Here is a 46,511-nt window from a genome sequence, read left to right as displayed (position 1 = left end):
AAAAGGGACCTATCGTTCCCTTTTCGGGACTCTTTGGCTACTGCCATGCAAACCTTGCCGCTCAGCACTGCACTCTTCACCAACACCCAGCAAAAAGTGCTGGCCCTGCTTTTCGGCAAGCCCGATCAAAGTTTCTTTACCAACGAGATCGCGCGTTGGGCCCAGGTGGGCAAGGGCAGCCTTACCCGCGAGCTGGAGCGTTTGCAGCTGGCGGGCATCTTGAGCATGACGCGCCAAGGCAATCAGACCCACTACCAGGCCAACCCCCAATGCCCGATTTACTCGGAGTTGTTGGCCATCGTGCGCAAGACCCTGAGCCTGGACGCCCCCCTGCGCAATGCATTGGCACCGTTCGCCGAGCAGATAACCTGGGCCTTTATCTACGGCTCTATCGCCAAAGGTGAGGCGCACTCATTCAGTGACATAGATCTGATGCTGATCGGCCAAAGCCTCAACTACAGTGAAGTCATGGAGCAGCTCATACCGCTGGAAGAGCAACTGGGCCGCACCATCAACCCGACGCTTTACACCCCTGAAGACTGGATCGGCAAATGGAATGCCGGGAACAGTTTTGTGCAGCGGGTCGTGCAGCAAGCCAAGATCAATCTGATTGGGGGCAACCCCCTGGAATCCATGGATGGACAGCAAGGCAAATCTGGAGAACCTGCAACGTAGCGGTGGCTTGAAGGCTGAGCCGCCGGATCGCAAGGAGTGTGATGGGCTGATGCGCTCGGCGCGGGATCGGTTAAGGGATGCGGGTAACCCACAGCTATCGTTTGCCAGTCGTTTCGACTTGGCCTACAACGCCGCCCACGCTATCGCGCTCACAGCTTTACGCCTGCAAGGGTATCGTTCTGACAAACGCTATTTGGTGTTTCAATGTTTGATTCACACCGCCGACGTGAGCAAGGTGCAGGTGAGGTTACTGGCGCTTTGTCATGAGCGCCGAAACCTGGCGGAGTATGAAGGGTATATGGATGAGGATGAGGCGTTGCTTGGGCAGTTGATGGATGGCGCGGTGACTCTGCTCAACAACGTTGAAGAGTTGTTGGCTGTGCATCAGTGGCAATGAGGTAATTCTTCGCAACACCGCCAATCAAATGTGGGAGCTGGCTTGCCTGCGATAGCGGTAGATCAGCTGCAGATATGTCGACTGACAGTCCGCAATCGCAGGCAAGCCAACTCCCACATTTTTAATCTTTGTTCGGCTTGAGTCCCCTTTTGCTGATGCTCTGTTACTCCAACCGTAACGATCCGCCTTCGGGCTTGATTGATACCCCCCACTTTCACTCCTAAGGTAAGCCCACGACAGCAAACCCCGTGGAGCGACCATGACAACAACCATCACCCCCGACTCGCGCTGGACGCGGCGGCGCGACGAGAAGCAGCGGCGCCTTGGGCTGGTCAAGCAATACGCAGACGGGGCGGTGCTGCCCAGTGACAGAATCGTCGAGGCGCTGGAAGCGCTGATTCTTCCCGGCGACCGCGTGGTGCTGGAGGGCAACAACCAGAAGCAGGCCGACTTCCTCTCGCGCTCCCTGGCCAAGGCCGACCCGGCCAAGCTCCACGGTTTGCACATGATCATGCCCAGTGTCGGCCGTTCCGAGCACTTGGATCTGTTTGAAAAGGGCATCGCGCGCAAGCTGGATTTCTCCTTCGCCGGCACCCAATCCCTGCGCATCAGCCAGTTGCTCGAAGACGGCCTGCTGGAAATCGGCGCGATCCACACCTACATCGAACTCTACGCGCGGCTGGTGGTGGACCTGATCCCCAACGTCGTGCTCTCGGCCGGTTTCATGGCCGACCGCGCCGGCAATATCTACACCGGCGCCAGCACCGAAGACACCCCGGCGTTGATCGAGCCCGCCGCGTTCAGCGATGGCATCGTGATCGTGCAGGTCAACCAGTTGGTGGATGACGTCAACGACTTGCCCCGCGTCGACATCCCAGCGAGTTGGGTGGATTTTGTGGTGGTCGCCGACAAGCCGTTCTATATCGAGCCGCTGTTTACCCGCGACCCGCGCCATATCAAGCCAGTGCATGTGCTGATGGCGATGATGGCGATCCGTGGCATTTACGAAAAACACAATGTGCAGTCGCTCAACCACGGCATCGGCTTCAACACCGCTGCCATTGAGTTGATCCTGCCGACCTACGGCGAATCCCTCGGCCTCAAGGGCAAAATCTGCCGCAACTGGACCCTCAACCCGCACCCAACCCTGATCCCCGCCATCGAAAGCGGCTGGGTTGAAAGCGTGCATTGCTTCGGCACTGAACTGGGCATGGAAAACTACATCGCCGCCCGCCCGGATGTGTTCTTCACTGGCCGCGACGGCTCGATGCGTTCCAACCGGATGTTCTGCCAGCTCGCCGGCCAATACGCGGTGGACCTGTTTATCGGCGCCACGCTGCAGGTGGATGGCGACGGGCATTCCAGTACCGTCACCCGTGGGCGCCTCGCCGGTTTTGGCGGCGCGCCAAACATGGGCCACGACCCGCGCGGCCGTCGCCATGGCACCCCGGCCTGGCTGGATATGCGCCACGATGACGCGCCGGAAGCCCTGCTCGAACGCGGCAAAAAACTCGTGGTGCAGATGGTCGAAACCTTTCAGGAAGGCGGCAAACCGACCTTCGTCGAGACCCTCGACGCCGTGGAGGTGGCGCGCAAAAGCGGCATGCCGCTGGCGCCGATCATGATCTACGGCGACGACGTCACCCACTTGCTCACCGAAGAAGGCATCGCCTACCTGTACAAGGCGCGCTCGCTCGAAGAGCGCCAGGCGATGATCGCCGCCGTCGCTGGCGTCACCGCCATCGGCCTGCGCCACAACCCCAAGGACACCGCGCGCATGCGCCGCGAAGGTCTGATCGCCTTGCCCGAGGACCTCGGCATTCGTCGCACCGACGCCACCCGCGAGCTGTTGGCCGCCAAGAGCGTCGCCGACCTGGTGGAGTGGTCCGGTGGCTTGTACAACCCGCCCGCCAAGTTCAGGAGCTGGTAAATGCGCGCCCTTAAACTGCACGAACTGAGCCTGGCTGATCGCCTGGCGGACATGGCCGTCGATGCATTGATCGATGAGGCCGACTTGTCGCCCAAACCCGCCTTGGTGGACCGCCGCGGCAATGGCGCCCACAGCGATTTGCACCTGGGGTTGATGCACGCTTCGGCGTTGTCGCTGTGGCCGATGTTCAAGGAAATGGCTGAGGCCGCGCTTGAATTCGGCGAAGTGGGTTTGCCTTTGCGCGAAGCCCTCGGGCGTATCGGCCGTGAAGGCGAGCAGGCGATGCTCACCACCACCAAGGGTGTGAACACCCATCGCGGCGCAATCTGGGCCCTCGGTTTGCTCACCGCTGCGGCGGCGCTGGAGCCTCGGGCCGTCACGCTGACGGCGGCAAAATTAGCCCTGCTCAACGACCGCTACGCACCGCAGTCGATGAGCCACGGCGCCCAAGTCGCCCAACGCTACGGCGCACGCGGTGCCCGTGAAGAAGCACAATTGGGCTTCCCGTCCGTGACCCGACGCGGCCTGCCGCAACTGCACAAAAGCCGCCTGCAAAACGCCGGCGAACAGAACGCGCGCCTGGACGCCTTGCTCGCGATCATGACTGAGCTGGCCGACACCTGCGTGCTCTACCGCGCAGGCACCGAAGGCCTGCTCGCCATGCAACGCGGCGCCCAAGCCGTGCTGGACGCAGGCGGCAGCGCAAGCCTCGCCGGTCGCCGCCAACTGCACGAACTCGACGACCAATTGCTGGCCCTGAATGCCTCCCCCGGCGGCGCCGCCGACCTGTTGGCCGCCTGCCTGTTTATCGACCGCCTCGACGGAGCGTTTTGATGGAAACCTTATCCTTTGAATTCCCCGCCGGGCAGCCGCCAAAAGGCCGTGCGCTGGTGGGTTGCGTCGGCTCCGGCGACCTGGAAGTGCTGCTGGAACCGGGCACGCCCGGCACCCTGACCATTCAGGTGCAGACCTCGGTGAATGGCGCCGAACAACGCTGGCAGCATCTGTTTGAACGGATCTTCCAGGAGCACACACCACCGGCCTTGAAGATCGATATCCACGATTTCGGCGCCACGCCCGGCGTGGTGCGTTTGCGCCTGGAGCAAGGCTTCGAGGAGATCGGCCATGATTGACTTGCTCAGCAAACACAGCTTCGTGGAACTCGGTGCACGGCAGCGGGCCAAGGCCTTGCTGGACGCCGGCACGTATCGCGAACTGATCGACCCGTTCCAACGCGTGATGTCGCCCTGGCTCAGCCGCCAAGGTGTAGTGCCCCAGGCCGATGACGGCGTGGTGATCGCCAAAGGCAGCATCGCCGGAAAGCCGGTGGTGGTGGCCGCTATCGAAGGCAACTTTCAGGGCGGCAGTCTCGGTGAAGTCGGCGGCGCGAAAATCGCCGGTGCGCTGGAACTGGCGGCTGAAGACAATCGCAAGGGCGTCCCGACGCGCGCGGTGCTGCTGCTGGAAACCGGGGGCGTGCGCCTGCAGGAAGCCAACCTCGGCCTGGCGGCGATTGCCGACATCCATGCGGCGATTGTCGATCTGCGCCAGTACCAGCCGGTGGTGGGCGTGGTAGCGGGCAGTGTCGGTTGTTTTGGCGGTATGTCCATCGCCGCTGGGCTGTGCAGCTATCTGGTGGTGACCCGCGAAGCGCGCCTGGGCCTGAATGGTCCGCAAGTGATCGAGCAGGAAGCCGGGCTGGACGAATACGACTCCCGCGACCGCCCGTTTATCTGGAGCCTCACGGGCGGCGAGCAACGCTTCAACAGCGGCTTGGCCGACCGCTACGTGGCGGACGATGTGGCGCAGATTCAGCAGACCGTTACCGAGCTGCTGCAACAAGGCTTGCCCACACAACAACGCAGCCGTCAGGTCGAGTTCTACCTGGCGCGCCTGGCCGAGCTGGATGCCACGCCGCAGATCGACGCGGCGACGGTTCGCGACCTGTATCAAGGAGAGCGCTCATGAGAGGCTTGCAGTGGTTCAACGCTTTGAGCGCCGGCGCCACGCCGGTGGACGGTTTGCCGGCCTCGCTGAAAGTCGCCGACGGCGTCTTGGGTGAGCAGGCCGTGCGCTTCATCGCCGTGGTCACCGACGCACAAAACCGCTTCCCGCGTGCGCGCAATGGCGAAGTCGGCCTGCTGGAAGGTTGGGGCCTGGCCAAAGCCGTGGACGACGCCATCGCTCGCGGCGACAAGCGCCCGATCATCGCCATCGTCGACGTGCCCAGCCAAGCCTATGGCCGTCGCGAAGAAGCCCTGGGCATTCATCAGGCCCTGGCCGCCGCCGCCGACAGTTACGCTCGCGCGCGGTTGGCCGGGCACCCGGTGATCGCGCTGCTGGTGGGCAAGGCCATGTCCGGCGCGTTCCTCGCCCACGGCTACCAGGCCAACCGTTTGATCGCCCTGCGTGACCCCGGCGTGATGGTGCACGCCATGGGCAAGGCCTCGGCGGCGCGGGTGACTTTGCGCAGTGTTGAAGAGCTGGAAGCCCTGGCCGCCAGCGTGCCGCCGATGGCCTATGACATCGACAGTTATGCCAGCCTTGGTTTGCTCTGGGAAACCCTGTCGGTTCGCCAGATTGAACAGCCGGCGGCGGACGATGTGGTGCGGGTCAGCGATTGCCTGGTCAGTGCGATCAAGGATGTCAGCGGCCCGGATTTGAGCGGGCGGCTGGGCGCCACCAACCGCGCCGCCTCCAGCCACGTGCGCCAACTGCTGCGGGAACAATGGTGAACGCCCACGATTTGCTTTGGGGCATGACCCCGGCGCATTTGCCCGCCAATGCACCGGCCTGGGCGGTGGACGCGATCAGCGCCGGCCACCCGGTGGTGGTGCGCCGCGCCATCGCTGAGCCCGGCCAAGTGGCGGTCGGCGTGCGCGGGCGTTTGCGTGAGCAACGCCTGGCGGCAGTGATGCCCGTTGCGGCCGTGCAGCGGCGAGTGACGCCGGAAGCCTTGTGCAGCGTGATCTCGCCACGGGATTTACCGGCGTTGCGCGCACTCGATCTACTGCGGCCGGTGCTGGCGCAAGAGACGTGGGGTATCACCGGCAGCGCAGGTTTCGAGTTGGCCAGCGGCATTGAGGCGCTGCATGAGCAGAGCGATCTGGACTTGATCCTGCGCACGCCCCAGCCTCTTGAACGCGGCGATGCCGAGGACCTGCTGGCGATTCTGGACACCGCGCCCTGTACCGTAGACCTGCAACTGCAAACCCCGTTTGGCGCCGTGGCCTTGCGCGAATGGGCGAGTGGATCGCGCCGCGTGCTGCTCAAAACCAGCAGCGGCGCGCACCTTGTGCTCGACCCTTGGCAGGCGGTGGCATGAGCAGCCTGCTGGTATTTCCGGGGCAGGGCGCCCAGCGCACGGGCATGCTCCAGGCGCTGTCGGCGCAGGTGCTGGAAGAAGCCAGTGATGCCTTGGGGGAAGATGTTCGCCTGCTCGATTCGGCGCAGGCTTTAGCGAGCACACGCGCCGTTCAGCTGTGCCTGCTGATCGTCGGCGTGGCCCATGCCCGCCAGTTGCAACACACGCCTGATTACGTGGCCGGCTTGTCCATCGGCGCTTATCCGGCAGCCGTCATCGCCGGTGCGCTGGAATTTGCCGACGCGGTAAAACTGGTGAGCCTGCGCGGCGAATTGATGCAAAGCGCTTATCCACAAGGCTTTGGGATGACCGCGCTGATCGGCCCGGAGTTATCCACAGTGGAAAAATTATTGGCCGAAATCCACAGCCCGCAAACCCCGGTGTACTTGGCCAACATCAACGCCGATAACCAAACCGTTATCGCCGGCAGCGATGAGGCAATGAAGCGTGTCGCAGCCCGCATCAGGGGCAACGGCGTGGCCAAGCGCCTGGCCGTCAGCGTGCCGTCCCATTGCGCATTGCTGGAGGCGCCGGCACAGGCGCTGGCCGAAGCATTCGTCACGCTCAAGGCACCGCGCATTACCTACCTGAGCAGCACCCGGGCCCGGCCGATCCATAACCCCGAGCAATTGCGCGACGACCTGGCCTTCAACATGTGCCGCATCGTTGACTGGCGCGGCACCGTGCAAAGCGCCTACGAGCGTGGCGTGCGCCTGCAAATCGAACTGCCGCCGGGCGCGGTGCTCACCGGCCTGTCACGCCGTGTATTCGAACAAGGCACGGTGATCGCCTGCGAAGGCGCACGCCTGGACACCTTGCAAGCCCTGCTGCAAGAGGAGGAACGCCGCCACCGATAAAGCACCACCCAAGGCTTTCGAAGCACAAAAACAACAATTTCGATGAAGCACTTTGAGGACAACAACAATGATTATCTACGGTGTGGCGTTCTTGGCGCTTTGCACGTTGGCCGGCCTGTTTGTCGGTGAACTGCTGGGCAAGTTGTTGGGCATCCCGGCCAACGTCGGCGGGGTGGGTATCGCAATGTTGCTGTTGATCGGCCTGGGCAGTTACCTCAATAAGCGTGGCCTGTTTACCGGTAAGTCGGAGCAAGGCGTGAGCTTCTGGGCGGCGATCTACATCCCGATTGTGGTGGCCATGGCGGCTCAGCAAAACGTCTATGGCGCCATCAGTGGTGGGCCTATGGCAATCCTGGCGGGAACGCTGGCGGTGGTGTTGGGTTTCGCGTTGGTGCCGGTGCTGGTGCGCATCGGTAACCGTGAGCCGAGCGCAGTTGTTCCCACCAAAGAAGCGGGGTGATCGCCATGTATGAAGCCATGATGAAAGTGATCACCGGCTACGGCCTGATCAGTGGTTTTGCCGTCATCGGCCTGACCATGTGGGTCTCCTACTGGATCTCCGACACCTTTACCAAAGGCCGCTTGCACGGCTCTGCGATTGCCATTTTGCTGGGGCTGGTCCTGTCTTATGTCGGCGGCGCTTTTACCGGTGGTTCAAAAGGCGTGGTGGATATTCCGCTGTTGTCGGGCATCGGCCTGCTGGGCGGGGCGATGCTGCGAGATTTTGCCATCGTCGCCACGGCCTTTGGTGTGAGCGTTGATGAGCTCAAGCGAGCGGGGTACGTCGGTGTACTCGCGTTGTTTGTCGGTGTGGGCTCATCGTTTATTGCGGGTGTAGGCGTGGCGATGGCCTTCGGTTATACCGACGCAGTCAGCCTGACTACTATCGGTGCCGGCGCGGTCACCTACATCGTCGGGCCGGTCACCGGCGCGGCGATTGGCGCGAGTTCCGAGGTGATGGCGCTGTCCATTGCCGCCGGGTTGATCAAGGCGATTCTGGTGATGGTGATGACGCCGCTCGTGGCGCCGTTGATCGGTCTTAACAACCCTCGCAGCGCGGTGATTTTCGGCGGGTTGATGGGCACCTCCAGCGGTGTGGCGGGCGGGTTGGCGGCAACCGATCCGAAGCTGGTGCCGTACGGCTGCCTGACGGCTGCGTTTTACACCGCACTGGGCTGTTTGCTGGGGCCATCGCTGTTGTTTCTGATCATGCGCGGGATCGTTGGCTAACCCGATCGTTCCCACGCTCCGCGTGGGAATGCAGTCCTGGACGCTCCGCGTCCGCTCTAAAAAGCGTGACGCGGAGCGTCACAATAGGCATTCCCACGCGGAGCGTGGGAACGATCATTCGGTCAGATTTAGGCCTGGCGGTTGGCATACATTCGACACTCGGCCAACAACGCCAGCAAATTCGGATCACGCTCCTTGGCCTTCAGAAACACCACGCCAATCTGCTGCTGCAACCGATACCGGGCTTGCAGCGGTATCAGCTTGACGCGGTTCTCATACACCGCCGCAATCCGCCCCGGCAGCAGGGCATAACCCACGCCTGAGCTGACCATGCTCAACAGCGTGAAGATGTCATTCACCTGCATCGCCACCTTCGGCTCGAACCCTGCCTGCTTGAACACGCGGTTGCCATCCTGGTGCGTGGCGAAGCCTTGGGTGAGGGTAATGAACGTGGCGTCGCGCACATCCGCCAGGTCGATTTCCTGCTCGCGGTCGAAGGGTGAATCGGCGGGGGTGGCGAGGAAGATGTCGTCGGTGAACAGCGCGATCTGCTCGCAATCAGGGTCGTTGGCGCGTTCGTCGAGGGAGATCAGGATCGCGTCGACTTCCATGTTCTTGAGCTTGTAGAGCAGGTCGAAGTTGGAGCCCAGGATCAGGTCGATATTGAGTTCGCTGCGCCTGATTTTCAGGCCCATGATCAGCTGCGGCACAGTTTTCACTGTCAGCGAATACAGCGAGCCAAGTTTGAAGCGCTCGGCGGAGAACCCCGCGGCTTCGCGGGTCAGGCGCACGCTGTCGACCACATCGGCTACCAGCTTTTGCGCGCGCTCTTCCAGCACGTAGGCGCTTTCCAGCGGCGTGAGGTTGCGTCCTTCGTGTTTGAACAACGGGCAGCGCAGCGCGTTTTCCAGCGAGTGGATGGCGCGGTGCACACTGACGTTGCTGGTTTGCAGCTCGGCGGCGGCGCGGGCCAGGTTGCCGGTGCGCATAAACGCCAGGAAGATCTCGAGCTTCTTGAGGGTGAATTCTTCGTCGATCAGCATGGCCGTGGCTCTTGTTCGAATACTCCCGATTGTGCCCCTAAAACCAGTTCACTCCCAGCCATGCACTGCCCAGGCCCAGCAACACGCCGACGATGATCAGCCAGATCGCGTTGAGCCGCGTGTAATAGACCACGGCGGCGCTGGCCAGGGTCAGCACCAGGCTGGTCGCGTTGTTTTCCAGGCTGTTCATCAGGATGTAGGTCGAGGCCAGGATCAGGCCGATGGAGATCGGCAGCAGGCTGCGTTTGACCCGCTGCACCCACGGCGTGGTGGTGTGTTTTTCCAGCCAGCCGGCGCCCACGTAAGTGAGCACCGAGCACGGCACCAGCTTGGCCAGTAAGGCGACCACCGCACCCGGCAGCCCGGCGGCTTGCTGGCCGATGAACACCAGCAACATGCCGTTAGGGCCTGGCAACGCCTGGGACAGGGCGAAGAAGGCGACGAACTGGGCGTCCGTCAGCCAGTTCATGTCGTTGACGGAATAGCGGTGGATATCGCCGACGGCAACCATGTTGCCGCCAATCGACATCAGCGACCACAGCGCGCATTGGAGCATCAGGTGCAGGAGTGTGGCTTGCATCAGCGGGCCACCTTGCGCGTGTCGATAAAACCCAGGGCCAGTGAACTGGGGATACAGATCAGCAGCACCATCCACAACGGCAGCACCAGAATGGCCATCAGCACGAAGGTCATTAGAAAGGCGACGTAATTGGCGACGGTTCTGGGCATGGCCTTGAGCAGGCGCAGGGTAGTGCCGAGGATCAGCCCGGTGGCAATCGGCATCACGGCGCCGAAGACTTGCTGCACCACCTCGTGCGTCCACCATTTGGTGTAGGCGAAACCGGCGAGCACGGTGATCAATGAGGGGAACAGGTACAGCCCACAGACGGTCACAACCGCACCCGGCAAGCCATGCAGGCGCCGGCCGTAGATGATGCCGACGTTGGCGATATTGGGGCCGGGGAAGAACTGACCGGTGGTCAGCAGCTCATTGAAACTTTGCTCACTGACCCAGCTGCGGCGGTCGACCATCATCTGCCGCGCCCAGGGCATGACGCCGCCAAAGCCGAACAGGCCGACCATGGCAAAGTTGTAAAACAGCTGCCATAGGCTGGGATGAGGCGGGGCGGGTTCAAACTCGGGCACGGGGATTACCGATAGGCTGCTTTTATGTGGATTGGATGAATGATCCATCGGTACAGGGTTGTTGGGCAAATGAAGAAAAGGTTGTTACCTGCAGAGCCGCCCAGCGCGTCAGAATGCAAGTAGCACAACCAAGTGGTAACGGTTATTCGAGGTGAGTGACACATGTATCACGGGGAACGATTCAACGCCTGGAGCCATTTGGTCGGGGCGGTAGCCGCTTTTGTCGGTGCAGTGTGGATGCTGGTGGTGGCGAGCCTGGACGGCAGCCCCTGGAAGATCGTCAGTGTGGCAATTTACGGTTTTACGCTGCTGGTGCTGTACAGCGCGTCGACCGTGTACCACAGCGTACGCGGGCGGCGAAAAGCGATCATGCAGAAGGTTGATCACTTTTCGATCTACCTGCTGATCGCCGGCAGCTATACACCGTTTTGCCTGGTGACACTGCGCGGCCCGTGGGGCTGGACGCTGTTCGGGATTGTGTGGGGGCTGGCGGTGATCGGCATCCTGCAAGAGATCAAGCCGCGTTCCGAGGCACGCATTTTGTCGATTGTGATCTACGCGGTGATGGGCTGGATCGTGCTGGTGGCGGTCAAGCCGCTGCTCGCTGCGCTGGGCACGGCCGGGTTTGTGTGGCTGGCCTCGGGCGGGGTGTTGTACACCGTCGGCATCATCTTTTTTGCCCTGGAAGATCGGCTGCGCCATTCCCATGGGATCTGGCACTTGTTTGTGATCGGCGGCAGCTTGCTGCACTTTGTGGCGATCATGCATTACGTGCTTTGAATGTGGGAGCTGGCTTGCCTGCGATAGCATCGCCCCGGTCAAACTGATAGACCGAGTCGCCTGCATCGCAGGCAAGCCAGCTCTCACATTACAAGCGATCGAGCAGATCGCGGGCGCGAGCGCCAAAGATCTCCACCAGGTTCGCCAACATATGGGGCGGCGGCTCGTCCGCGCGGGTCAGGGCATACAGGGTGATCGGCAGCGGCGGGCTGAGCGTACGGATGCACGTAGTGGCCGTTGAGGCGCCCAAGGCCGTAAACGGGTCGATCACGGTCAAGCCGGCGCCGGATTCCACCATCGCCCGGGCCAGGGAGTAAGTCTGTACGGAAATGCTCACCCGTGGCGGCGGGTCGACGTTTTCCAGGTAGCTGTCGAGCTTGGCCGCCAACGGGTCAGCGCTGGACAAGCCAATCAACGGCGCACCTGCCAAGTCATCCAACGGCAAGGGTTTGCCCATCTCGGACGCTGGCCAATAACCTGTTGACGCCAACGCCACCAACCCCCCATTGGCCAACACCTGCGTGGTCAAGCCGGGGTGGCCGGAGAAGTTGAGGGTCAGCGCCAGGTCAATCTCGCGCATCAACAGCTTTTGCACCAACTCGCGGCTATGGTCGCTGGATAGCTCGCAGGCGATGTCCGGGTAATCGCGCTTCCACTCCAGGACCGCTGGCGGCAGCAACGACAGGGCCAGCGCCGGAATAGCGCCTATGCGCACACTTTGCCCAGGCTCACGACGCAAGCTCTTGGCCAGGCGCCGCACGCCTTGCAGGCTCTGGGTGACTTTCTCGACTTCGCTTTCCAGCGCCAGGGCTTCCGGGGTGGGCTGCAACTTTCCGCGTACGCGCAGAAACAGCGGGAAACCCAGTTGCAGCTCGGCGTGCTGCAACACCTTGGTCACCGCCGGTTGCGAGACGTGCAGCAGCTGCGCGGCGGCGCTGATTGAGCCGGTTTGGCGGATGGCCTGGAAGATTTCGATATGACGTAAGCGCATGGCTTGCCCATAACCTTTGTTTATAGGTGACCAAGCTTTAGTCATTATTCAGCGTTTGTCACTTAACCCTACTCTTGAATTGGTATCAATAAATGTGAGGTTTTCTTGTGACAAAGCAGGTTTGTATCATCGGTGGCGGCGTCATCGGCTTGGCTAGCGCTTATGCGTTGGTGCGCGCAGGCATGGACGTGACTGTGATCGAAGCGCAAAACACTTTGGGCAGTGCGACCAGTTTCGCGAACGGTGGCCAACTGTCCTATCGCTATGTCGCGCCTTTGGCTGACGCCGGCGTTCCATTGAAAGCCCTCGGTTGGTTACTGCGTTCCGAGTCGCCGCTAAGGATCAAACCTCGCCTGGACCCGTTGCAATGGCGATGGATGGCATCCTTTGTGGGCGCTTGCCGCTCCTCGGTTAATCGCATAAACGGCGAACACTTGCTTCGCCTGGCGCTGATGAGCCAGGAGACCTTGAAGTGCTGGCGTCAGGAGGACAGCCTGGGCGGCTTTGACTGGAAACAAAACGGAAAACTGGTGACCTTTCGTTCCGCTGAGAGTTTTGACCATGCGCGGCGAAAAGTGATGGACCCCCTGTATAAACAGGTGTTATCGGCCGACGAATGTCGCCAGTTGGAGCCTTCCCTGACCGAGGGCGCCTTTGTCGGGGGCATTTACACCCCGACCGAAGAAGTTGCTGATTGCTACGCCTTCTGCCAACGGCTTGCGGCGCGTCTGGAGGCAACGGGGCGGTGTCGATTCCTGCTCGGGCGCAAGGTGCTGCGTATCCACGAGGCCTTTGGTCGTGCGGTGGCCGTGGAGTTGCAGGATGAAGTCTTACCGGTAGAGAACGTGGTTCTGGCGGCAGGCCACAGAAGCTTGCGCATGGGGCTGTCGGACTTGCGTCTGCCGCTTTATCCCCTCAAGGGCTACAGCCTGAGTGTGCCCATCGGCGAGCAGCACAACGCCCCGCAAATCAACGTCACCGACTATGACCGCAGAACCGTGTACGCCCGTATCGGCGAGCAGTTGCGCGTTGCTGCAATGGTCGACATCGTGGGTTTCAACAGCGCTGCGGATCCTGGTCGTCTGGCAGTGATAAAACGGATGGCGCGTCAGACTTTCCCGATGGCGGGTAATTACGACGCTGCGGTTGAATGGGCTGGTATGCGTCCGGCGACGCCCACTGGTGTACCCCTGATTGGCCCCAGTGCTTATCGCAATCTTTGGCTCAACCTTGGGCATGGTGCCCTTGGCTTCACGCTTGCCTGCGCCAGCGGGCAGTTATTGGCCGAAATGATTGGAGCGAAGCCGACGTCTATCGATACCCAGGCGTTTCTTCCCAAGGCTGCCTGACCTTAGATATCAGAGCGTAACATCGATGAGCATTGATCGAGTCCAAAGCAGTCAGCAACTTTGTCGGGCCACTACGTTGGCCTCGGCTGAGGTAAATGTGATCAGCGGCCCTCGCGAGCAACCGCTATGACACGGTTCGTATTTAGAACCTGCGCCTTCGTTTCCCTGGTGCTGGGCGGGCATTTGGCGATGGCGGATGAGTCCAGTGGAACACTCAGGAAGATCACGACCAATCAGCAGATTACCCTTGGCTACCGAGATGCTTCAGTACCGTTCTCCTATGTGGGGGACCACAGTGGCAAGCCGATGGGCTATTCAGTGGACCTGGCGAACAAAATCGTCGAGCGCATCCAGACAAAAACCGGCGTGGCAAACCTCAAGGTGAAGTACAACCTGGTGACGTCACAGACGCGTATCCCGCTGGTGCAAAACGGCACAGTGGACCTGGAGTGCGGTTCCACTGCCGTGACTGCCGAGCGGCAGAAACAGGTAGCGTTTTCCTACGGTTTTATCTTCGTGAAGGGGCAGTTGCTGACGGCTAAAGACAGTGGCATCCATGGCTTTGAAGACCTCAAGGGCAAGAAAGTGGTGACCACTGCAGGCACTACCAATGAGCGGTATATCAAGCGCTACAACGCAGAGCACAACAGCGATATATCGGTGATCGCCGCCAAAGACCACGGCGAAGCGTTCAAGATGCTGGAGACTGGCCGGGCGGCGGCGTTTTACATGGATGACGCGCTGCTCTACGGTGAGCGCGCCAAGGCCCGTGACCCGCAACGCTGGGTGGTGGTGGGCGAGCAGCAATCGCGGGAGATCTACAGTTGCATGGTGCGCAAGGACGACCCGCAGTTTCTTGCAGTGGTCAACGAGACACTTGGCGATCTGTACCGCTCAGGAGAAATCAACGGCATTTACCAGCGCTGGTTTGAACAGCCGATTCCGCCCAAAGGGTTGAACCTGGAATTCCCGATGACGGCTGAGTTGAAGGCGATTATTGCCAAGCCTGTCAGCGACCCCGTGGATTGATCGTTCCCACGCTCTGTGTGGGAATGCAGCCTTGGACGCTCTGCGTCCGTTTTGAGGTCGTGACGCAGAGCGTCACAGGAGGCATTCCCACGCAGAGCGTGGGAGCGATCGGGCGAGGGTTAGAAGTCGCCCCAGAGTTGCTGGGCCACGCTCAATGCAACGACTGGCGCGGTTTCGGTGCGCAACACGCGCGGGCCGAGGCGGGCGGCATGGAAGCCGGCACCTTGGGCGGTGTCGACTTCGTTATCGGTCAAACCACCTTCAGGCCCGATCAGGAACGCCAGGCTGGCAGGCTTGGCATGGCTGATCATCGGCTCGGCCACGGGGTGCAGCACCAGCTTCAAATCTGCCTCGACCTGCTTCAACCAGTCAGCCAGCAGCAGCGGCGGGTGAATCGCCGGCACGGTGGAGCGCCCGCATTGCTCGCAGGCGCTGATCGCCACCTGGCGCCAGTGCAGCAGGCGTTTGTCGGCGCGTTCGTCCTTGAGGCGTACTTCGCAGCGGTCGCTGAAAATCGGCGTGATCGCATTCACGCCCAACTCGGTGGCTTTCTGAATCGCCCAGTCCATGCGCTCGCCACGCGACAAACCCTGGCCGAGGTGAATGTGCAGGGGCGATTCCGTCTGGCCTGCAAAGCGTTCCGTGAGTTGCACGCTGACGCGTTTTTTACCGACTTCCAGCAACGTGCCCAAAAACTCCTGGCCGGAGCCGTCGAACAGTTGCACGGCGTCGCCTTCGCCCATGCGCAAGACGCGGCTGATGTAGTGCGCCTGGGCTTCGGGCAACTCGTGATCGCCGAGGCTCAGCGGGGTGTCGGTGAAAAAGCGGGACAGTCTCATTTGTGTTCTCTGGGAATAATGTGCAGAGCGGACGCGGAGCGTCCAGGGCTGCATTCCCACGCTGAGCGTGGGAACGATCATTGAGGTAGGTGTTATCAGCCGGGATCGCGGAAGCCTGGGTGAAAGTCCTTCGGCACTGCAACGCTGACTTTATCGTTGGTGGCGATATCGATGCCTTCGCTGGCCACTTCGGCCAAAAAGTCGATCTGCTCCGGCGTAATCACATACGGCGGCAGGAAATACACCACGCTGCCCAACGGCCGCAACAGTGCGCCGCGTTCCAGGGCGTGTTCGAACACCTTCAGGCCACGGCGCTCCTGCCACGGGTAGGCGGTCTTGGTGGCTTTGTCCTGGACCATCTCGATGGCCAGTACCATGCCGGTCTGGCGTACTTCGGACACGTGCGGGTGGTCCACCAGGTGCGCAGTGGCGGTGGCCATGCGCTGGGCCAGGGCCTTGTTGTTTTCGATGACGTTGTCTTCTTCGAAAATATCCAGCGTCGCCAGGGCTGCCGCGCACGCCAGCGGGTTGCCGGTGTAGCTGTGCGAGTGCAGGAAGGCGCGCAGGGTCGGGTAGTCGTCGTAGAAGGCGTCGTAGACATCGTCGGTGGTGACCACCGCCGCCAACGGCAGGTAGCCGCCGGTGAGGGCCTTGGACAGGCACAGGAAGTCCGGGCGGATGCCGGCCTGTTCACAGGCGAACATCGTGCCGGTGCGGCCGAAGCCCACGGCGATTTCGTCGTGGATCAGGTGCACGCCGTATTTGTCGCAGGCTTCGCGCAGCAGCTTGAGGTACACCGGGTGATACATGCGCATGCCGCCGGCGCCCTGGATCAGCGGTTCGACGATGACGGCGGCGACGCTGTCGTGGTGCTCGGCCAGGGTCTGTTCCATGGCCAGGAACATCGTGCGCGAATGCTCTTCCCAGCTCACGCCCTCAGGGCGCAGGTAGCAATCCGGGCTGGGCACCTTGATGGTGTCGAGCAGCAGCGCCTTGTAGGTCTCGGTAAACAACGGCACGTCGCCCACCGACATCGCGGCGATGGTTTCGCCGTGGTAGCTGTTGGTCAGGGTGACGAAACGTTTTTTGTTCGGCTGGCCGCGGTTGAGCCAGTAGTGGAAGCTCATTTTCAACGCGACTTCGATGCACGACGAACCGTTGTCGGCATAGAAACAGCGCGTCAGGCCTTCCGGGGTCATCTTGACCAGGCGTTCGGACAGCTCGATCACCGGCTGGTGGCTGAAACCGGCGAGGATCACGTGTTCAAGCTGGTCAACCTGATCCTTGATGCGCTGATTGATACGTGGGTTGGCGTGGCCGAACACGTTGACCCACCAGGAGCTGACGGCGTCGAGGTAGCGCTTGCCTTCGAAGTCTTCCAGCCACACGCCTTCACCGCGTTTTATCGGAATCAGCGGCAGTTGCTGGTGGTCTTTCATCTGGGTGCAGGGATGCCACAGCACCGCGAGGTCGCGTTGCATCCACTGGTTGTTCAAGCCCATCGTTTTATCTCCTCGAAGCGGTCCTGCGGCCGGCGCAGGCGTAACAATCGCGCAAGCCTATGCAATGGTCGGCTGTGTCACAACCCATTACGGATAAATTCGCGGTAAACGCAGGACGGTCTGTCACGTTTCTTAGGAATAGTCCTTAATCCATTGTTAACGTACTGTGCATAATCTCAAGATCGTATTTCTCGATATTTCAAAGCTAAATTTTCGGCTTTAATTCGATAGGTAAATCGCTAGTCTTGGGCACAGCTCTTACGGGATTTGGGACATGCAACTACGTAATTCATCGGCCCGCTATGGTTGGGTCAGTATGGTTTTGCACTGGGGCGTTGCCCTGGTGGTGTTCGGTTTGTTCGCGCTGGGCCTGTGGATGGTCGGTCTCGACTACTACAGTGCGTGGCGCAAAGACGCGCCTGACCTGCACAAGAGCATTGGCATCACGCTGTTCGCCATCATGCTGGTGCGCATCGTCTGGCGTTTGGTCAGCCCGCCACCTCCACCGCTGGCCAGCTACAGCCGCTTGACCCGTATTGGCGCTGCATTTGGCCACGCGTTCCTTTATCTCGGGCTGTTTGCCGTGATGATTGCCGGTTACCTGATTTCCACCGCAGACGGTGTCGGTATCCCGGTGTTTGGCCTGTTTGAGATTCCTGCCGTGGTTTCCGGGCTACCGGACCAGGCAGACACCGCCGGCGTGGTGCACCTGTACCTCGCCTGGGTGTTGGTGGTCTTCGCCGGCTTGCACGGCGTGGCTGCGTTGAAACACCACTTTATCGATCGTGATGCGACCCTCACGCGAATGCTGGGGCGCAAAGCCTGATGTTCAACCTCGACTCACAAGGAATAGAAAGCATGTTGAAAAAGACGCTCGCCGCTCTGGCAATCGGTTCTGCTCTGCTGTCCGCAGGTTCAGCGATGGCCGCTGATTATGTTGTCGACAAGGAAGGTCAGCACGCCTTCGTTGATTTCAAGATCAGCCACTTGGGCTACAGCTTCATCACCGGTACTTTCAAGGACCTGGACGGCAAGTTCAGCTTTGACGCTGCCAAGCCTGAAGACAGCAAAATCGAGTTCAACGTCCGTACCGCCAGCGTGTTCACCAACCACGCCGAACGTGACAAGCACATCGCCAGCAAAGACTTCCTGGACGTGGGCAAGTTTGCCGATGCCAAGTTCGTTTCCACCAGTGTTAAAACCACCGGTAAAAATGCTGCAGGCCAAGTCACTGCCGACGTGACCGGCGACCTGACCTTTCACGGTGTGACCAAGCCGATCGTGGTCAAGGCTACGTTCCTGGGTGAAGGCAAGGATCCATGGGGCGGCTACCGTGCCGGTTTTGAAGGCACCACCAGCTTCAACCGTCAGGACTTCGGCAAGCAGATGGACCTGGGCCCAGCGTCCAACACTGTTGAGCTGTACGTGACCTTTGAAGGTGTGAAAGCGAAGTAATTTTTCGCTGCGTCACCATCAAAACGCCGACCCTGGGGTCGGCGTTTTGCTGTCTGCCGGTTTATAAACTGCCCTGATAGATCACAACGTGTTCTTTGAGCCAGGTGTGCAGTGAGGTTAATTGCGCCGAATGTTTGCTGCCAGCCGGCCAGACCAGGAAGTAGCGCGAGGTGTGAATCGGCTCAATGTCGGTAAGCCTGACCAGTTCCCCGCGTTGGATCAGCGAATGGGCAATCGAGCGACGGGTCAGCGCGACACCGTGCCCCAGCCTGACGGCTTCGAGCATCAACGTTGAGTCGGTGAACTCCAGCGAGGCTTGAGGGCGTTGCTCTTCCACGCCCGCTGCACCCAGCCAGATGGGCCAGCTTTCACTGGCGTGCAGCAGCGGCTGCTCAAGGATGGCTTGCGCGGTGTCGGGCAGCACGCCGAGGTTGAAGTCGCGCGCGGCGACCACCAGCAGTGAATCGCCCATCAGCGGTTCACAGTGCACATCGGGCCATTGCCCATGGCCGAAGCGGATCGCGCAATCGAGCGGACCTTGATCGAAGCTGGCGAATTCCATGCTCGACTCCAGCCTCAGGTGCAGCTCCGGGTGGGCAGCCCTGAAATCTTGCAGGCGCGGCAGTAACCAATGCATGGCATAGGAAGGCAGCACCGACACGGTCAGTTGCGGGTGCTTGGTTTTTGCCATGAGTTTTTCCGTAACCCCCGCGATCTCACCCAGCGCCTGCCTGATTTGATAGGCATACACACGCCCCTCATCAGTCAGCGCAAGGGCCCGTTTGTTGCGCATCACCAACGCCATGTCCAGATACTCTTCAAGCGAACGGATCTGATGGCTGACGGCACTGTGGGTAACGTGTAATTCGGCGGCGGCAAGGTTCACCTTGCCCAGCCGGGCCAATGCTTCGAAGGCGCGTAAGGCCGCGAGGGGGGGCAGTTTCAACGTGTGAATTCCTTTCACAGTAAAGCCTAATAATAGCCGCTATACGTGAAATGTGTGCGCTCCTGATAATACGCGACCGGTGAGTTACTTAAATAACGTCGTGTTAAACAGTCAGGAGTTGTCAGTGGTGATAGATGAAATTCAAGCGTTTCTGAAAGACTATTTTAGTGTCTTGCAAACTCAGGATCTGAAGGCGTTCGATCAAGTGTTTCATCGGGGGTGCGTGTTATATAGCGCGCAAAATGCGGACGTGGTCGTGCGGCCCTTTGCCGAGTACCGCACCATGGTTCAAGGCCGTCAGTCGCCGCAGGCAGGTGGTTTTCCGCAACTTGATGAAGTGCTGATGATTGATGTGATGTCCTCGGAAATGGCCATCGTGAAAGTGCGTTTGCGCTTGTTCAATAATGTAATGGTCGACTATTTGAACCTGATGAAAGTTGACGGTCGCTGGATGATCTTCGCAAAACTTTTTCATAAGGCGGGCGAAGCATCCGATCAATGAAAAAAGCGCCGGATGCAAAAACGCCCCGAACAGTCGGGGCGTTTTTTTTGCCGTCTGAAACTCAGCGGTTGCGGGTCAGCAACGCTGGTTTCTCACCACGAGGGCGGCCTGGCAACTGATCCAGCTGCTCAGGTGTCGGGAAGCGGTCAGCTTTCGACTCCTTGTGGATGATCTTCGGCGCCGGGCCACCGCGCGGGTTCTGCACGGCCGGCTCGGACAAGCGTGGCTGGTCATCACGGGCCGGGCGACGGTTGTTGCTGCGCGAATCTTCACGACGCGCCTGGCCGTCACGCGGTGCGCCATTGCGCGGGCCGCTGCGCTTGGCAGGCGGAGTACCGGTGGTGCCGCCGCTGCTGTTGCGCGGGCCATTTTGACGGCCGCCTTGTGGCTGGCCGCCACGTGGGGCGCCAGCGCCTGCGCCCTGTGCCGGAGCACCTGGACGACGGCCACGGCCCTGGGCCGGTTTGGCCTGGGGCACGTAGTCAACGCGGTTACCGAAGTTATCCACGTCGTCGTCGAGGAACTCGTCCGGGGCGCGGTCGGCTGCAGCGCGTGGCGGCTGGCTCGGCTGGCGCTGTTCGCGGGCCGGGGTGCCTTCACGGGGTTTCTGTTCGCGGGCTGGGCGTTCGCCACGGCCGTTGGTGGGCGCTTTTTCCTTGCCACCCTTGTCTTTGCCCTTGTCGCGACGGCCACCGCCACCACCGCCGCCGTTCGGGCCATCGCCCTTAGGACCGCGTGGGTTGCGTGGGTTACGTACGTCCGGACGCTCGTGCGCTTCAGGCTTCTCGGCCTCAACGGCGCTGGCATCGAAGCCCATCAGGTCGCCGTCGGCGATTTTCTGCTTGGTCATGCGTTCGATGCTTTTCAGCAGTTTTTCTTCGTCCGGTGCAACCAGGGAAATGGCTTCACCCGAACGCCCGGCACGGCCGGTACGGCCGATACGGTGCACATAATCTTCGTCGACGTTTGGCAGCTCGAAGTTGACCACGTGTGGCAACTGGTCGATATCCAGGCCGCGGGCGGCGATATCGGTGGCGACCAGGATGCGCACAGAACCGGCCTTGAAGTCGGCCAGGGCTTTGGTGCGCGCATTCTGGCTCTTGTTGCCGTGGATGGCTACGGCGGTCAGGCCGTGCTTGTCCAGGTACTCGGCCAGGCGGTTGGCGCCGTGCTTGGTGCGGGTGAACACCAGTACTTGTTCCCAGGCGCCGGCGGTGATCAGGTGCGCCAGCAGCGCACGCTTGTGGCTGGCGGCCAGGCGGAAGACACGTTGCTCGATACGCTCGACCGTGGTGTTCGGCGGCGTGACTTCGATGCGTTCCGGGTTATGCAGCAGCTTGCCGGCCAGGGCAGTGATGTCCTGGGAGAACGTGGCCGAGAACAGCAGGTTCTGGCGTTTGGCCGGCAGGCGGGCGAGGACTTTTTTCACGTCATGGACAAAGCCCATGTCGAGCATGCGGTCGGCTTCGTCCAGCACGAGGATTTCCACGTGGGACAAGTCGACGCTGCCTTGGCCGCACAGGTCGAGCAAACGACCCGGGCAGGCGACCAGCACATCAACACCGCGGGACATGGCCTGAACCTGTGGGTTCATGCCGACGCCGCCGAAGATGCAGGCGCTGACGAACTTCAAGTCGCGGGCATACAGCTTGAAGCTGTCGTGCACCTGGGCGGCGAGTTCGCGGGTAGGGGTCAGGACCAGCACGCGCGGTTGGCGCGGGCCATGACGCTGGGATTTGTCTGGGTGACCATTGGGGAACAACCGCTCCAGAATCGGGAGGGCGAAACCACCGGTTTTACCAGTACCTGTCTGAGCCGCAACCATCAGGTCGCGACCTTGCAACACGGCGGGAATGGCCCGCTGTTGCACCGGAGTAGGCTCGGTATAGCCCGCTGCCTCGATGGCGCGGACTAAAGCCTCGGAGAGACCGAGGGAAGCAAAGGACATGAGTAATCCTGTTTTAGTTAGGGCTTGGCCCAAAGGGATAATCTTGCCGGGCGTGAATGGCGCTTAGGGGAGCGCAACCCCGTCCGGTCCTGCTGCGTCTGGCGGGCACTCCACCGGCTCGCGCGGGCTGAAAGCTGCGCAGTAGCTGGGTTAGGTGCCTTTTTCAAGACCTCAGCGGCCGGGCGTGAGCCTGGCGGAAAGGCCGGAGTATAACAGAGCAATCACGGCGCGCCGCTTTCCTGCTGCTCAACGGTGTGTTCTGAGGCAGTAATGGCTTGGACTCCGCCATATTTGGCACTCAAGATGGCGTACGCCGGCTCCTGTTTGAAGCGCTTGAGTTCGGCGGCGAAGCGCTGCACCAGCAGGTCCATGCCTGCGCCACGACGCACGGCGAGAAACTGCGCCTGGCGGCTGACCACCACAGGAGCCTGGCTGACCTTGCCCTCCAGGCCCATGGCCTTGATCACATGCTGGCCCACCCGGCGATCCGTAATCACCAGATCGATGCGCCCCAGCGACAGCTTGCCGAAGTTGGCTTCGTGGCTGGGCGCCGGCTCGCGGTTGAACAACGTGGAGTCGCTGAAGGTGTCGCCATACAGGTAACCCGGCGAAGTACCCACGGTCAGCCCGCGCAAATCATCCAGGGTTTCCGCGGGGTGAGGGCGGTCGTTGGCATAGAACAGCACAAACTCCACATCCGACAGTGGCTCACTGGGGTAGAGCAGCAAGGCGTCGCGTTCATGGCTGTGGAAAATATCCAGCGCGCCGTCGGCGTGGCCTTGGTCGAGCATGGCCAGGCAGCGTTTCCAGGGCAGGAACTGCCACTCCACGTCCACGCCCAGACGCTGGAACACGATCACCGTGGTTTCGTAATCCAGGCCGCGCATGCTGCCGTTTTCGTCGTATACGTAAGGCGCCCAGGGCTCGGTGACAATGCGCAGTTTCTCGCCGTAAGCGGTGAGGCTCAGGCAAGTGAAAAGCACAGCGGTCAACAGCTTGAGAATGACGGGCATGCCCTGAGGTTACGACGCTCCTGCCCTAAAGAGAAGCTCTGGCACACGCATTCGCGGGCAAGTTGATCTGGCGCATTTAAAACAAAAAGGCCCTCGTATTGACGAGGGCCTTGGCGTATCGGAGCGAGCCTCAGCGTGGCAGCTTGAGGTTGTTCCAGATGGCCAGGCTCGGTTCAGCCTGGTTCAGGGTGTAGAAGTGCAACCCTGGTGCGCCACCTTGCAACAGACGCTCACACATCTCGCTGATAACCTGTTCACCGAAGGCCTGGATGCTCTTCACGTCGTCGCCATAGGCTTCCAGTTGCTTGCGCACCCAGCGTGGGATCTCGGCACCGCAAGCGTCGGAGAAACGCGCCAGCTTGCTGTAGTTGGTGATCGGCATGATGCCGGGCACGATTGGGATGTTTACACCCATCGCACGTACACGCTCGACGAAGTAGAAATAGCTGTCGGCGTTGAAGAAGTACTGGGTGATCGCGCTGTTGGCGCCGGCGTTGGCCTTGCGCACGAAGTTGTGCAGATCGTCTTCGAAATTACGTGCCTGGGGGTGCATCTCCGGGTACGCCGCCACTTCGATATGGAAGTGATCGCCGCTTTCTTCACGGATGAAACTCACCAGGTCATTGGCGTAGCGCAGCTCACCGCTGGCCATGCCCATGCCGGACGGCAGGTCGCCACGCAGGGCGACGATGCGCTTGATGCCGGCTTGTTTGTACTGGGTCAGCAGGCCGCGCAGGTCGGCCTTGCTGTCGCCCACGCACGACAAGTGCGGAGCGGCGGCAACTTTGGCTTCACTTTCCAGCTGCAGCACGGTGTTGATCGTGCGATCACGGGTCGAGCCGCCGGCGCCGTAGGTGCAGGAAAAGAAGTCGGGGTTGTAGCTGGCCAACTGCTTGGCAGTCGCCATCAGTTTTTCATGCCCAGCATCGGTCTTGGTCGGGAAAAACTCGAAGCTGTAGCGACGGTCTTGGGACATGGTAATACCCTTGGAAACTCAGAATACCTGAAGGCATACACAGTCAATGTGGGCACCCAGCTTATGTGGGAGCCGGGCTTGCCCGCGATGCAGGCACTGCGGTATGTCAGGCATATCGCAGTGATGCTATCGCAGGCAAGCCAGCTCCCACATAAAGCCGGCGCCTACAGGGCTGCTTAGTAGCGGTAAGCGTGCGGCTTGAACGGGCCTTCAACCGTCACGCCGATGTAGTCGGCCTGGGTCTTGGTCAGTTGAGTCACTACGCCGCCGAAGCCGCGGACCATTTCCAGGGCCACTTCTTCGTCGAGTTTCTTCGGCAGTACTTCTACGGTCAGGCGCTCGGCTTTCTGGGCTGGCGACAGGTCGGCGTATTTCTGGCCGAACAGGAAGATCTGCGCCAGTACTTGGTTGGCGAACGAGCCATCCATGATGCGGCTTGGGTGGCCAGTGGCGTTGCCCAGGTTAACCAGGCGGCCTTCGGCCAGCAGGATCAGGTAGTCATCGTTTTGTGGGTCGAATTTGCCAGCGCCGGTACGGTGAACCTTGTGTACCTGTGGCTTCACTTCTTCCCATGCCCAGTTCTTGCGCATGAAAGCGGTGTCGATTTCGTTGTCGAAGTGACCGATGTTGCAGACCACTGCGCGCTTTTTCAGGGCTTTGAGCATGTTCGCGTCGCACACATTCACGTTACCGGTGGTGGTCACGATCAGGTCGATCTTGCCCAGCAGGGCCTTGTCGATGCTCGCTTCGGTGCCGTCATTGACGCCATCGATGAACGGCGAAACCACTTCGAAACCGTCCATGCAGGCTTGCATGGCGCAGATCGGGTCAACTTCGGAGACTTTAACGATCATGCCTTCCTGACGCAGGGACTGGGACGAACCCTTGCCCACGTCACCGTAGCCGATCACCAGGGCTTGCTTGCCCGACAGCAGGTGGTCGGTGCCGCGCTTGATCGCATCGTTCAGGCTGTGACGGCAGCCGTACTTGTTGTCGTTCTTGCTCTTGGTTACCGAGTCGTTGACGTTGATGGCCGGGATTTTCAGCTCGCCCTTGGCCAGCATGTCCAGCAGGCGGTGAACGCCAGTGGTGGTTTCTTCGGTCACGCCGTGGACGCGCTCGAGCACCTGCGGATAATCTTTGTGCAACAGTTCGGTCAAGTCGCCGCCATCGTCGAGAATCATGTTGGCGTCCCATGGCTTGCCATCCTTGAGGATGGTTTGCTTCAGGCACCACTCGTACTCTTCTTCGGTCTCGCCTTTCCAGGCGAATACCGGGATGCCGGCGGCAGCGATAGCGGCAGCGGCCTGGTCTTGAGTCGAGAAAATGTTGCAGGAGGACCAACGTACTTCGGCACCCAGGGCAACCAGGGTTTCGATCAGCACGGCAGTCTGGATGGTCATGTGGATGCAGCCGAGAATCTTCGCGCCCTTGAGCGGCTGCTCAGCGGCATACTTGCGACGCAGACCCATCAGGGCCGGCATTTCGGATTCGGCGATAAAGGTTTCGCGACGGCCCCATGCAGCGAGGGACATGTCGGCGACTTTGTAGTCGGTAAAATCTGCAGGCGTGATTACAGCGCTCATGAAGAGCCTCCATTCGTAGTGCGCGAATGGGCGCCGTTGTGCGTTTAGTATCCAGCTGGCTAACCAGGCCGGACAACGCCCCATCCGAGCCTGACAGGTCGAGCCTGCTGCAGCGCCCCTCGGACAGGTGGCGGGAGAACGGTATCAATCAGAGATGACCGTTTTGAAGCGGTTGCGATTATAGCTGTGTGCGCCAGACTTCCCAAGCCTTTCTGTCAGCCATATGAAGATCGCGCATCGGCTTGATAGGCAATGGTTCATAGAGCTTGGGCCTGCGCTCTGCCATGATGTTGCCCATCATTCGGCAAGACGCTTTGGAGTGACCATGAACTTCCACACCCGCAAATGGGTAAAACCCGAAGACCTCAACCCCAACGGCACCCTGTTCGGCGGCAGCCTGCTGCGCTGGATCGACGAAGAAGCGGCCATCTACGCGATTGTCCAATTGGGCAACCAGCGCGTGGTGACCAAGTATATCTCCGAAATCAACTTCGTCAGCGCCTCGCGCCAGGGCGACATCATCGAGCTGGGCATCACCGCCACCGAGTTCGGCCGCACCTCGATCACCCTTACTTGCGAAGTGCGCAACAAAATCACGCGCAAAAGTATCCTGACCGTGGAAAAAATGGTCTTCGTCAACCTGGGTGAAGACGGTTTGCCCGCGCCCCACGGCCGTACGGAAATCAAATACGTGAAAGACCAGTTCCAGGAAGACGGCATCAGCGAGTAATCCTGCACCGGCCAGTGAACGCTCTTGATGGGCGACAGGTCGTACCTGAACAACACCCCCCGTTCAGGTACGCCCATGGCCACGCAAGCAGACGGCAAGACCCCCAACTTGTCGCAGGAAGAACAGCAAGACGTCGACAAGAACCAGCCGCCTCGCGCGGCGGTGCTGCATGAAATCATCCGCACGCAGGGCGATCAGGAATTGGAGCGCAATGTGGCGGCGTTATGGTGGTCGGCGCTGGCCGCCGGCCTGACCATGGGCTTGTCACTAATGGGCATGGGCCTGCTGAATTCGCGTTTGCCGGATGGAGAGGCATTCAAGGTCATCGCCAGCTTTGGCTATTGCGCGGGTTTCCTCGCCGTCATTTTGGCGCGCCAGCAACTGTTCACTGAAAACACCCTGACCGCGGTGCTGCCGGTGATGAGCAAGCCGACCCTGGCCAATGTCGGCCGGCTGTTACGGTTGTGGGCCGTTGTGCTGGTGGGCAACCTGTGCGGCACCTTGTTGGTGGCCTACGTGATGTTGCACCTGCCGATCTTCGACACAAAAACAGACATGGCTTTCCTCGAAATCGGCCGTAAGGTCATGGAAAACGACCCCGGCCAGATGTTCGCCAAGGGCATTATTTCCGGTTGGATGATCGCCACCATGGTGTGGATGATCCCGTCCATGGAAAGCGCCAAGATGTTCATCATCATCCTGATCACCTACTTGATGGCGTTAGGGGATTTCACCCACATCGTCGTCGGCTCGGCGGAAGTGTCTTACCTGGTGTTTGCCGGTGAGTTGCCGTGGAAGGACTTCTGGCTGGTGTTCGCCGGGCCGACCCTGGCGGGCAATATCATCGGTGGCAGTTTTATCTTTGCCCTGATCAGCCATGCGCAGATTCGCAGCGAAAGCAGCCTGCCAGGGAAAAAGGCTGCGGACCCGAGGCATCCGCAGCAGATCAACAAGGATCAGTGATGCTCAGGCGTGGCTTGGGGCTCGTCCCGGGTCACGCGCTTGACCAGCTTGCCGATGCTCAAACCCTGCAACAGGATCGACGACAGCACCACGATGTAGGTGATGCTCAGCAGCAGGTCGCGTTCCGGGCCCAGCGGCAAGGCCAGCGCCAGCGCCACCGAAACCCCGCCGCGTAAACCTCCCCAGGTAAGGATGCGGATAGTGCCGCGCGGCACCGTGCGCCAGCGACGCAGCAGCAGGATCGCCGGGGCCACGGTCAGCAGGCGTGAAAGCAGGATCGCCACGGCCAGCAAACTGGCGGCCAACACGTGCAGCCAGTTGAACGGCAACAGCAACAGCTCCATGCCGATCAGCGCAAACAGCAGGGCGTTGAGCATGTCATCGAGCAGCTCCCAGAAGCCGTCCAGGTAGCGCCGCGTCATGTCGTTCATCGCCAGCTTGCGCCCCAGGTTGCCGATGATCAGCCCGGCCACCACCATCGCAATGGGCGCCGAGACATGCAGTTCGGTGGCCATTGCCGAGCCGCCAATCACTAGCGCGAGGGTCAGCATCACTTCGATCTGGTGTTGCTCGATGCTCTTGATCATCAAGTACACCAGGTAGCCGATCAGGCCGCCGAATACCACGCCGCCAACCGCCTCATGGGCGAACAGCATGGCGGTGGCGCCCACGGTCGGTGTTTCGCCCAGTTGCGCAATCCCCAGCAGCACGGTGAACACCACCACCGCCGTACCGTCGTTGAACAGCGACTCGCCGACGATGGTGGTTTTCAGCGGTTTCGATGCGTTGGCGGTGCGCAGCACGCCCAATACGGCGATCGGGTCGGTGGGCGAAATCAGTGCGCCGAACAGCAGGCAGTAAAGGAAGCTCACGTGCCAGCCGAACAGGGCAAAGATGTAGTACGCCAAGCTGCCGATCACCACGGTGGCAATCAACACGCCGAAGGTCGCCAGCAGGCCAATGGGCCAGCGATAACTGCGCAAGTCGTTCAAGTTGACGTGCAAGGCGCCGGCGAACAGCAGGAACGACAGCATCCAGTTCATCAGCAGATCGCCGAAGTCGATCTGGCCGATCAATTGTTGAATGCGCTCTTCCAGGCCTGGATAGCCGATGAAGCTCAGGCCTTGCAGGATCAGCGAAAACAGCAGGGCCGTGACCATCACGCCGATGGTGGGTGGCAGGCCGATAAAGCGGTAGTTCACATACGTGAGCAGCGTGGTGAGGCAAATGAAGGCGGCGACAAGTTCAAGCATCCGGGGTCCCTGGAAGGTGAAGTGAGCGTTGATTAGTGGGTGGATGGACCGCAGCAGTGGCGGGATGTTGCAAGCCAGGGGGCAAAAGGCCGGCAGAACCTTTTGCAGTGGCGTGGTTCATAGCGGTTAAGTGCGGTGTGGCATTTTTAGTGCTAAAACTCTAACCGCTGGCTAAAACTACAAAAGGAATCAGTGATGACGGTGGCTTTCTGGTGTGTGTTGATCGCAATTTTCCTGCCTTACCTGTGCACAGGTGTGGCCAAGTTCAGCGGCGGCAAGTTCGGGCCACGCCAGAACCACGACCCGCGTGCTTTCCTGGACACGCTCGAAGGGTTCGCCAAACGCGCCCACAGTGCGCAACTCAACAGCTTTGAAGTGACGCCGGCATTTGCTGCGGCGGTAATCATTGCGCACCTGGCCGGCACGGCGTCGCTGGTGACCATCAATGTGCTGGCGGTGATGTTTATCACCAGCCGCTTGCTGTACATCATTTGCTACCTGGCGGACTGGGCGATACTGCGTTCGCTGGTGTGGTTCGTAGGCATGGCGCTGATTGCGAGTTTCTTCTTTGTTTCGATCTAAGGCTTAGCGCACGTCCCCTGTGGGAGCGGGCTTACTGAGGTGAGCGGGCTTGTCGTGGCGAGCGGGCTTGCCCCGCGTTGGGCTGCGAAGCGGCCCCAGTAGGCACACCGAGTTCTTTCAGAAGAAACTCGGCGCCTGGTTTCAGGGCCGCTTCGCGCCCCAACGCGGGGCAAGCCCGCTCGCCACAACAAGCCCGCTCGCCACAACAAGTCCGCTTCACATAAGTTCTCATCCACATTTGCTTCTCGGCGGGCTGTCAGGTCCCGGCAGGCGCGTCCGGCACATGCGGCAACGCCGTGCCTTTTGGCCACAGCATCCAGATCTGCCCTTGCTGCTTCATATTCCCGGCCAATTCACCCGCCGCCTCACCGGTGCCCCAGAACAAGTCTGCGCGCACTTCGCCGGTGATCGCACCGCCGGTGTCTTGGGCTGCCACAGGTCGGGCGATCGGCGAACCGTCGGGTTTGGAGGTCGACAGCCACAACAGGCTGCCCAGCGGAATCACCTTGCGATCCACTGCCACGCTGTAACCGGCGGTCAGCGGCACATTCAGCGAACCGCGCGGGCCTTCGTTGCTGTCCGGGCGGGCGCTGAAAAACACATAGCTGGGGTTGCTCGCCAGCAGCTGCGGAATACGTTGCGGGTTAGCCTTCGCCCAGGCGCTGATGGCGCCCATGGTCACGTCTTCTTTTTTCAGCTCGCCTTGCTCCACCAGCCAGCGGCCGATAGGGCGGTAGGGGTAGCCGTTCTGGTCGCCGTAACCCACACGCAGTTGGCGCCCACCGGCCAGTTGAATACGCCCGGAGCCCTGGATTTGCAGGAATTGCAGGTCCATCGGGTTGGTCAACCAGGCAATCGGTTTGGCGGTGGAACCTTGGCCGTTGATGGTGCTGGCATCGTCATAGGGCTTGAGCACGCGACCTTCGAGGCGACCGCGCAGGCGCTTGCCCTTGAGTTCCGGGTAGATGCTTTCCAGGTTGACGATGATCAGGTCATCCGGCACGCCATACACCGGCACATGGGCGGTGGCGGTTTCGGTCAGGCTGCCGGGGTACACCGGTTCGTAGTAGCCGGTGATCAAGCCATTCGGCGTGTTGTCAGCCGAGCGCAGGCCGAACACATCCAGGCGCTCCTTGAGAAAGCCGCGAACCGCCACGGCATTGCCCGGCACGGCGGTGGCGGCTGCACAGGTCGCGCCCCAGACCGGGTCAGCCTTGAGGCGTTGGCAGGCGCTACGCCAGGATTCAAACCCGGCCAGCAGGTCGCTGTCGGAAACAGTCGGCAGCGCCTCCCACGGTGCGCTCACGTAGGTGGCGACAGCGTGGGGCTTAACGGTTTCATCTTTGCCGGCGTCTTTGCCGCCATCGCAGCCGGCGAGCAACGCGATCATCGGCAGAGCCCATACCAGGCGGCGGCTCCAAGGTTTCGAGGTGACATTCATGCACGTAATTCCTGAAGCGATTGCCCGCGCTTCAACGTCGGCGGGCAACCCTTATTATTAATAGGGCTATTGGTCTTTGCGGGCGGGGCGAGGATACTGGCCGCCGTTTCCCGTGACCTTGAAGCCATGATGACTTTTAAAAAACTGACCCTGGTATTGCTGGCCTGCCTGACCTTGTCCGCCTGCGGCGGTGTCGATCCGAACTCGCCTTTGGGTCAGCGCAAGGCGATTTTCAAACAGATGCTCAAGACCGGTGAAGACCTGGGCGGCATGTTGCGTGGGCGTATCCCGTTCGACGGGGCTAAATTCGCCGAAGGCGCGGCCAAGCTCGATGCGTTGTCCCACGAACCGTGGAAGCATTTCCCAAGCGTACGCGAGGAAGATCACACCAGCGCCAAGGATGACGTTTGGCAGCAACAGGCACGCTTCCAGGAGCTGGCCCGAAACCTTGAAGCGGCCACCGGTGAATTGGTGATCGCAAGCCAGGTGCAGCCTTACAAGGCCAGCAACCTGGGGCCTGCTGTGCAAAAAGTCGAAGATGCCTGCACGGCCTGCCATAAACAGTTCCGGGACCACTGACCGGGTTTACTGGTCGAGTTCTTCGACGGCGTCCTGCAGGTTTTTGCGCGACTGGGCGAGCTTGTCTTTGCGTTTGTTGATCTTGTCGGCGTCGCCTTTTTTCATCGCTTTGTCGAGGTCGGCCTGACGGCGGCTGACTTCGTGCTTGGCGTCGAGCACTTTGTTTTCACGCTCTTTGCGCAAGGATGCGTCGGTGCAGTTGGCGGTGACTTCGCTCAGGGCTTTTTCCAGGCCGGCTTGCTGTTCACTGTTGCCATGGGCCTTGGCTTGGTCGATCTGAGTACTGATGGCCTGGCGCTTGGCGGCGCAGCCTGTCAGTTGTGGCGCTTCTTCGGCAGCCAGCAGTGGGGCGCTCATGAGGCTTGCAAAGGTGAGCAGGGCAAACGGTGCGAGGAATTTCATGTAAGGCTCCAGAGTCGCAATCAAATGGCAGGATGAATTCTGCCGGGGTTAAAGGTGGCGAGCCGGGTTCAAAACCCGTCGATTCCCGCCACACGTAATGTTTCAGCCAATGCTTGTACCTGCGGGTCGCGGAAAAAAGCGCTCAGTTGCGCCGCGCGGCCCGCGCCGATGCCGTCGGTAGCCAGCCATGCCTGGGTGTCTTTGGCAGCCAGGGTTTGCCAGCCGCCATCCAGATCGTTGCGTGCTGAAGGCGGTAAGCCCAAGGCTTTGAGCCATTGTGCAAAAGGCCGTTGCCGTGCGCTTTGAATGCTCTCGAGCAATCGCGCACGACTGCGATCACCGAAGCCATCAATGTTAGCAAGCTCTGCCGCATCCAGGGTCAACCAATCGAGAAAGCCTGCGATTAGACCGGCCTGGATCAATATGTTCCACGTTTCGCGCCCTACGTGCGGCAAGGCCAAACCCTGGTTACCGCTCAGCCAGGTCAGGCGAGCGAGCAGTTGCTCCTCGCAGCCGGGGGCCAGCTGAAAGCAGCTCAAGGAATGAAAGTCTCGAGGGTTGGGTACTTGTACCGGCACCCTTGTCTCGTTGCGCAGAATCACTTGGTCCAGTCGAGGAATCACTTGGCCGGCCAGGGTGATGGACACCTGGTCACCGGGCCGGATATCCAGCGCATGCCAGCGTTTCAGGGAGCCGACGCTGACACGACTGATCTGCCGATCGTCCAGTCGCACCGGCTCCAGCTCCAGGATCGGGGTAATGCGCCCGGTGCGGCCGATTTTGAATTGAACCTTGCGCACCAGCGCCAGTGCCTTGGCAGCCGGGTACTTCCAGGCGACCGCCCAGTAAGGCGCGCTGACTTGCCAGCGTTTGGCCGGCGCGCGCGACGCCTGGTGCAACACCACGCCATCGCTGGCGAAGGGCAAAGGTTGGTTGTACCAGTAGGTGCGCCAGTGTGCGGCGTCAGCGATGTTTCGGATCGACTGGCTGTAGCGGCTGCTGTCGGTGAAGCCCCATCGTGCCAGTCTCGCCAGGCGCTCGGTAAAGTCAGCTGGGCCGTCAGGCCAGGCCCAGACAAACAAGCCGATGCCGGCGGCCTCGGCGTGGCTCAGCTGTCGGCGGTGCATCAGCCCGGCCACTTTGCTGCGTGCATTCACCCCGCCGTCGGTTGACTGCACATGATCGTCGAGGCGCCAATAGAGTTCGCCTTGCAGCACCAGGTCGATGGGGTCAGGCAGTTGCTGGACGATGCCGGTGATTTGGCGCGCGGCAGTCGACCAATCCTGGCCGAGCAGGCCGTTGCCCCGGCTGATGAGTTGGCTCAACTTGCCCTTGCGATACACCAATGTCACCGCAACACCGTCGACTTTGGGTTGAATCCACACGTCTTGGCGGGTCTTGAGCCAGTCATCGACAGCCTGTTCGTCCAGCAGCTTTTCCAGGCCGGTATGAGCGATCGGGTGAGCCTGCGTGCCCCGCGCGGTGGCCAGTGGGTTATCCGCCGCTGGCGCGGGTTGGGCAAAGCATTCTCGCCAGTGCGCCAGGCGCAGTCGGGCCTGATCGTAAAGCTCATCACTGACGGGGGATTGGCCGAGTCGATGATAGCTGTCATCCCACAGCTTGATCTGTTCAGCGAGGGTGCTGACCTGTGATCGAGCGTCCTCGGGGCAATCTTCAGCCCACGCCGAAAAAGGCAGGGCGCTGAGTAAAAGAGCAATCAGTAACCGCATCATGAGCATCCTTGCTCGGAAAGGGTGCCCAGCCTAAATGATCCACACAGCCACAAAAAAGCCCCGACGGCGCGGGGCTTTTTACTGGGTGTTTCTGCTTATTTGAACAGACCGCCCAAGGCTTTCACTGCATCGTTCTTATCAGCCTTGGCTTCCTGCGTTTGCTGCTTGGCGTCGACTTTGGCCTGGGACTCAGCCAATTTGTTGCAACCTTTGTTGACCTGGTCCTGCGCCGCTTTAAAGGCTTTCACTTTCAGCGTGTCGTTGGCAGCCTCGGCAGCATCGATCTTGGCTTGCAGGTCTTTGGCTTGCTGCTGGCAATTGCCGGAAGTGCCGCTCAGTTGGGAGCTCAGGGCACCACCCAGGGCGCTCAAATCGGCGGCGTGGGCAGGCAGGGCCAACAGGCTGAGCAGAAGGGCGGCAGGGGCGAGCGTGGAAATGCGCATGAAAACCTCAATGTTCGATTGCCTGCGCGCTTATGTATCCCGGGCTGGCGCAGGGCAATATCCAAGTAAGGTGAAGGGCCCGAGAGGGCGCGGATTCTAGAGGGCCATCATTTGGCCTGCAAGCATTGGATCCAAAAAATATAAGCGCCATCCGCAAATCATTCGACAATAAAAAGCCCCGCCGGGCGAACCCGGCGGGGCTTTTGGTGTAACGCGTGCTTACAGGCCGGCAGCAGTGCGCAGGTCGTTGGCGCGGTCGGTTTTTTCCCAGGTGAACGTGGTGAAGGTGTCGTTACCGACGGTCTTCTGCGCAGGGGTACGACCGAAGTGGCCGTAGGCTGCGGTTTCCTGGTACATCGGGTGCAGCAGGTCGAGCATGGTGGTGATCGCGTAAGGGCGCAGGTCGAAGATCTCACGCACCAGCTTGACGATCTTGTCATCGCTGATCTTGCCGGTACCGAAGGTATTCAGCGAGATCGACGTAGGCTGGGCCACGCCGATAGCGTAGGACACCTGGATTTCGCAACGCTCGGCCAGGCCGGCCGCGACGATGTTCTTGGCCACGTAACGACCGGCGTAGGCCGCCGAGCGGTCAACCTTGGACGGGTCTTTGCCGGAGAACGCGCCGCCGCCGTGACGGGCCATGCCGCCGTAGCTGTCGACGATGATCTTGCGACCGGTCAGGCCGCAGTCGCCCACCGGGCCGCCGATGATGAACTGGCCGGTCGGGTTGATGTGGAACTGGGTGTCCTTGGTCAGCAGTTCGGCAGGCAGCACGTGCTTGACGATCAGCTCCATCACGCCTTCGCGCAGGTCGGCGTAGGACACATCCGGGTTGTGCTGCGTCGACAGCACGACAGCGTCGATACCGACGACTTTGCCGCCTTCGTAGCGGCAGGTCACCTGGGACTTGGCGTCCGGGCGCAGCCATGGCAAGGCCCCCGATTTACGCGCTTCGGCCTGACGCTGCACCAACTGGTGCGAGAAGGTGATCGGTGCCGGCATCAGCACGTCGGTTTCGTTGCTGGCATAGCCGAACATCAGGCCTTGGTCGCCGGCGCCCTGATCTTCAGGCTTGGCACGGTCTACACCTTGGTTGATGTCGGGCGACTGCTTGCCGATGATGTTCATCACGCCGCAGGTCGCGCCGTCGAAGCCGACGTCGGAGCTGTTGTAGCCAATCTTGGTGATCACGTCGCGGACGATCTGTTCCAGGTCGACCCAGGCCGTGGTGGTCACTTCGCCGGCGATGATCGCCACGCCCGTTTTCACCAGAGTCTCGCACGCCACACGGGCGAACTTGTCTTCAGCAATGATGGCGTCCAGCACCGCATCAGAAATCTGGTCGGCGATTTTGTCCGGATGCCCTTCAGACACGGACTCGGAGGTGAAAAGGGAGTATTCGCTCATCTCGATGTTTTCCTGATATTTACCGATGGTGAGTGTCGCCAGCCGGCCGCTGAAAATGGCGGACCTGAATCTGGAAACCATTACGTAAACCTACATAGAGGCTTTCCCCGGGAACGAGTCCCGCAGCGGTGGCCCAACGGGCCAGATCGTCCTGTTCAAAACCCAGCCAGAGATCACCGCAGGCCTCCCTGGCCCAGCTCTGGTTGTGGCTGCATAAATCTGTGACCAGCAGGCTACCGCCGGGCTGCAGCAAATTTGCCATCTGCTTGAGGGCGTCGGCGGGGGCGGCGAAATGGTGCAAGACCATGTTCAGCACCACGCAGTCGGCCCGCAGGCTGGTGTCATTCAACGCGTCGGCCAACTGCAGGCTGACGTTGCCCAGCGCTTCGCGCTCGCAGAGCTGGCGCGCCAATTCAAGCATCGCCGGGCTGTTGTCCAGCGCCGTGACCTGGGCAAAGCGGCGCGCCAGTTCCGGCAGGAAACCACCGTCGCCAGGGCCAACTTCCAACGCCGTCGCCTCATCACTGAAGACCAGCTTGTCCAACAGCGCCAGTACGCTTTCGCGGTATTGGGGCAAACCGGCGATCAGGTCCTGTTGGGCGCGAAACTTCTCGGCAACCCGTGAGAAAAAGTCCTGGCTGGCCGCAGCGCGTTGCCCGTGGACCTGGGCGATGCGCGACTGCACATCGCTGGGCAACCCCAAACCGTCCACCTCTTCAAGCAGCGCGGCGTGCAGCTTGCCGCCAAGCAACTCGGTGTGGGGCAGGGCGCGGCGGTAAAAAATCGCGTTGCCTTCACGGCGTGTAGCCACCAGGTCGGCCTGGGCCAGGACCTTGAGGTGGTGGCTCATGCCGGACTGGCCGATGGCGAAGATTTGCGCCAGCTCCAGCACGCCGAAAGAATCGTTGGACAGCGCGCGTAATACGTTCAGGCGCAACGGATCACCCGCGGCCTTGCACAAGGCTGCCAGTTCATCGCCGTCGTCGGGACGCAAGGTGGGCGCAGATAGGTTCATAAGGCCAGCAGTCTAGTGACGGCTGGAAATCACCGCAAGGTCAATATCAAAAAGTTTTGATATTGGTCGATAATCGGTGGTTATAAGCAGCCGCTATAACCTTTAGACGAAGCAGTGGCGCTTTTCTGCAAGCGATTGCCGGCCAAACCGCAGGAAAAACACCGTCAAGTGACTATCTGTCATTGCCCGCAGGCGGTGGCTGAGGGAAAATGCCGGTCCTTTTTTCCGTTTCTTTTAAGCAAACCCCAGGAGATCAGCGATGCCCAGCCGTCGTGAGCGTGCCAACGCCATTCGTGCCCTCAGCATGGATGCCGTGCAAAAAGCCAACAGCGGCCATCCCGGTGCCCCGATGGGCATGGCGGATATCGCCGAGGTACTTTGGCGTGACTACCTGAAACACAACCCAAGCAACCCGTCGTTCGCCGACCGTGACCGCTTCGTGCTGTCCAACGGCCACGGCTCGATGCTGATCTACTCGCTGCTGCACCTGACCGGCTACGACGTCACCATTGATGACCTCAAGAGCTTCCGCCAGCTGCACAGCCGCACGCCGGGCCACCCTGAATTCGGCTACACCCCAGGCGTCGAGACCACCACCGGTCCCCTGGGCCAAGGCCTGGCCAACGCTGTCGGCTTTGCGCTGGCTGAAAAAGTGCTGGGCGCGCAGTTCAACCGTCCTGGCCACAACATCGTCGATCACCACACCTACGTGTTCCTGGGTGATGGCTGCATGATGGAAGGCATTTCCCACGAAGTCGCTTCCCTGGCCGGTACGCTGGGCCTGGGCAAGCTGATTGCCTTCTACGATGACAACGGCATCTCCATCGACGGCGAAGTCGAAGGCTGGTTCACCGACGACACCCCCAAGCGTTTTGAAGCCTACAACTGGCAGGTGATCCGCAACGTCGACGGCCATGATCCGGAAGAGATCAAGACCGCCATCGACACCGCCCGCAAGAGCGAGCAGCCGACCCTGATCTGCTGCAAGACCACCATCGGTTTCGGCTCGCCGAACAAGCAAGGTAAAGAAGACTGCCACGGCGCCCCATTGGGTGACGCGGAAATCGCCTTGACCCGCGAAGCGCTGAAGTGGAACCACGGCCCGTTCGAAATCCCGGCCGACATCTACGCCGAGTGGAGCGCCAAGGAAAAAGGCCTGGCGACCGAAGCCGAGTGGGACCAGCGTTTCGCTGCCTACTCCGCCGAATTCCCGGAGCTTGCCAACGAGCTGGTTCGCCGCCTGGCCGGTGACCTGCCTGCCGACTTCTCGGAAAAAGCCTCGGCCTACATCGCCGAAGTCGCGGTCAAGGGCGAGACCATCGCCAGCCGTAAAGCCAGCCAGAACACCCTGAACGCCTTCGGCCCGTTGCTGCCGGAAATTCTCGGCGGTTCGGCTGACCTGGCCGGTTCCAACCTGACCCTGTGGAAAGGTTGCAAAGGTGTCTCGGCTGAAGACGCCAGCGGCAACTACATGTACTACGGCGTGCGCGAGTTCGGCATGAGCGCCATCATGAACGGCGTGTCCCTGCACGGCGGCCTGGTGCCTTACGGCGCGACCTTCCTGATGTTCATGGAATACGCACGTAATGCGGTACGCATGGCCGCGCTGATGAAGAAGCGCGTGATTCATGTGTACACCCACGACTCCATCGGCCTGGGCGAAGACGGCCCGACGCACCAGCCGGTCGAGCAACTGACCAGCCTGCGTACCACGCCGAACCTGGATTGCTGGCGCCCAGCCGACGCGGTCGAATCCGCAGTGGCCTGGAAGCACGCCATCGAGCGTAAGGACGGCCCTTCGGCGCTGATCTTCTCGCGTCAGAACCTGCAGCACCAAGTGCGTACCGACGCGCAGATCGCCGACATCAGCCGTGGCGGTTATGTGCTGAAAGACTGCATCGGCGAGCCGGAGCTGATCCTGATCTCCACCGGTTCCGAAGTGGGCCTGACTGTTCAGGCGTACGACAAGCTGACCGCCCAAGGCCGCAACGTCCGTGTTGTGTCCATGCCGTGCACCAGCGTGTTCGAAGCCCAGGACGCCGGCTACAAGCAATCGGTTCTGCCTTTGCAGGTCAGCGCGCGTATCGCCATCGAAGCGGCTCACGCCGACTACTGGTACAAGTACGTGGGCCTGGAAGGCCGCGTGATCGGCATGACCACCTACGGTGAGTCGGCGCCGGCGCCAGCGTTGTTCGAAGAGTTCGGTTTCACCCTGGAAAACATCCTGGGTCAGGCTGAAGAGCTGCTGGAAGACTAAGTCAGTCTGCGTTGTTTGCACTGGCGCCATCGCGGGCAAGCCCGCTCCCACATTTGGATCGCGGTCTAGTGTGGGAGCGGGCTTGCCCGCGATGGCGTCAGAACATTCAACACCGAACTAACCTTGATCGAGAACCCCATGCCCCAACCGCGTCCCTACAAAGTTGCACTCAACGGCTACGGCCGCATTGGTCGTTGCGTCTTGCGTGCTCTGTTCGAGCGAGGGGCGGCGGCCGGGTTTGAAATTGTCGCGATCAACGATTTGGCCGACATGGCCAGCATCGAATACCTGACACGCTTTGACTCCACCCACGGCCGCTTCCCTGGCGAAGTGCGGGTCGAAGGCGACTGTCTGCATATCAATGGCAACTGCGTGCAGGTCTTGCGCAGTGCCACCCCCGAAGGCATCGACTGGAAAGCACTGGGCGTCGACCTGGTGCTGGAATGTTCGGGTGTCTACCACACCCGTGCCGATGGCCAGCGTTTTCTCGACGCCGGCGCGCCGCGTGTGCTGTTTTCCCAGCCGATGGCCAGCGAAGCGGATGTCGACGCCACCATCGTCTACGGCATCAACCAGGACTGCCTGACCGGCAACGAGCTGCTGGTGTCCAACGCGTCCTGCACCACCAACTGCAGCGTGCCGCTGTTGCGCCTGCTGGATCAGGCGATTGGCCTGGATTATGTGTCGATCACCACGATCCACTCGGCGATGAACGACCAGCCGGTGATCGACGCCTATCACCATGAAGACCTGCGCCGCACACGCTCGGCGTTCCAGTCGGTGATTCCGGTGTCTACCGGCCTGGCCCGTGGCATCGAAAGATTGTTACCGGAACTTGCCGGACGAATTCAGGCCAAAGCCGTACGGGTGCCGACGGTGAACGTGTCCTGCCTGGACATCACCATGCAAACCGTCAGCGACACCGATGCGACTGAGGTCAACCGGATATTGCGCGACGCCGCCACCAGCGGCCCGCTCAAGGGCCTTTTGGCCTACACCGAGTTGCCGCACGCCAGTTGTGATTTCAACCATGACCCGCATTCGGCGATTGTCGATGCCAGCCAGACCCGCGTTTCCGGCCCACGGCTGGTGAACATCCTGGCTTGGTTCGACAACGAATGGGGGTTTGCCAACCGAATGCTGGATGTTGCGGAACATTATCTGCACATCGCCTCCAAACAACCTCAACAGTAACTCAGGAACTGCGACCCATGACCGTGTTGAAGATGACCGACCTCGATCTGCAAGGTAAGCGCGTGCTGATCCGCGAAGACCTCAACGTCCCAGTCAAGGACGGTGTTGTCACCAGCGATGCGCGAATCCTGGCTTCGCTGCCGACCATCAAGCTGGCCCTGGAAAAAGGTGCGGCCGTGATGGTCTGCTCCCACCTGGGTCGCCCGACCGAAGGTGAGTTCTCCGCCGAAAACAGCCTCAAGCCGGTAGCCGAGTACCTCAGCAAAGCCCTGGGCCGTGACGTGCCGCTGGTGGCTGACTACCTGGGCGGCGTTGACGTAAAAGCCGGCGACATCGTGCTGTTCGAAAACGTGCGCTTCAACAAGGGCGAGAAAAAGAACAGCGACGAGCTGGCCCAGCAATACGCGGCCCTGTGCGACGTGTTCGTGATGGACGCTTTCGGTACTGCGCACCGCGCCGAAGGTTCGACCCACGGCGTGGCCAAGTTCGCCAAAGTCGCCGCAGCCGGCCCATTGCTGGCCGCTGAACTGGACGCGCTGGGCAAGGCCCTGGGCGCTCCGGCCCAGCCAATGGCTGCCATCGTTGCCGGCTCCAAGGTTTCCACCAAGCTGGACGTGCTCAACAGCCTCAGCCAGATCTGCAACCAGCTGATCGTCGGCGGCGGCATTGCCAACACGTTCCTGGCCGCAGCCGGGCACCCAGTGGGCAAGTCGCTGTACGAGCCGGACCTGCTCGACACCGCCCGTGCCATCGCTGCCAAAGTCAGCGTGCCGCTGCCGGTGGACGTGGTAGTCGCCAAGGAATTCGCTGAAAGCGCGGAAGCCACCGTCAAGCTCATCGCTGATGTGGCGGCTGACGACATGATCCTGGACATCGGCCCGCAAACCGCAGCCAACTTTGCGGAGCTGCTGAAGTCGTCCAAAACCATTCTGTGGAACGGCCCGGTTGGCGTGTTCGAGTTCGACCAGTTCGGCAACGGCACCAAAGTACTGGCCCACGCCATCGCTGAAAGCTCGGCATTCTCCATCGCCGGCGGTGGCGATACCTTGGCGGCCATCGATAAATATGGCGTTGCTGACCAGATCTCCTACATTTCTACCGGTGGCGGCGCATTCCTCGAATTCGTCGAGGGCAAAGTGCTGCCGGCCGTTGAAGTGCTGGAAACCCGGGCCAAAGGCTAAGGCTCGTGATCCGGAAAAGGAGTATTCCCATGATCAAGTCGTTGGCACTGGTGATCGCAGCGGGCCTGTTGGCCGGCTGCGGCAGCACGCCAAGCGCTAAGCCTGTGGCCGCAGAGCCTGCGCCGGGGCAAAAAAAGAGCTGCTACCAGGCTGACTGGCAAGCCGAAACCATGCCGGTGATCAACAAGCGCATCGGCAATGAGCGGTTGGAGAAATACGACGCCGCGCCCAACGGTCAGGAACAGGGTTGCCCCTGACGGGTCTGATCAACTAACCGACAGCAGTGGCGGCCCTTGGGCCGTCGTTCGAGGATTGGCAATGAAAGGCGTTTTCGCCCTGGCAGCCCTGGCTCTATTGGCCGGTTGCAGCAGCATGAACATGTTCAACAAGGCAGAGCCTGCCGACAAGTGGACCACCTGGACCTGCGACAGCAAGGCCGAGGTCAACTGGCGCTTTGCCAACCAGGCCCGCTCCGAAGTGGATGTACGCCTCGGCGGTTCGGACCAGGTTTATCGCCTTAAACAGGACGTCGCTGCCTCGGGCGTGCTGTACAGCAATGACCAGCTGGCGTTTCATCAAAAAGGTGAGGAAGGCCTGATCTACTGGGTCGCCACCGATGATTTGATCGGGCGGGGCTGCAAAGCCCAGTAAGAACACGATCTCAAGATAAATGAGATCTAAATGTGGGAGCTGGCTTGCCTGCGATTGCGGTGGGCCTGCAAAACAAATGTTGTCTGATCTGCCCCCATCGCAGGCAAGCCAGCTCCCACATTGATCGGCTTTTTCAGTGGTGTCAGCACACGGCCACGCCAGCAATAACGATTCAGCAAGCCAAGCCTTAACCCCTTGGCCTGCAATAACTTGAATAGCAGCCGCCGCTACGGCAGGCTTGCACGATTAACGACCCACGATCGGGAGAGACAACACAATGGCACTTATCAGCATGCGTCAAATGCTGGACCACGCAGCCGAGTTCGGCTACGGCGTCCCAGCCTTTAACGTCAACAACCTTGAGCAGATGCGCGCCATCATGGAAGCCGCTGACAAGACCGACTCCCCAGTGATCGTCCAGGCTTCGGCCGGTGCCCGCAAATACGCCGGCGCGCCATTCCTGCGTCACCTGATCCTCGCTGCGATCGAAGAATTCCCGCACATCCCGGTGTGCATGCACCAGGATCACGGCACCAGCCCTGACGTGTGCCAGCGCTCCATCCAACTGGGCTTCAGCTCGGTGATGATGGACGGCTCCCTCGGCGAAGACGGCAAGACCCCAACCGACTACGAGTACAACGTACGCGTGACCCAACAGACCGTGGCCATGGCTCACGCCTGCGGCGTTTCGGTTGAAGGCGAGCTGGGCTGCCTGGGTTCGCTGGAAACCGGTATGGCCGGCGAAGAAGACGGCATTGGCGCCGAAGGCGTGCTGGATCACAGCCAAATGCTGACCGACCCGGAAGAAGCCGCCGACTTCGTCAAGAAGACCCAAGTGGATGCCCTGGCCATCGCCATCGGCACCAGCCACGGCGCCTACAAGTTCACCAAGCCGCCTACCGGCGACGTGCTGGCCATCGACCGCATCAAGGAAATCCACAAACGCATCCCGAACACCCACCTGGTGATGCACGGTTCTTCCTCGGTGCCACAAGAGTGGCTGGCGATCATCAACCAATACGGCGGCGACATCAAAGAAACCTACGGCGTGCCGGTTGAAGAAATCGTCGAAGGCATCAAGTACGGCGTGCGCAAGGTCAACATCGACACCGACCTGCGCTTGGCATCCACCGGCGCCATGCGTCGCCTGATGGCCACCAACCCGAGCGAATTTGACCCACGTAAATTCTTCGGCGCCACCGTAACCGCCATGCGTGACGTGTGTATCGCACGTTACGAAGCCTTTGGTACTGCCGGTAATGCTTCGAAGATCAAGCCGATCTCGTTGGAAGCGATGTACCAGCGTTACCTGAAAGGCGAGTTGAACGCTAAGGTGAACTGAGCTTCAGGCGTTTAAACAAAAGCCCGCAGCGATGCGGGCTTTTTTGTGGCTGTGAATGAGTCGACGTAAGGTTATTTGAAATGTCCGTCATAGCGGACATAATCGAATATATTCGTTAAAAAGTCCCATATGGGTGACATTTTGCTGATCACCAATCCCCCCTCATTTGGCGAGCGGCTCAAACAGCTGCGCCGAGCCAAGAAATACAGCCAGCAACAGCTCGCGGAAAAAGCTCGATGCAGTCGCAAGACGATCATTGATCTTGAGGCGGGGGAAAACGTGGCTATGTACACCGTCTTCAGGGTTATCACCGCCCTTGGCATGGCGCTGGAAGTCGTTGACCGGCGAATCGACCTTAAATCCCTCGCCGAACTGGTCGAGCACGATGAGTAAGATCAAGTTACTCAACATCACTACGCCTCAAGGCATGGCCGGCGAACTGTCCAGGGGCTCACAGTTTTCGTTTGCTTACGCCTCTGCGCAGGCTTCCTGCGAAGTGTCACTGGTGATTCCATACGACCCGACGCCAGTGGTCAGCAACGTATTGCATCCGATTTTTGATATGAATGTGCCGGAGGGCTTCCTGGCTGATCAGATTAAGCGTCGTATGGCCAAGCACATGCAAGTGGATGAAATGCGCTTGCTGTCGATCATCGGCGGCAACCAGATTGGTCGACTGAGTTACGAAAATCCCATTGAGGCTTCTGCGCCAGTGAAGGCGCAGGTCGGGTTACAGGAAATTCTGTCTGCAGATACCTCGCAGGGCGTATTCGATTTCCTCGTCGAGACCTATTTCGAGTCAGGTATTTCCGGGGTGCAGCCGAAGGTGTTGGTGCCTGATCTGGATAAGCTGACAGGCAATCGTAAAACGATGCTCAGTTCCGACTTGATCGTGAAGTCCGGCGCTGATGAATATGCTCACTTGGCTCAGAATGAATTTCTCTGTTTGGAAGCTGCTCGCCTCGCCGGCTTGGAAACGCCGCGTTTCTGGCTGTCTGAAAGGGGCGATCTCTTTGTCATGGAGCGCTTTGATCTGACTGAGTCGGGCAGGTTGGGTTTTGAGGATATGGCGGTGTTGTTGGGGCTTAACAAAGACCCTCACGATAACTACAAATACTCCCAAAGCTACGAAACGCTTGCTGCGGTAATCAACGAGGTTTGCCGGCATGGCGATGTGCTGCGTGAGCTTGAACGTTTTTTCTCATACGTTTGCTTGTCGGTCATGGTGCGCAATGGCGATGCCCACCTGAAAAATTTCGGTGTGCTCTATACCCACCCTGGAGCCCCTGAAACCGTGCAGTTGGCCCCTGTATTCGACGTGACGACCACTACCGTGTACGAGAATTACAATCCCAAGTCTGGTCAGTCACTGGTCGACCGCACCTTGGCTATCAAGATGAACAAGGTGAAGGCCTATCCGGATCGTCAGCAACTGATCGAATTTGGCCGCAAGCACTGCGGTGTGGCAAACCCAGGGATGATTATTGAGCGAATCAGCGACGCCATGTCCGAGGCACTACGCGCTCATCAAGTACGGATTGACGTTGAACTGTTTACAGCGATGCAGAAAGAATGGGACGCAGGCCGTACGATGGCGCTGCATGACTCTGTTGCGTCGGGTATGCGTCGAAAGCCAGTGGTAACACGTGCGCCTTAAGAGCCTACGAAAAGCCCGCAGCGATGCGGGCTTTTTTGTGGCTGGGATTTGATCAGGCAGCGTCAGGCTTATCGAAACCACGGTGTTCGATGACACGAAACACATCGCTCACGTCCTGCACCAGAATGCGCGCTGTATTGGCGATGTTATTCAAGTCGCGCTCGGCGAAGTCCGGCAAGCTGGAGCAGGCGATCAGGTTGAGGTGTTCAAGGGCTGCGTTTAGGCGTTCGCGCAGGCAGGCGTGGAGGTCGAGCAGTGGGGCGTCGCTGTCGATTAACAGCACGGGGTAATCGGTGGCGGTTTCGGTGCATGGGGTGAAGCGGCGGGGTGGTAGTTGTTGGGTCATGGCAAATATTCCTCGTATCTAAAAGGACTACCGCCGTTCGCTGCGAAACGAATGGGTGGTAGCTGTGTGCGGGTTCGCAGACCGAGGATACGAGGAACCCGGCAGACCCGAAGGTCTCCCACACACAGCCACCATAAAGTAAACGCCGAACGCAGAAGCGCCGTCGTTGCATTCATGATGCTTGGTTACACACGTATCGTTAGGGCTGCGAAACCCTATCGCCGGTCAATGCCAGCGACGGGGCGAACTATAAGCGCCGATCTGGCCGGCCGCAACGGCTGCGTAGGAAGAACACTGGACCTTCTGCCAAAGCCTAACCCCTGTGGGAGCCGGGCTTGCCCGCGATGGCGGCGTGTCAGTTAACGCAAATAATGGCTGAACCACCGCTATCGCGGGCAAGCCCGGCTCCCACAGGGAATAGTGAGGGGGTTGAGTATTTGGATTAACCGGTGAATTGTCCTTTAGCTAATCGGACATTGCCTACAAATCGAAAGGCCCCCGAATTCACAATCGGAAGTTTCCGGGAAGGGATATGTTGTTTTCTGTTTGTTTCTCCAGTTGTTCTGTTTTAGTCGTGCGTCATTGAAAGTGCGCTTTTATCGTCATCGAATCATTTAAGGTTCGGGCCTTGATGCTATTCAATGATGGAGAATTGATGATGAATTTTATTAAAGTCGTTGGCGCTGTTCTGGTGTTGGCGGTAACTGGGTCTTTTGCCTACGCGGATAGCCGGATATTCACCGCGTCTGTTGATAATAAAGGCCAGGTCATTGCGCAATCGCCCCAGTGGCTGAAAGAGGTGAAGTTAACGGCGCAGCCTGATTATTTCTCGGAGTACAAAGTCCGCTTTGTGCCCGGCGTGTTTGAACAGCCGCCGCGTTTCTGTAATGTCTCGGTAACCGATGTAAGCTCCAATGATCATATCTTCTATGGCCATGCCAAGTTGGGCAGTCTGCCGGCAATTAATTACGTGAATGTATTGACGCTTAAGGTGGGCGACAATAAACCGGCGGGTGATTCGTCGATGGGTTTCATGTTGATGTGTGTTGAATAAATAATACTACTCAGAAGCCCCGGTATTGCCGGGGCTTCTCTCAAGCATTACTCGTGATCAATATCCAACTTCGCAAACGTCACCCGCGCGCCTTCCTTGCTGTTGCCACTGTTGTCCTGCACATACGCCCCCGCCTTGAAGTACAACGGCTTGGCGCCCCACGCGGCACCAATGCGCTCATTCCACTGCCCGTCAGCCGCCTCGACGCTCAGCAATCCGGCCTTGTTGAGGTTGATCACGTACGTAAAGCTCTTCTCCAGCGGCACATTGGAGGCGACGATAATCACGCGGCCTTCATCTTCATCCGGGCGCATGCGCACTTTGGCGACGATGTTGCCGGTCTGGGTCTTTTCCTTGAATTGGTACTCGAGTTTGATCAGCGGTTTCTGGCTGTCATAGGCGTGAATCTGGCCGATGACCACTTTGCCGCTGGAGGGCACTTGGTTAACGGTCAGCGTGGCACGCAAAAAGTTGTCGGCGTCGGTATAGGTCCAGTTGCGCAAACGCCCATCGGCGTAGGTTTCGCGCAATTCGCTGCGCGGGTAGACGGCGTTTTCGGTGCGGGTGCCGGTCACCGGTGTCCAGAATTGCACGTTGCTGCCTTCGGCCTGGAAATATTGGTCCTTGAAGCCGCTAAGCAGTTTCGGCGTGTCGATGGTCGCGGGCGGCGAGCCGACCGGAATGCTCAGGTTCCAGGTGGAAAGGTCGATCATGGTGTTG

Annotated in this window: 50 protein-coding genes and 1 riboswitch; of the genes, 30 read left to right on the top strand and 20 right to left on the bottom strand. The window is 60.2% G+C overall.

The window, feature by feature from the left end:
• Positions 1-45 precede the first annotated feature (45 nt).
• The 11 genes from L8I05_RS24595 to madM all read left to right on the top strand — a co-directional run bounded on the left by L8I05_RS24595 (position 46) and on the right by madM (position 8,453).
• Complete coding sequence (locus L8I05_RS24595; RefSeq protein ID WP_242171952.1) at positions 46-675, top strand: nucleotidyltransferase domain-containing protein; 630 nt, start codon at positions 46-48, stop codon at positions 673-675.
• Complete coding sequence (locus L8I05_RS24590) at positions 638-1,072, top strand: hypothetical protein (RefSeq protein WP_242171937.1); 435 nt, start codon at positions 638-640, stop codon at positions 1,070-1,072. Before L8I05_RS24595 ends, L8I05_RS24590 begins: the two co-directional genes overlap by 38 nt.
• 259 nt (positions 1,073-1,331) lie before the next feature.
• Positions 1,332-3,002: a malonate decarboxylase subunit alpha gene (gene mdcA, locus L8I05_RS24585; protein WP_242171936.1), complete on the top strand. Its 1,671-nt coding sequence runs from the start codon at positions 1,332-1,334 to the stop codon at positions 3,000-3,002.
• Positions 3,003-3,836 carry a triphosphoribosyl-dephospho-CoA synthase gene (locus L8I05_RS24580; RefSeq protein ID WP_242171933.1) on the top strand — a complete coding sequence of 278 codons (834 nt, stop codon included), beginning with the start codon at positions 3,003-3,005 and terminating at the stop codon, positions 3,834-3,836. It abuts the gene before it with no gap.
• Complete coding sequence (locus L8I05_RS24575; RefSeq protein WP_056857713.1) at positions 3,836-4,135, top strand: malonate decarboxylase subunit delta; 300 nt, start codon at positions 3,836-3,838, stop codon at positions 4,133-4,135. Before L8I05_RS24580 ends, L8I05_RS24575 begins: the two co-directional genes overlap by 1 nt.
• Positions 4,128-4,970, top strand: coding sequence for a biotin-independent malonate decarboxylase subunit beta (locus tag L8I05_RS24570; protein WP_242171929.1), 843 nt, complete (start codon positions 4,128-4,130; stop codon positions 4,968-4,970). Before L8I05_RS24575 ends, L8I05_RS24570 begins: the two co-directional genes overlap by 8 nt.
• Complete coding sequence (gene mdcE / locus L8I05_RS24565) at positions 4,967-5,737, top strand: biotin-independent malonate decarboxylase subunit gamma (protein WP_242171925.1); 771 nt, start codon at positions 4,967-4,969, stop codon at positions 5,735-5,737. Before L8I05_RS24570 ends, mdcE begins: the two co-directional genes overlap by 4 nt.
• Positions 5,731-6,327 (top strand): malonate decarboxylase holo-ACP synthase, encoded by a 597-nt coding sequence (locus tag L8I05_RS24560; RefSeq protein WP_242171922.1) that lies wholly within the window; start codon positions 5,731-5,733, stop codon positions 6,325-6,327. Before mdcE ends, L8I05_RS24560 begins: the two co-directional genes overlap by 7 nt.
• Positions 6,324-7,223: a malonate decarboxylase subunit epsilon gene (gene mdcH / locus L8I05_RS24555; protein ID WP_242171920.1), complete on the top strand. Its 900-nt coding sequence runs from the start codon at positions 6,324-6,326 to the stop codon at positions 7,221-7,223. The genes L8I05_RS24560 and mdcH overlap by 4 nt, the downstream gene beginning before the upstream one ends.
• 67 nt (positions 7,224-7,290) lie before the next feature.
• The gene (madL, locus tag L8I05_RS24550; RefSeq protein ID WP_242171917.1) at positions 7,291-7,683 is read left to right on the top strand and encodes a malonate transporter subunit MadL; all 393 of its coding nucleotides are present in this window, start codon (positions 7,291-7,293) and stop codon (positions 7,681-7,683) included.
• Positions 7,684-7,688: 5 nt separating this feature from the next.
• Complete coding sequence (gene madM / locus L8I05_RS24545) at positions 7,689-8,453, top strand: malonate transporter subunit MadM (RefSeq protein ID WP_242171915.1); 765 nt, start codon at positions 7,689-7,691, stop codon at positions 8,451-8,453.
• Positions 8,454-8,581: 128 nt separating this feature from the next.
• Here madM and L8I05_RS24540 read toward each other — a convergent pair whose 3' ends face one another.
• Genes L8I05_RS24540 through L8I05_RS24530 form a run of 3 tightly spaced genes read right to left on the bottom strand, consistent with a single transcriptional unit; the run spans position 8,582 to position 10,642 of the window.
• Positions 8,582-9,496, bottom strand: a complete 915-nt coding sequence (locus L8I05_RS24540) for a LysR substrate-binding domain-containing protein (protein ID WP_177017859.1) — start codon at positions 9,494-9,496, stop codon at positions 8,582-8,584.
• A gap of 37 nt (positions 9,497-9,533) precedes the next feature.
• Entirely contained in the window at positions 9,534-10,076 is a 543-nt protein-coding gene (locus L8I05_RS24535; RefSeq protein WP_242171912.1) for a chromate transporter, read from the bottom strand.
• Positions 10,076-10,642, bottom strand: a complete 567-nt coding sequence (locus L8I05_RS24530; protein ID WP_242171910.1) for a chromate transporter — start codon at positions 10,640-10,642, stop codon at positions 10,076-10,078. Before L8I05_RS24530 ends, L8I05_RS24535 begins: the two co-directional genes overlap by 1 nt.
• 162 nt (positions 10,643-10,804) lie before the next feature.
• Here L8I05_RS24530 and L8I05_RS24525 point away from each other — a divergent pair, with 162 nt between their 5' ends.
• The gene (locus L8I05_RS24525; protein ID WP_159960592.1) at positions 10,805-11,422 is read left to right on the top strand and encodes a hemolysin III family protein; all 618 of its coding nucleotides are present in this window, start codon (positions 10,805-10,807) and stop codon (positions 11,420-11,422) included.
• An 88-nt stretch (positions 11,423-11,510) separates the two neighbouring features.
• Here L8I05_RS24525 and L8I05_RS24520 read toward each other — a convergent pair whose 3' ends face one another.
• Positions 11,511-12,413 (bottom strand): LysR family transcriptional regulator, encoded by a 903-nt coding sequence (locus L8I05_RS24520; protein ID WP_242171906.1) that lies wholly within the window; start codon positions 12,411-12,413, stop codon positions 11,511-11,513.
• Between the two features lie 107 nt (positions 12,414-12,520).
• On the opposite strand from L8I05_RS24520, the gene L8I05_RS24515 reads away from it, so the two are divergent.
• The gene (locus L8I05_RS24515; RefSeq protein ID WP_242171903.1) at positions 12,521-13,762 is read left to right on the top strand and encodes a D-amino acid dehydrogenase; all 1,242 of its coding nucleotides are present in this window, start codon (positions 12,521-12,523) and stop codon (positions 13,760-13,762) included.
• A 126-nt stretch (positions 13,763-13,888) separates the two neighbouring features.
• Entirely contained in the window at positions 13,889-14,791 is a 903-nt protein-coding gene (locus L8I05_RS24510; protein ID WP_242171901.1) for a transporter substrate-binding domain-containing protein, read from the top strand.
• A 119-nt stretch (positions 14,792-14,910) separates the two neighbouring features.
• On the opposite strand, the gene L8I05_RS24505 is transcribed toward L8I05_RS24510, so the two are convergent.
• Entirely contained in the window at positions 14,911-15,630 is a 720-nt protein-coding gene (locus tag L8I05_RS24505; RefSeq protein ID WP_242171898.1) for a 16S rRNA (uracil(1498)-N(3))-methyltransferase, read from the bottom strand.
• Positions 15,631-15,725: 95 nt separating this feature from the next.
• The gene (locus L8I05_RS24500; RefSeq protein WP_242171897.1) at positions 15,726-17,132 is read right to left on the bottom strand and encodes an adenosylmethionine--8-amino-7-oxononanoate transaminase; all 1,407 of its coding nucleotides are present in this window, start codon (positions 17,130-17,132) and stop codon (positions 15,726-15,728) included.
• Positions 17,133-17,406: 274 nt separating this feature from the next.
• Here L8I05_RS24500 and L8I05_RS24495 point away from each other — a divergent pair, with 274 nt between their 5' ends.
• Together L8I05_RS24495 and L8I05_RS24490 are read left to right on the top strand one after the other, a co-directional pair.
• Positions 17,407-17,958: a cytochrome b gene (locus tag L8I05_RS24495; protein ID WP_159960580.1), complete on the top strand. Its 552-nt coding sequence runs from the start codon at positions 17,407-17,409 to the stop codon at positions 17,956-17,958.
• A gap of 32 nt (positions 17,959-17,990) precedes the next feature.
• Positions 17,991-18,587 carry a YceI family protein gene (locus tag L8I05_RS24490; protein ID WP_026013867.1) on the top strand — a complete coding sequence of 199 codons (597 nt, stop codon included), beginning with the start codon at positions 17,991-17,993 and terminating at the stop codon, positions 18,585-18,587.
• A 61-nt stretch (positions 18,588-18,648) separates the two neighbouring features.
• On the opposite strand, the gene L8I05_RS24485 is transcribed toward L8I05_RS24490, so the two are convergent.
• Positions 18,649-19,533, bottom strand: coding sequence for a LysR substrate-binding domain-containing protein (locus L8I05_RS24485; protein WP_242171896.1), 885 nt, complete (start codon positions 19,531-19,533; stop codon positions 18,649-18,651).
• Between the two features lie 127 nt (positions 19,534-19,660).
• Here L8I05_RS24485 and L8I05_RS24480 point away from each other — a divergent pair, with 127 nt between their 5' ends.
• On the top strand, positions 19,661-20,035 hold the full coding sequence (locus L8I05_RS24480; RefSeq protein WP_159960576.1) for a nuclear transport factor 2 family protein: 375 nt from the start codon (positions 19,661-19,663) through the stop codon (positions 20,033-20,035).
• Positions 20,036-20,096: 61 nt separating this feature from the next.
• On the opposite strand, the gene L8I05_RS24475 is transcribed toward L8I05_RS24480, so the two are convergent.
• The 4 genes from L8I05_RS24475 to ahcY all read right to left on the bottom strand — a co-directional run bounded on the left by L8I05_RS24475 (position 20,097) and on the right by ahcY (position 25,558).
• Complete coding sequence (locus tag L8I05_RS24475) at positions 20,097-21,983, bottom strand: DEAD/DEAH box helicase (protein WP_242171891.1); 1,887 nt, start codon at positions 21,981-21,983, stop codon at positions 20,097-20,099.
• 221 nt (positions 21,984-22,204) lie between these two features.
• Positions 22,205-22,996 carry a transporter substrate-binding domain-containing protein gene (locus L8I05_RS24470; protein WP_242171887.1) on the bottom strand — a complete coding sequence of 264 codons (792 nt, stop codon included), beginning with the start codon at positions 22,994-22,996 and terminating at the stop codon, positions 22,205-22,207.
• Positions 22,997-23,126: 130 nt separating this feature from the next.
• On the bottom strand, positions 23,127-23,972 hold the full coding sequence (gene metF, locus L8I05_RS24465; protein ID WP_177017869.1) for a methylenetetrahydrofolate reductase [NAD(P)H]: 846 nt from the start codon (positions 23,970-23,972) through the stop codon (positions 23,127-23,129).
• A gap of 176 nt (positions 23,973-24,148) precedes the next feature.
• Positions 24,149-25,558, bottom strand: coding sequence for an adenosylhomocysteinase (gene ahcY / locus L8I05_RS24460; protein ID WP_159960568.1), 1,410 nt, complete (start codon positions 25,556-25,558; stop codon positions 24,149-24,151).
• A 21-nt stretch (positions 25,559-25,579) separates the two neighbouring features.
• Positions 25,580-25,685: riboswitch (S-adenosyl-L-homocysteine riboswitch) on the bottom strand.
• A gap of 198 nt (positions 25,686-25,883) precedes the next feature.
• Between ahcY and L8I05_RS24455 the strand changes: the two genes are divergently transcribed.
• Both L8I05_RS24455 and L8I05_RS24450 read left to right on the top strand, forming a co-directional pair.
• Positions 25,884-26,288 carry a hotdog domain-containing protein gene (locus L8I05_RS24455; protein WP_010167614.1) on the top strand — a complete coding sequence of 135 codons (405 nt, stop codon included), beginning with the start codon at positions 25,884-25,886 and terminating at the stop codon, positions 26,286-26,288.
• Positions 26,289-26,363: 75 nt separating this feature from the next.
• Positions 26,364-27,251, top strand: coding sequence for a formate/nitrite transporter family protein (locus tag L8I05_RS24450; protein ID WP_242171884.1), 888 nt, complete (start codon positions 26,364-26,366; stop codon positions 27,249-27,251).
• On the opposite strand, the gene L8I05_RS24445 is transcribed toward L8I05_RS24450, so the two are convergent.
• The gene (locus L8I05_RS24445) at positions 27,245-28,504 is read right to left on the bottom strand and encodes a sodium:proton antiporter (RefSeq protein ID WP_177017873.1); all 1,260 of its coding nucleotides are present in this window, start codon (positions 28,502-28,504) and stop codon (positions 27,245-27,247) included. The two genes, L8I05_RS24450 and L8I05_RS24445, sit on opposite strands and share 7 nt — an antisense overlap.
• A gap of 195 nt (positions 28,505-28,699) precedes the next feature.
• Between L8I05_RS24445 and L8I05_RS24440 the strand changes: the two genes are divergently transcribed.
• Positions 28,700-29,086, top strand: a complete 387-nt coding sequence (locus L8I05_RS24440; protein ID WP_242171881.1) for an MAPEG family protein — start codon at positions 28,700-28,702, stop codon at positions 29,084-29,086.
• A 256-nt stretch (positions 29,087-29,342) separates the two neighbouring features.
• Here L8I05_RS24440 and L8I05_RS24435 read toward each other — a convergent pair whose 3' ends face one another.
• Positions 29,343-30,527 (bottom strand): MltA domain-containing protein, encoded by a 1,185-nt coding sequence (locus L8I05_RS24435; RefSeq protein WP_242171878.1) that lies wholly within the window; start codon positions 30,525-30,527, stop codon positions 29,343-29,345.
• A gap of 129 nt (positions 30,528-30,656) precedes the next feature.
• Here L8I05_RS24435 and L8I05_RS24430 point away from each other — a divergent pair, with 129 nt between their 5' ends.
• Positions 30,657-31,106, top strand: a complete 450-nt coding sequence (locus tag L8I05_RS24430; protein WP_197626519.1) for a cytochrome c — start codon at positions 30,657-30,659, stop codon at positions 31,104-31,106.
• A 6-nt stretch (positions 31,107-31,112) separates the two neighbouring features.
• On the opposite strand, the gene L8I05_RS24425 is transcribed toward L8I05_RS24430, so the two are convergent.
• The 5 genes from L8I05_RS24425 to L8I05_RS24405 form a co-directional block, all read right to left on the bottom strand.
• Positions 31,113-31,508: a DUF1090 domain-containing protein gene (locus L8I05_RS24425; protein ID WP_242171875.1), complete on the bottom strand. Its 396-nt coding sequence runs from the start codon at positions 31,506-31,508 to the stop codon at positions 31,113-31,115.
• 68 nt (positions 31,509-31,576) lie between these two features.
• Positions 31,577-33,241, bottom strand: a complete 1,665-nt coding sequence (ligB, locus tag L8I05_RS24420) for an NAD-dependent DNA ligase LigB (RefSeq protein WP_242171872.1) — start codon at positions 33,239-33,241, stop codon at positions 31,577-31,579.
• A 95-nt stretch (positions 33,242-33,336) separates the two neighbouring features.
• Positions 33,337-33,684: a hypothetical protein gene (locus L8I05_RS24415; RefSeq protein ID WP_242171869.1), complete on the bottom strand. Its 348-nt coding sequence runs from the start codon at positions 33,682-33,684 to the stop codon at positions 33,337-33,339.
• A gap of 219 nt (positions 33,685-33,903) precedes the next feature.
• A complete protein-coding gene (gene metK, locus L8I05_RS24410; RefSeq protein ID WP_159960548.1) occupies positions 33,904-35,094 on the bottom strand; it encodes a methionine adenosyltransferase in 1,191 nt (396 codons plus the stop codon).
• 19 nt (positions 35,095-35,113) lie between these two features.
• A complete protein-coding gene (locus tag L8I05_RS24405; protein ID WP_242171868.1) occupies positions 35,114-36,109 on the bottom strand; it encodes a metalloregulator ArsR/SmtB family transcription factor in 996 nt (331 codons plus the stop codon).
• Between the two features lie 259 nt (positions 36,110-36,368).
• Here L8I05_RS24405 and tkt point away from each other — a divergent pair, with 259 nt between their 5' ends.
• From tkt to L8I05_RS24365, 8 genes are all read left to right on the top strand, one after another.
• The gene (gene tkt / locus L8I05_RS24400) at positions 36,369-38,366 is read left to right on the top strand and encodes a transketolase (RefSeq protein ID WP_242171865.1); all 1,998 of its coding nucleotides are present in this window, start codon (positions 36,369-36,371) and stop codon (positions 38,364-38,366) included.
• A 138-nt stretch (positions 38,367-38,504) separates the two neighbouring features.
• On the top strand, positions 38,505-39,560 hold the full coding sequence (gene epd / locus L8I05_RS24395) for an erythrose-4-phosphate dehydrogenase (protein WP_159960542.1): 1,056 nt from the start codon (positions 38,505-38,507) through the stop codon (positions 39,558-39,560).
• A 17-nt stretch (positions 39,561-39,577) separates the two neighbouring features.
• Positions 39,578-40,741, top strand: coding sequence for a phosphoglycerate kinase (locus tag L8I05_RS24390; protein ID WP_242171863.1), 1,164 nt, complete (start codon positions 39,578-39,580; stop codon positions 40,739-40,741).
• A gap of 29 nt (positions 40,742-40,770) precedes the next feature.
• Positions 40,771-40,998, top strand: coding sequence for a hypothetical protein (locus L8I05_RS24385; protein WP_159960539.1), 228 nt, complete (start codon positions 40,771-40,773; stop codon positions 40,996-40,998).
• Positions 40,999-41,059: 61 nt separating this feature from the next.
• Positions 41,060-41,392 (top strand): MliC family protein, encoded by a 333-nt coding sequence (locus tag L8I05_RS24380; RefSeq protein ID WP_119737525.1) that lies wholly within the window; start codon positions 41,060-41,062, stop codon positions 41,390-41,392.
• Positions 41,393-41,669: 277 nt separating this feature from the next.
• The gene (gene fba, locus L8I05_RS24375; RefSeq protein WP_003177554.1) at positions 41,670-42,734 is read left to right on the top strand and encodes a class II fructose-bisphosphate aldolase; all 1,065 of its coding nucleotides are present in this window, start codon (positions 41,670-41,672) and stop codon (positions 42,732-42,734) included.
• A gap of 129 nt (positions 42,735-42,863) precedes the next feature.
• Positions 42,864-43,127, top strand: a complete 264-nt coding sequence (locus L8I05_RS24370; protein ID WP_242171860.1) for a helix-turn-helix transcriptional regulator — start codon at positions 42,864-42,866, stop codon at positions 43,125-43,127.
• Entirely contained in the window at positions 43,120-44,391 is a 1,272-nt protein-coding gene (locus L8I05_RS24365; protein WP_242171859.1) for a type II toxin-antitoxin system HipA family toxin, read from the top strand. Before L8I05_RS24370 ends, L8I05_RS24365 begins: the two co-directional genes overlap by 8 nt.
• Before the next feature lie 52 nt (positions 44,392-44,443).
• Here L8I05_RS24365 and L8I05_RS24360 read toward each other — a convergent pair whose 3' ends face one another.
• On the bottom strand, positions 44,444-44,737 hold the full coding sequence (locus L8I05_RS24360) for a fructose-bisphosphate aldolase (protein WP_159960535.1): 294 nt from the start codon (positions 44,735-44,737) through the stop codon (positions 44,444-44,446).
• A 658-nt stretch (positions 44,738-45,395) separates the two neighbouring features.
• On the opposite strand from L8I05_RS24360, the gene L8I05_RS24355 reads away from it, so the two are divergent.
• Positions 45,396-45,791, top strand: a complete 396-nt coding sequence (locus tag L8I05_RS24355; protein WP_242171854.1) for a hypothetical protein — start codon at positions 45,396-45,398, stop codon at positions 45,789-45,791.
• Between the two features lie 47 nt (positions 45,792-45,838).
• On the opposite strand, the gene L8I05_RS24350 is transcribed toward L8I05_RS24355, so the two are convergent.
• Complete coding sequence (locus L8I05_RS24350) at positions 45,839-46,504, bottom strand: polysaccharide lyase family 7 protein (RefSeq protein ID WP_242171851.1); 666 nt, start codon at positions 46,502-46,504, stop codon at positions 45,839-45,841.
• Between the last annotated feature and the right edge of the window lie 7 nt (positions 46,505-46,511).

The sequence above is a fragment of the Pseudomonas sp. MONT-RG-20F-20-E-7-02 genome (assembly GCF_022662395.1).
Taxonomy (GTDB): domain Bacteria; phylum Pseudomonadota; class Gammaproteobacteria; order Pseudomonadales; family Pseudomonadaceae; genus Aquipseudomonas.
The sequence above is the reverse complement of the archived record's forward strand: the minus strand, read 5'-3'. Positions and strand labels throughout refer to the sequence as shown.

What these genes read in the sequence shown, in the direction of transcription:
- L8I05_RS24595 (WP_242171952.1), top strand. Translation starts at nt 46, where the DNA reads ATGCAAACCTTGCCGCTCAGCACTGCACTCTTCACCAACACCCAGCAA.
- L8I05_RS24590 (WP_242171937.1), top strand. Translation starts at nt 638, where the DNA reads ATGGACAGCAAGGCAAATCTGGAGAACCTGCAACGTAGCGGTGGCTTG.
- mdcA (WP_242171936.1), top strand. Translation starts at nt 1,332, where the DNA reads ATGACAACAACCATCACCCCCGACTCGCGCTGGACGCGGCGGCGCGAC.
- L8I05_RS24580 (WP_242171933.1), top strand. Translation starts at nt 3,003, where the DNA reads ATGCGCGCCCTTAAACTGCACGAACTGAGCCTGGCTGATCGCCTGGCG.
- L8I05_RS24575 (WP_056857713.1), top strand. Translation starts at nt 3,836, where the DNA reads ATGGAAACCTTATCCTTTGAATTCCCCGCCGGGCAGCCGCCAAAAGGC.
- L8I05_RS24570 (WP_242171929.1), top strand. Translation starts at nt 4,128, where the DNA reads ATGATTGACTTGCTCAGCAAACACAGCTTCGTGGAACTCGGTGCACGG.
- mdcE (WP_242171925.1), top strand. Translation starts at nt 4,967, where the DNA reads ATGAGAGGCTTGCAGTGGTTCAACGCTTTGAGCGCCGGCGCCACGCCG.
- L8I05_RS24560 (WP_242171922.1), top strand. Translation starts at nt 5,731, where the DNA reads ATGGTGAACGCCCACGATTTGCTTTGGGGCATGACCCCGGCGCATTTG.
- mdcH (WP_242171920.1), top strand. Translation starts at nt 6,324, where the DNA reads ATGAGCAGCCTGCTGGTATTTCCGGGGCAGGGCGCCCAGCGCACGGGC.
- madL (WP_242171917.1), top strand. Translation starts at nt 7,291, where the DNA reads ATGATTATCTACGGTGTGGCGTTCTTGGCGCTTTGCACGTTGGCCGGC.
- madM (WP_242171915.1), top strand. Translation starts at nt 7,689, where the DNA reads ATGTATGAAGCCATGATGAAAGTGATCACCGGCTACGGCCTGATCAGT.
- L8I05_RS24540 (WP_177017859.1), bottom strand. Translation starts at nt 9,496, where the DNA reads ATGCTGATCGACGAAGAATTCACCCTCAAGAAGCTCGAGATCTTCCTG.
- L8I05_RS24535 (WP_242171912.1), bottom strand. Translation starts at nt 10,076, where the DNA reads ATGCAAGCCACACTCCTGCACCTGATGCTCCAATGCGCGCTGTGGTCG.
- L8I05_RS24525 (WP_159960592.1), top strand. Translation starts at nt 10,805, where the DNA reads ATGTATCACGGGGAACGATTCAACGCCTGGAGCCATTTGGTCGGGGCG.
- L8I05_RS24520 (WP_242171906.1), bottom strand. Translation starts at nt 12,413, where the DNA reads ATGCGCTTACGTCATATCGAAATCTTCCAGGCCATCCGCCAAACCGGC.
- L8I05_RS24510 (WP_242171901.1), top strand. Translation starts at nt 13,889, where the DNA reads ATGACACGGTTCGTATTTAGAACCTGCGCCTTCGTTTCCCTGGTGCTG.
- L8I05_RS24505 (WP_242171898.1), bottom strand. Translation starts at nt 15,630, where the DNA reads ATGAGACTGTCCCGCTTTTTCACCGACACCCCGCTGAGCCTCGGCGAT.
- L8I05_RS24500 (WP_242171897.1), bottom strand. Translation starts at nt 17,132, where the DNA reads ATGGGCTTGAACAACCAGTGGATGCAACGCGACCTCGCGGTGCTGTGG.
- L8I05_RS24495 (WP_159960580.1), top strand. Translation starts at nt 17,407, where the DNA reads ATGCAACTACGTAATTCATCGGCCCGCTATGGTTGGGTCAGTATGGTT.
- L8I05_RS24490 (WP_026013867.1), top strand. Translation starts at nt 17,991, where the DNA reads ATGTTGAAAAAGACGCTCGCCGCTCTGGCAATCGGTTCTGCTCTGCTG.
- L8I05_RS24475 (WP_242171891.1), bottom strand. Translation starts at nt 21,983, where the DNA reads ATGTCCTTTGCTTCCCTCGGTCTCTCCGAGGCTTTAGTCCGCGCCATC.
- L8I05_RS24470 (WP_242171887.1), bottom strand. Translation starts at nt 22,996, where the DNA reads ATGCCCGTCATTCTCAAGCTGTTGACCGCTGTGCTTTTCACTTGCCTG.
- metF (WP_177017869.1), bottom strand. Translation starts at nt 23,972, where the DNA reads ATGTCCCAAGACCGTCGCTACAGCTTCGAGTTTTTCCCGACCAAGACC.
- ahcY (WP_159960568.1), bottom strand. Translation starts at nt 25,558, where the DNA reads ATGAGCGCTGTAATCACGCCTGCAGATTTTACCGACTACAAAGTCGCC.
- L8I05_RS24455 (WP_010167614.1), top strand. Translation starts at nt 25,884, where the DNA reads ATGAACTTCCACACCCGCAAATGGGTAAAACCCGAAGACCTCAACCCC.
- L8I05_RS24450 (WP_242171884.1), top strand. Translation starts at nt 26,364, where the DNA reads ATGGCCACGCAAGCAGACGGCAAGACCCCCAACTTGTCGCAGGAAGAA.
- L8I05_RS24445 (WP_177017873.1), bottom strand. Translation starts at nt 28,504, where the DNA reads ATGCTTGAACTTGTCGCCGCCTTCATTTGCCTCACCACGCTGCTCACG.
- L8I05_RS24440 (WP_242171881.1), top strand. Translation starts at nt 28,700, where the DNA reads ATGACGGTGGCTTTCTGGTGTGTGTTGATCGCAATTTTCCTGCCTTAC.
- L8I05_RS24435 (WP_242171878.1), bottom strand. Translation starts at nt 30,527, where the DNA reads ATGAATGTCACCTCGAAACCTTGGAGCCGCCGCCTGGTATGGGCTCTG.
- L8I05_RS24430 (WP_197626519.1), top strand. Translation starts at nt 30,657, where the DNA reads ATGACTTTTAAAAAACTGACCCTGGTATTGCTGGCCTGCCTGACCTTG.
- L8I05_RS24425 (WP_242171875.1), bottom strand. Translation starts at nt 31,508, where the DNA reads ATGAAATTCCTCGCACCGTTTGCCCTGCTCACCTTTGCAAGCCTCATG.
- ligB (WP_242171872.1), bottom strand. Translation starts at nt 33,241, where the DNA reads ATGATGCGGTTACTGATTGCTCTTTTACTCAGCGCCCTGCCTTTTTCG.
- L8I05_RS24415 (WP_242171869.1), bottom strand. Translation starts at nt 33,684, where the DNA reads ATGCGCATTTCCACGCTCGCCCCTGCCGCCCTTCTGCTCAGCCTGTTG.
- metK (WP_159960548.1), bottom strand. Translation starts at nt 35,094, where the DNA reads ATGAGCGAATACTCCCTTTTCACCTCCGAGTCCGTGTCTGAAGGGCAT.
- L8I05_RS24405 (WP_242171868.1), bottom strand. Translation starts at nt 36,109, where the DNA reads ATGAACCTATCTGCGCCCACCTTGCGTCCCGACGACGGCGATGAACTG.
- tkt (WP_242171865.1), top strand. Translation starts at nt 36,369, where the DNA reads ATGCCCAGCCGTCGTGAGCGTGCCAACGCCATTCGTGCCCTCAGCATG.
- epd (WP_159960542.1), top strand. Translation starts at nt 38,505, where the DNA reads ATGCCCCAACCGCGTCCCTACAAAGTTGCACTCAACGGCTACGGCCGC.
- L8I05_RS24390 (WP_242171863.1), top strand. Translation starts at nt 39,578, where the DNA reads ATGACCGTGTTGAAGATGACCGACCTCGATCTGCAAGGTAAGCGCGTG.
- L8I05_RS24385 (WP_159960539.1), top strand. Translation starts at nt 40,771, where the DNA reads ATGATCAAGTCGTTGGCACTGGTGATCGCAGCGGGCCTGTTGGCCGGC.
- L8I05_RS24380 (WP_119737525.1), top strand. Translation starts at nt 41,060, where the DNA reads ATGAAAGGCGTTTTCGCCCTGGCAGCCCTGGCTCTATTGGCCGGTTGC.
- fba (WP_003177554.1), top strand. Translation starts at nt 41,670, where the DNA reads ATGGCACTTATCAGCATGCGTCAAATGCTGGACCACGCAGCCGAGTTC.
- L8I05_RS24370 (WP_242171860.1), top strand. Translation starts at nt 42,864, where the DNA reads ATGGGTGACATTTTGCTGATCACCAATCCCCCCTCATTTGGCGAGCGG.
- L8I05_RS24365 (WP_242171859.1), top strand. Translation starts at nt 43,120, where the DNA reads ATGAGTAAGATCAAGTTACTCAACATCACTACGCCTCAAGGCATGGCC.
- L8I05_RS24360 (WP_159960535.1), bottom strand. Translation starts at nt 44,737, where the DNA reads ATGACCCAACAACTACCACCCCGCCGCTTCACCCCATGCACCGAAACC.
- L8I05_RS24355 (WP_242171854.1), top strand. Translation starts at nt 45,396, where the DNA reads ATGAATTTTATTAAAGTCGTTGGCGCTGTTCTGGTGTTGGCGGTAACT.
- L8I05_RS24350 (WP_242171851.1), bottom strand. Translation starts at nt 46,504, where the DNA reads ATGATCGACCTTTCCACCTGGAACCTGAGCATTCCGGTCGGCTCGCCG.